At 33.3% G+C, this 57,671-nt stretch carries 48 protein-coding genes (1 of these 48 running past the window's edge); 17 read left to right on the forward strand and 31 right to left on the reverse strand.

All coding sequences use genetic code 11. The features are described from left to right. Window positions 1-198 precede the first annotated feature (198 nt). From AAGV28_RS13375 to AAGV28_RS13385, 3 genes are read left to right on the forward strand one after another with little or no spacing between them, the layout of a single operon-like run. Window positions 199-771, forward strand: coding sequence for a hypothetical protein (locus AAGV28_RS13375; RefSeq protein ID WP_373407258.1), 573 nt, complete (start codon window positions 199-201; stop codon window positions 769-771). Between the two features lie 3 nt (window positions 772-774). Further along, a complete protein-coding gene (locus AAGV28_RS13380) occupies window positions 775-1,266 on the forward strand; it encodes a helix-turn-helix domain-containing protein (RefSeq protein WP_373407259.1) in 492 nt (163 codons plus the stop codon). Further along, entirely contained in the window at window positions 1,266-1,700 is a 435-nt protein-coding gene (locus AAGV28_RS13385; protein WP_373407260.1) for a hypothetical protein, read from the forward strand. The genes AAGV28_RS13380 and AAGV28_RS13385 overlap by 1 nt, the downstream gene beginning before the upstream one ends. A gap of 438 nt (window positions 1,701-2,138) precedes the next feature. Here AAGV28_RS13385 and AAGV28_RS13390 read toward each other — a convergent pair whose 3' ends face one another. The 4 genes from AAGV28_RS13390 to AAGV28_RS13405 form a co-directional block, all read right to left on the reverse strand. Next, window positions 2,139-2,966 (reverse strand): SMP-30/gluconolactonase/LRE family protein, encoded by an 828-nt coding sequence (locus tag AAGV28_RS13390; protein WP_373407261.1) that lies wholly within the window; start codon window positions 2,964-2,966, stop codon window positions 2,139-2,141. Between the two features lie 158 nt (window positions 2,967-3,124). After that, on the reverse strand, window positions 3,125-5,077 hold the full coding sequence (locus AAGV28_RS13395) for a glycoside hydrolase family 97 protein (RefSeq protein WP_373407262.1): 1,953 nt from the start codon (window positions 5,075-5,077) through the stop codon (window positions 3,125-3,127). 302 nt (window positions 5,078-5,379) lie between these two features. Continuing rightward, window positions 5,380-6,567 (reverse strand): pectate lyase, encoded by a 1,188-nt coding sequence (gene pelA / locus AAGV28_RS13400; protein ID WP_373407263.1) that lies wholly within the window; start codon window positions 6,565-6,567, stop codon window positions 5,380-5,382. Between the two features lie 273 nt (window positions 6,568-6,840). After that, window positions 6,841-8,529: a glycoside hydrolase family 28 protein gene (locus AAGV28_RS13405; protein WP_373407264.1), complete on the reverse strand. Its 1,689-nt coding sequence runs from the start codon at window positions 8,527-8,529 to the stop codon at window positions 6,841-6,843. 204 nt (window positions 8,530-8,733) lie between these two features. On the opposite strand from AAGV28_RS13405, the gene AAGV28_RS13410 reads away from it, so the two are divergent. Beyond that, window positions 8,734-9,129: a hypothetical protein gene (locus AAGV28_RS13410; protein WP_373407265.1), complete on the forward strand. Its 396-nt coding sequence runs from the start codon at window positions 8,734-8,736 to the stop codon at window positions 9,127-9,129. An 81-nt stretch (window positions 9,130-9,210) separates the two neighbouring features. Here AAGV28_RS13410 and AAGV28_RS13415 read toward each other — a convergent pair whose 3' ends face one another. The 6 genes from AAGV28_RS13415 to AAGV28_RS13440 form a co-directional block, all read right to left on the reverse strand. Beyond that, a complete protein-coding gene (locus tag AAGV28_RS13415; RefSeq protein ID WP_373407266.1) occupies window positions 9,211-11,637 on the reverse strand; it encodes a DUF4982 domain-containing protein in 2,427 nt (808 codons plus the stop codon). A gap of 51 nt (window positions 11,638-11,688) precedes the next feature. Continuing rightward, window positions 11,689-12,849 (reverse strand): glycoside hydrolase family 53 protein, encoded by a 1,161-nt coding sequence (locus AAGV28_RS13420; protein ID WP_373407267.1) that lies wholly within the window; start codon window positions 12,847-12,849, stop codon window positions 11,689-11,691. A gap of 22 nt (window positions 12,850-12,871) precedes the next feature. Next, a complete protein-coding gene (locus AAGV28_RS13425) occupies window positions 12,872-14,017 on the reverse strand; it encodes a SusE domain-containing protein (protein ID WP_373407268.1) in 1,146 nt (381 codons plus the stop codon). Between the two features lie 31 nt (window positions 14,018-14,048). Further along, window positions 14,049-15,647, reverse strand: a complete 1,599-nt coding sequence (locus AAGV28_RS13430; protein ID WP_373407269.1) for a RagB/SusD family nutrient uptake outer membrane protein — start codon at window positions 15,645-15,647, stop codon at window positions 14,049-14,051. A gap of 11 nt (window positions 15,648-15,658) precedes the next feature. Next, window positions 15,659-18,643, reverse strand: a complete 2,985-nt coding sequence (locus AAGV28_RS13435) for a SusC/RagA family TonB-linked outer membrane protein (protein ID WP_373407270.1) — start codon at window positions 18,641-18,643, stop codon at window positions 15,659-15,661. A 226-nt stretch (window positions 18,644-18,869) separates the two neighbouring features. Beyond that, window positions 18,870-22,913: a hybrid sensor histidine kinase/response regulator transcription factor gene (locus AAGV28_RS13440; protein WP_373407271.1), complete on the reverse strand. Its 4,044-nt coding sequence runs from the start codon at window positions 22,911-22,913 to the stop codon at window positions 18,870-18,872. A 479-nt stretch (window positions 22,914-23,392) separates the two neighbouring features. On the opposite strand from AAGV28_RS13440, the gene AAGV28_RS13445 reads away from it, so the two are divergent. The 7 genes from AAGV28_RS13445 (at window position 23,393) to AAGV28_RS13475 (ending at window position 30,665) form a co-directional block, all read left to right on the forward strand. After that, entirely contained in the window at window positions 23,393-24,511 is a 1,119-nt protein-coding gene (locus AAGV28_RS13445; protein WP_373407272.1) for a PQQ-dependent sugar dehydrogenase, read from the forward strand. 20 nt (window positions 24,512-24,531) lie between these two features. After that, a complete protein-coding gene (locus AAGV28_RS13450) occupies window positions 24,532-24,984 on the forward strand; it encodes a c-type cytochrome (protein WP_373407273.1) in 453 nt (150 codons plus the stop codon). Between the two features lie 96 nt (window positions 24,985-25,080). Then, window positions 25,081-26,109: a hypothetical protein gene (locus AAGV28_RS13455; RefSeq protein WP_373407274.1), complete on the forward strand. Its 1,029-nt coding sequence runs from the start codon at window positions 25,081-25,083 to the stop codon at window positions 26,107-26,109. A 17-nt stretch (window positions 26,110-26,126) separates the two neighbouring features. Further along, on the forward strand, window positions 26,127-26,981 hold the full coding sequence (locus AAGV28_RS13460; protein WP_373407275.1) for a polysaccharide deacetylase family protein: 855 nt from the start codon (window positions 26,127-26,129) through the stop codon (window positions 26,979-26,981). 315 nt (window positions 26,982-27,296) lie between these two features. Further along, window positions 27,297-28,733, forward strand: a complete 1,437-nt coding sequence (locus tag AAGV28_RS13465) for a circularly permuted type 2 ATP-grasp protein (protein WP_373407276.1) — start codon at window positions 27,297-27,299, stop codon at window positions 28,731-28,733. A 41-nt stretch (window positions 28,734-28,774) separates the two neighbouring features. Next, a complete protein-coding gene (locus tag AAGV28_RS13470) occupies window positions 28,775-29,728 on the forward strand; it encodes an alpha-E domain-containing protein (RefSeq protein ID WP_373407277.1) in 954 nt (317 codons plus the stop codon). 4 nt (window positions 29,729-29,732) lie between these two features. Beyond that, on the forward strand, window positions 29,733-30,665 hold the full coding sequence (locus tag AAGV28_RS13475) for a transglutaminase family protein (RefSeq protein WP_373407278.1): 933 nt from the start codon (window positions 29,733-29,735) through the stop codon (window positions 30,663-30,665). A 71-nt stretch (window positions 30,666-30,736) separates the two neighbouring features. Here AAGV28_RS13475 and AAGV28_RS13480 read toward each other — a convergent pair whose 3' ends face one another. From AAGV28_RS13480 to porW, 17 genes are all read right to left on the reverse strand, one after another. Continuing rightward, entirely contained in the window at window positions 30,737-32,020 is a 1,284-nt protein-coding gene (locus AAGV28_RS13480) for a murein hydrolase activator EnvC family protein (RefSeq protein ID WP_373407279.1), read from the reverse strand. 23 nt (window positions 32,021-32,043) lie between these two features. Further along, window positions 32,044-32,820 carry a lipoprotein insertase outer membrane protein LolB1 gene (locus AAGV28_RS13485; protein WP_373407280.1) on the reverse strand — a complete coding sequence of 259 codons (777 nt, stop codon included), beginning with the start codon at window positions 32,818-32,820 and terminating at the stop codon, window positions 32,044-32,046. Then, complete coding sequence (locus AAGV28_RS13490) at window positions 32,813-34,171, reverse strand: tetratricopeptide repeat protein (protein ID WP_373407281.1); 1,359 nt, start codon at window positions 34,169-34,171, stop codon at window positions 32,813-32,815. Before AAGV28_RS13490 ends, AAGV28_RS13485 begins: the two co-directional genes overlap by 8 nt. 108 nt (window positions 34,172-34,279) lie before the next feature. Beyond that, on the reverse strand, window positions 34,280-35,290 hold the full coding sequence (locus AAGV28_RS13495; RefSeq protein ID WP_373407282.1) for a sugar phosphate nucleotidyltransferase: 1,011 nt from the start codon (window positions 35,288-35,290) through the stop codon (window positions 34,280-34,282). A gap of 140 nt (window positions 35,291-35,430) precedes the next feature. Then, complete coding sequence (gene dut / locus AAGV28_RS13500) at window positions 35,431-35,865, reverse strand: dUTP diphosphatase (RefSeq protein WP_373407283.1); 435 nt, start codon at window positions 35,863-35,865, stop codon at window positions 35,431-35,433. Window positions 35,866-35,904: 39 nt separating this feature from the next. Continuing rightward, entirely contained in the window at window positions 35,905-37,374 is a 1,470-nt protein-coding gene (locus tag AAGV28_RS13505; RefSeq protein ID WP_373407284.1) for a lipopolysaccharide biosynthesis protein, read from the reverse strand. 355 nt (window positions 37,375-37,729) lie between these two features. Further along, window positions 37,730-38,896, reverse strand: coding sequence for a hypothetical protein (locus AAGV28_RS13510; protein ID WP_373407285.1), 1,167 nt, complete (start codon window positions 38,894-38,896; stop codon window positions 37,730-37,732). A 234-nt stretch (window positions 38,897-39,130) separates the two neighbouring features. Then, window positions 39,131-39,718, reverse strand: coding sequence for a Uma2 family endonuclease (locus tag AAGV28_RS13515; RefSeq protein WP_373407286.1), 588 nt, complete (start codon window positions 39,716-39,718; stop codon window positions 39,131-39,133). A gap of 108 nt (window positions 39,719-39,826) precedes the next feature. Next, on the reverse strand, window positions 39,827-40,687 hold the full coding sequence (gene atpG, locus AAGV28_RS13520; RefSeq protein WP_373407287.1) for an ATP synthase F1 subunit gamma: 861 nt from the start codon (window positions 40,685-40,687) through the stop codon (window positions 39,827-39,829). An 86-nt stretch (window positions 40,688-40,773) separates the two neighbouring features. Continuing rightward, complete coding sequence (gene atpA / locus AAGV28_RS13525) at window positions 40,774-42,351, reverse strand: F0F1 ATP synthase subunit alpha (RefSeq protein ID WP_373407288.1); 1,578 nt, start codon at window positions 42,349-42,351, stop codon at window positions 40,774-40,776. A 37-nt stretch (window positions 42,352-42,388) separates the two neighbouring features. Continuing rightward, window positions 42,389-42,922, reverse strand: coding sequence for an ATP synthase F1 subunit delta (atpH, locus tag AAGV28_RS13530; RefSeq protein ID WP_373407289.1), 534 nt, complete (start codon window positions 42,920-42,922; stop codon window positions 42,389-42,391). Window positions 42,923-42,926: 4 nt separating this feature from the next. Next, on the reverse strand, window positions 42,927-43,427 hold the full coding sequence (locus AAGV28_RS13535) for a F0F1 ATP synthase subunit B (protein WP_373407290.1): 501 nt from the start codon (window positions 43,425-43,427) through the stop codon (window positions 42,927-42,929). A 121-nt stretch (window positions 43,428-43,548) separates the two neighbouring features. Beyond that, a complete protein-coding gene (gene atpE / locus AAGV28_RS13540; protein WP_026712861.1) occupies window positions 43,549-43,740 on the reverse strand; it encodes an ATP synthase F0 subunit C in 192 nt (63 codons plus the stop codon). Between the two features lie 109 nt (window positions 43,741-43,849). Continuing rightward, entirely contained in the window at window positions 43,850-45,007 is a 1,158-nt protein-coding gene (gene atpB, locus AAGV28_RS13545) for a F0F1 ATP synthase subunit A (protein WP_373407291.1), read from the reverse strand. A 546-nt stretch (window positions 45,008-45,553) separates the two neighbouring features. After that, window positions 45,554-45,784 (reverse strand): AtpZ/AtpI family protein, encoded by a 231-nt coding sequence (locus AAGV28_RS13550; RefSeq protein ID WP_373407292.1) that lies wholly within the window; start codon window positions 45,782-45,784, stop codon window positions 45,554-45,556. Beyond that, window positions 45,759-46,154, reverse strand: coding sequence for a bactofilin family protein (locus tag AAGV28_RS13555; RefSeq protein ID WP_373407293.1), 396 nt, complete (start codon window positions 46,152-46,154; stop codon window positions 45,759-45,761). The genes AAGV28_RS13550 and AAGV28_RS13555 overlap by 26 nt, the downstream gene beginning before the upstream one ends. Before the next feature lie 2 nt (window positions 46,155-46,156). Then, a complete protein-coding gene (gene porW, locus AAGV28_RS13560; protein ID WP_373407294.1) occupies window positions 46,157-48,778 on the reverse strand; it encodes a type IX secretion system periplasmic lipoprotein PorW/SprE in 2,622 nt (873 codons plus the stop codon). A 365-nt stretch (window positions 48,779-49,143) separates the two neighbouring features. On the opposite strand from porW, the gene AAGV28_RS13565 reads away from it, so the two are divergent. The 6 genes from AAGV28_RS13565 (at window position 49,144) to AAGV28_RS13590 (ending at window position 52,083) form a co-directional block, all read left to right on the forward strand. Then, window positions 49,144-50,193 (forward strand): 2Fe-2S iron-sulfur cluster-binding protein, encoded by a 1,050-nt coding sequence (locus AAGV28_RS13565; protein WP_373407295.1) that lies wholly within the window; start codon window positions 49,144-49,146, stop codon window positions 50,191-50,193. Between the two features lie 157 nt (window positions 50,194-50,350). Beyond that, window positions 50,351-50,707: a type II toxin-antitoxin system RelE/ParE family toxin gene (locus tag AAGV28_RS13570; protein WP_373407296.1), complete on the forward strand. Its 357-nt coding sequence runs from the start codon at window positions 50,351-50,353 to the stop codon at window positions 50,705-50,707. Further along, the gene (locus AAGV28_RS13575; protein WP_373407297.1) at window positions 50,691-50,990 is read left to right on the forward strand and encodes a helix-turn-helix domain-containing protein; all 300 of its coding nucleotides are present in this window, start codon (window positions 50,691-50,693) and stop codon (window positions 50,988-50,990) included. Before AAGV28_RS13570 ends, AAGV28_RS13575 begins: the two co-directional genes overlap by 17 nt. 214 nt (window positions 50,991-51,204) lie before the next feature. After that, complete coding sequence (locus AAGV28_RS13580; RefSeq protein ID WP_373407298.1) at window positions 51,205-51,426, forward strand: hypothetical protein; 222 nt, start codon at window positions 51,205-51,207, stop codon at window positions 51,424-51,426. Next, window positions 51,426-51,743, forward strand: a complete 318-nt coding sequence (locus tag AAGV28_RS13585) for a type II toxin-antitoxin system RelE/ParE family toxin (protein ID WP_373407299.1) — start codon at window positions 51,426-51,428, stop codon at window positions 51,741-51,743. Before AAGV28_RS13580 ends, AAGV28_RS13585 begins: the two co-directional genes overlap by 1 nt. Before the next feature lie 31 nt (window positions 51,744-51,774). After that, on the forward strand, window positions 51,775-52,083 hold the full coding sequence (locus AAGV28_RS13590) for a hypothetical protein (RefSeq protein ID WP_373407300.1): 309 nt from the start codon (window positions 51,775-51,777) through the stop codon (window positions 52,081-52,083). A gap of 71 nt (window positions 52,084-52,154) precedes the next feature. On the opposite strand, the gene AAGV28_RS13595 is transcribed toward AAGV28_RS13590, so the two are convergent. The 4 genes from AAGV28_RS13595 to AAGV28_RS13610 all read right to left on the reverse strand — a co-directional run. Then, entirely contained in the window at window positions 52,155-52,916 is a 762-nt protein-coding gene (locus AAGV28_RS13595; protein WP_373407301.1) for a GLPGLI family protein, read from the reverse strand. A gap of 44 nt (window positions 52,917-52,960) precedes the next feature. Next, the gene (locus AAGV28_RS13600) at window positions 52,961-55,744 is read right to left on the reverse strand and encodes an outer membrane beta-barrel protein (protein WP_373407302.1); all 2,784 of its coding nucleotides are present in this window, start codon (window positions 55,742-55,744) and stop codon (window positions 52,961-52,963) included. Between the two features lie 220 nt (window positions 55,745-55,964). Further along, window positions 55,965-56,993: a glycosyltransferase family 9 protein gene (locus tag AAGV28_RS13605; protein ID WP_373407303.1), complete on the reverse strand. Its 1,029-nt coding sequence runs from the start codon at window positions 56,991-56,993 to the stop codon at window positions 55,965-55,967. Window positions 56,994-57,178: 185 nt separating this feature from the next. Then, on the reverse strand, window positions 57,179-57,671 hold the final stretch of the coding sequence (locus tag AAGV28_RS13610; RefSeq protein ID WP_373407304.1) for an ATP-binding protein. 1,217 nt of this gene lie beyond the right edge of the window; the window shows 493 of its 1,710 coding nt (coding positions 1,218-1,710); the start codon falls outside the window, past its right edge — the gene reads right to left on this strand; its stop codon occupies window positions 57,179-57,181.

The raw sequence follows: 57,671 nt of genomic DNA on the forward strand, positions 1-57,671 counted from the left end.
AAGAAGAGGAGATAAATGTCCTTTTTAGGAAAACAAAGAGGATATTACAAATAGTCTACAACCTATTGTTTTTAAAGTCTTTGCGAATAATATAAGATGTAATTGAGGAAGAAACAAGACTTTATGTTAATAACTAAGTTTCCATAGTATTGTAAAATCATATAATTTTGGTAAAAAATAAACCTATAAGTTGATTTAATGAAAATAGTTCCTATATTTGTCCAAGAAAATAAGCGCGAGGGATTATTTTCTATTCACTTAAAAGGTGAACTTGAAGATGAAGTAACCAAGTGTATTGAACAATGGTTATTGAATCCTCAATATTTATACGATTTTTTCACTTTACATCAAGACGATTTAAATAGTGGTTATTATGGAAAAACAATCAACATACAACAAGCAATTAATTACACCCGGAAAGAAGCCGAATATTTATTTGACCAACTCGAAAGTTTGGCAATTTCAGGAACAAATATCGGCGGTGACAACCTGTCGATAGTATTCCAACCTTTACGCAACCTAGACTACACGCAAAAAGAGCTTCAACAAGTCAAAGCCAAAACACAAATTCAAAAAAAATGGTTGCGCATGTATGCAATTAAAATTGGACCAAACACATTTATTGTTACTGGCGGAGCAATAAAATTAGTTGGGACTATGGACGAAAGAACTCATTTACTCAAAGAAAAACAAAAATTAGACGACATTAAATATTATCTGAAAGAAGAAGGAATTCTAGATCAAGATGATTTTGAAGTGTATGAAATTTAATATATGGAACTAAACGAAAGATTAGACAAGTTTGAAAAATTAGTAAGCGACAAGCCTTCTAATTTTCTTTCAAAGTTGGCTTACTATAAAGCCAACAAAAAATGGATAGATCAATCTTCAAAAGTTGCGATTAATGTTCTAGAAGCATTAAGCCAGAAAGGATTGTCTCAAAAAGATCTAGCCCAAAAAATGAATGTTTCAGCACAACAGGTAAACAAAATTATCAAGGGAAAACAAAATTTAACCTTTGAGACTGTAGGTAAACTTGAAACAGCTTTAGAAATTTCATTAATGGAGATTATTGATCATAAACCAATAACAGAAATTAAAACTAATTCAACTCAAATAAAATCAGCACCAACAACATTAATAAATGAGTTTATTTTAAGAACCGATAAAAAAGAAATTCCTTTAACCATAAGACCTCAAATGAGAGTTGTACATAAAAGAATGACTTATTCAAGACCTCGAAATCAATTTGCGATTGCTAGATAATGGAAAACAATAAGAAAGAAATAGAGTTTAGCATTAAAGGTATTAAGACTGAGCAATTTGCTTTGTTTGAAGAAAATCATCTGGACAAAGGCAAAATTAATTTAGAGACCAATTTATCTTACGGTTTAAATACAGAGGAGAGAGATTTTGTAATTTCAATGAAATTTACTTTTGAAATGAAAAAGAAGCCTTTCATTACGATTCAAGTAAATTGTAATTTTGAGATTGGAATTGAATCTTTCAATGATTTAATAGTTAACGAGGAAATTGTTATTCCTAGTTCTTTTATCGCTCATATGGCAATGATAACTGTAGGTACGTCAAGAGGAATTCTACATGCTAAGACAGAAGGAACAATTTTTAATAAGTACATCCTACCAACTCTTAATGTAGCGCAGATGGTTCCAGAAGATGCAATTTTTGATTACAAATAAATTAAAAATAATATTAAAAAAGGCATACAATTCGGTAACATAAAAAAGTAAAACAACGTAAAGCATTGGTTTTACTGCTAGTCATACTCCTTGGTTCGAGCCCAAGAGAGGGAGCTTCCTAGAAAGCCATTCAAGAAATTGAGTGGCTTTTTTTTTGGTCTGAACTTAGCAAACAAAGACTTTACAAAAGTTACGGATAGAAATGGATCAATCCGAAAACCTGTGGAGTTAAAAAAAAATTACCGCAGAGAACGCTCAGTTTTATACCCTTAGCTTTTATAAAAATCGAAAGTTCGCAAAGCTTTGTATTGTCTTAGCTTTGCGAACTTTATACTTTTAGAAACACATTTTTAGATTAAAATCTTTACGCTCTCTGCGGTAAAAAATAATTAGAGTGTATTTTTATGTTTCTCCAAAACATTTAGCATTAATCCGTTTTTAGTTTACCAGCAATTGATAAGCAATTACATTATTGTGGTTAAACGTTGGGACATACAACATGTTTTCTTTGGGGTTATAACCCAAATCAGCGGTGTTCATTTGGCCCTGTACGTCCTGCAATTTCTTTACTTCGCCATTGGCTTTTACATAATAAATTAATCCTGCCCAGCAGCTCACTATAAAATCACCGTTTTTAAGTTGTTCCAGTCCATCACCTGGCTTTTCGAAACCTTTGGCCAGAACGCTTCTGTTTTTGTGTTTATCAACTTTTAAAAGTTCTGTATTGGCTAAAACATACAGGTTTTTATTGATCCATTTTAAACCATTAGCACCGGTCACGTTTTCTAAATAAAGTTCGCTTTGCCCATTTTTTATACGGTGTATTTTATTGGTACGGGTATCCGAAACATAAACCACTCCTTTATCATCTACTGTTACATCATTCAAAAAAACGGCTTTTTCAATTTCCAGTTTATTAATGATTTTTCCACTAGGAATATCAATACTTACTACAGCGGTGATATCAGCCACAAAAAGGGTATTTTTAAAACGTGCCAAGCCTTTAGGTGCATCTAAACCTTCAACCCAGTTCTCATTGCTTATAGAGCCATCCGTATTAAGAATAGCCACTCCGCCCTTTCCATCTTTTACATTCCCTGCACCATCAATCAGACTTACATATAATTTGTTGTCAGCAACACTGTAAAGCACTGATTCCGGTACTGGTAGATTTTTGCTCTCCCAGATGGGTTTTGAAAGTTGTTGGGCTTTTGAAGTCAAACTTAACAGCAAAACAACGAATAGTGTTCCTAATTTATATTTCATATTATTTTAAATATTGCGTTATACATCATGATTAATAACAAAAGTAAAATTTATTAACCAATTAAAAAACATCAAGTTACGTTTATCGGATACTAAAAGAGTCATAAGATGAATTAAATATCCTTCTTATGACTCTTACTTATTTTTCAAAAAAACTATTAATTCACCAAAACCACAGCTCCATTGCAAGGAATACTTACTTCTATTTCCTGATTTTTTTTCAGTTTTATGGTGGTTAGTTTTCCGTTCAATTGTGCGTCATCGGTGAATTGTTTCAATTCAGAACCCCCAGCAATCATAGGGAGTTTTACTTTAATTTTAATAGTTTCTTTTTGAGCATTTATTCCAGCTACATACCATTTATTCCCTTGACGGCGTGCTAAAATGGCGTACTTTCCTGGATAACCATCAATAAATTTAACTTCATCCCAGGTTGTTGGTACTGTTTTCATAAAGTCAATTGCCCATTTTGGCGCATCAGTTAAATTGTTTGGTGCCAATGCAAAATGCTGCACACCACTTTGAAACAACACTGCCGTCGCCAAAGCATAAACATCAGAAGTCAGTCGTTTAGAACCTTTATTAGGCGTGTTTTTATCATTGTAAAACTTGTTCAAAGCGCTTCCGCCAAAATCCATGCTTCCTACCGTATTTCGAATAAAAGTATGCAGCGTAGCACTAAAAGCCTCTAAATTATTGCTTTCCTGAGTAAAGAAAAGATTTTCACTTGCCAGTACCGCTTCACTAGAAGCATAATTAGGATACATTCTTTCCCATCCACGCGGCAGAGTCGTTCCGTGAAAAATGACCATAATTCCGTAATCATTGGCATCGAATAAAATATCTTCGTATAGCTTCATGGTTTCTTGTTTGTCACCACCAAAAAAGTCTACTTTGATACCTTTGATTCCAATGCTTTTCATCCACGCCATTTCTTTACGGCGTGCAATACTATTATCCATTTTTCCTCTAGGCGTTTGAGGCGCATCATTCCAATATCCGTTAGAATTATACCATAAATACAAACCAACACCTTTACTAGCTCCATATTTTGCTAAAGCCTCTACCTTGTCACGCCCTACCTGAGTATCCCAAAGCGCATCAACTAAAAGTGTTTGATAACCCAAATCTGCGCTAAAATCAATATATCGTATTTGTTCCTCATAATTCATGCTTTTCTCCATACCAATAATCCAGCTCCAAGTTCCCTTGGTGTATTGGTATTTCTGAGAAGCTTCGTAACGAGGTTTCACTAAATCAAAAGGAACTGTTGTAGTTACAATAGGCTCTAAACTTTCGCCAACAGTAATCGTTCGCCAAGGTGTTTCACCAGGAAGCCTAATTCCAGGAGTGGATGAACCAACGCCATTGTTTTCGCCTTGCATAGGAAAACCAATAGTATACAACCCTTTTTCGTGACCAATTAATCTACTGGCGCAATAGTAACTGTCCACACCTGTTTCTGAAATTAAAACCCAGCCATTATTTTTAAGTTTGAAAAGACAAGGAAAAGTATAACCTTCTCCTTTTCCGTTTTCACCTACTGGCGCATCAACAACATACGGAATTTCGTAACTAGGCATTGTTCGCTCCCATCCGACCATTGCTTTACTTTGTGCCGAAAGAAACGAAGTCGTTCCTGCTGGAAATAAAAACCCAGATGCCTCTTCCTGAACAACTGCTGCAACCGTTGATTTTTGCGGATATACTTTATACTTAAAAGCCACATCATTGTTACTCACTCTAAAAGTAATATCAATAACGGATTCTTTATTTTTTGTGAATGAAAATACGGTTTCATTGGCTACATAATGAACCTTACTTTGTTTGATATTAGGCAATTCGTACGTTTCATCAATTTTGTTTTGGATTTGTTTTTCCTTTAATTCTAAACCAGTGCTAAAATCTCCAATATTGGTTTTTAATCCAATAGGCGAAGGTTCTAGAAACAACTTTCCTTTGTATGAAACACTATAAGTTGGTGTTCCATTGTTTACAGCCAAATTAACAATAAGTTTTCCGTCGGGGCTTGTTACAACAGCGTGCTGTGCTTGCGCATTGGTTACAAAAAAACTAAGTAACAAAAAGCAATACAATGATTTAAGATTCATAAATAGATTTGATTTTAAAATTGAAAGGATCATTTTTTAATTTCTAAATGGTTTGGAAAACCAAAAATACCAAATATTTATTGGTTTCGAAATAATAAAGTGTAAAATACACACTATTTATATGAAACGAAGAAAAAACTTATTTACTAACACCAAAATATGAAATCAGCAATCGTTAATCTCAATCAAAAATTCCTTAACTTAATGACATTGGAGGAGAGGCAGCAAAAACTGAATATTTTATTTTTTTTGCACAAAAAAAGACAGCAATCACTGTCTTTTATCATTTCGAAAATTAAATTTTATTGTTTTAAAACATCATTAGATGGGGCGTATTTTTTTTGCCAATCAGGATATTTATCCAATACTTTTTTAGGCTGATAGGTGTACCAGGAATAGCCACTGCGTCGTTCTACGCTAACCTCTGCCAAGGAATACAACAACTCACTATTGCGGTCACAAAAAAGAGGTTTATTAGTTCCTAATTCATAAAAACGAGTCCAGATAGGAGCTGCTGTCGAATCGGCTACCACACGAATATCGTTTTTTACGGTTTTGAATTTTGATTCGAATGCTTCAATCTCAAAAGATTCGATTCGGGTGTTGTAAATTTTAGAGTCTTCAAACCATTTTACAGCACCTTGTATCGATTGAATAATTCTTTCGTTTGGATTTTTGATTTTCATCAAAAACAAAACTACATTCACACTCTCGGAATTACTAATACTTGGTGGTTCAAATTTTCGAGCCCAAACAGGTGCTAAACTTACTTCGTCATGTTGCTGACACCAAGCGGTAAGTCTGCCATTATCTTTAATTTGCATGTTCAAAATACAATCAATTCCTTTATGGTATGACTCAGTCACTTTCGACTTTAATGTTGCATCAACAAAAGTAAAATTGGGATTGTTATTAACTATCTTGTCTAACAAATCCATTATTCCCATATAAACTCCATCATTGAAAGTAATATAGCGACTGTAATTTTTTTCTAAAGGAAAATATTGTGGCCAGCCTCCATTAGCATACTGTGCATCAATAATAAATTGGATTCCTTTTTCGCAGGCTTCTTTGTATTTTTCAATTTTAGTCGCAGTATAAACCTGAGCTAAATAATAGACATGTGTATAAGTGGTCTCGTTGTCAAAAGTGGTATGCAAAGCAGTCTTTGAAGAGGCTACTTTATCCATTTGTTCCGGAGTTAGAATGGCCTTCATATCATAATTTTTTGGCCAGCCTCCATTGGCACGCTGAAAAAGAATCATATTATCGGCAATTTTTGCGTAATCAGATTCTGGATATCGCGCTTGATTAGGAACCGGATTTATTAAATTGGTTGCGTCTTTAATTCCGTACCAATGTCTTTCGCTATCACCAAAAGCTTTTGTACTTATTACAGCATCTTTATTATCTGATTGGGCATTTATAAAAGCATTTGATAGCGCAAATACAATCAGAAATACCAAATAATTCTTGTTTTTAAATGTCATTGTTTATAATTTATTAGGATTGTTTAGAACTTAGAGTGTTAAAAACTGATTTGGTTTAAGCAAATTAGATAAAAAATCACCAGAATTAACTAACTCTGGTGATCTTGATTTGTTTAGAGCCTGTTTAAATTTATTTATTTTTAATAAATTTTCTTTTTCTCCGTCCCGCCGCGGCGGGTGGAAAATTTCTTAAAAATTCATCAAAATTACATCCGCCACGGCGGAATAGGGAAATTAATTTTGATGAATTTTAAACAGGCTCTTATTTTATGTTTAGAATTTCACAGCGCCTTTAGGAACTGTTTTTCCAATGAACGTTTTCTTAGATAAATCAGTATTTGATGAAGAATTCAGTTTGATTTTCTCAGAAGCTTCTCCATTGACAGAAACTGCTTTTGGTGAAGTCGAATTAAAATCAACATTTTCAATCGTCATATTTTTAACATTATACACATCAAAAATTGCAGGGTCTTTAATATCTAAAGTGGCATTTGTAATTTTAATTCCGTTGGCATCAACAATTGTAAAACCTTTATCTGCCTTCGCTTTCAAATTAGTAATTTCGATATTTTCCAAATTCATTTCAGGTAAACCTTGTAAAAATACCGCTTGATTAGCTCCTGCAATTGTGATGTTTTTCATCGAAATATTCTTGAACTGTGGTGTTTTTTCATCAACAGGAACTGCTTTATTTACCACAGGAGTTCCACCTTCTTCCAGAGTTTCAGCAATTGATTTTCCTCCATAATACAAATTGAAAGAAATAGCCTGAGATGGAATGTCAGTCATGAAGATATCAGAAATAAATATGTTTTCAACAACTCCTCCACGACCTCGATTGCTTTTAAAACGCAATCCAACGTCAGTCCCCATAAAAGTACAGTTAGAAACGTGCATATTTTTTACACCGCTAGACATTTCGCTACCTACGGTAACTCCACCATGACCGTGATACACAATATTGTTTCTGATAATAATATTTTCGCAAGGCACCGCACGATCACGACCGTCCTGATCTTTTCCTGATTTAATACAAATGGCATCGTCACCTACATCAAAACTAGAGTTTTCTACTAAAACATTTTTGCAAGATTCTACATCAAGACCGTCTCCGTTTTGAGAAAACCAAGGATTACGAACCGATACATTTCGAACAATTAAATCCTCAATCATCAATGGATGAAGATTCCAGGCTGGAGAATTTTGAAAAACTGGCCCGTCAAATAGTACTCTTTTACTGTTTTGAATACTTACTAATACGGGACGAAGAAAATCATGAATTTTTTCGAAATCTTCTTTAGTTTTTAAATCCAAACGTACATTTTGATCCGCACCTTTAGAAGCATTCATAAAAACTTCTGATGGATACCAGCTCGTTTTTGACTCATTAACAACGCCACCCGAAGCAACAAATTTTTTCCATTGGCTTTCTGTAAGTTTGCTTCTTTTAACTTGTCTCCAAACCTCGCCTGAACCGTCCCAAACTCCTTTTCCTGTAAAAGCAACGTTTTCTAGATTCTTACCATAAAGTGGCGAAATACAACGCCAAGTATTTAATCCTTCAAAACTAGTTTCTACTAATGGATACAAACTTTTGTCCGGTGAAAATTTAATTAACGCTCCCGTTTGTGCATGCAATTCAAGATTACTCTTTAAAATAATAGGTCCTGTTAACCAAATTCCAGGAGGAATAATCACTTTTCCACCGCCTTTTTTAGAAATGGCATCAATAGCGTTAGCAAAGGCCTGGGTGTTTAAAACATCTCCGCCACTAACTGCGCCAAAATCTTTAATGTTTACTGAATTATTTGGAATAATTGGCTCCCTAACAATAGCCATTTTAAATTCAATTCCTTCATAGTTTCCATTGGAATTTGAAGTTTGAGCAACACTATTTTGCGACCAGCTGGATAGCATGACAACAAAAGCAGCAAACAGTAAATTTCTTGATTTATTTTTCATACTCGTTTTTTTATGGATTATTTTTTGAATTTAATAATAAATGTAATCGATTGCCTTGCAAATATATTTAAAAATAATTGATTTCCGTGACATAAGATTGCTCCTCTTTTTAATCCTTTTCAAATAAGATTAAATAATAGCAAAAATTATGAGACTTTTAATATAATTAAACTTATCTTTAGATGAATTTAAAAGCCTTACAGTATGAAAACAATAAAAAATATAACATTAGGCGCATTAGTCCTTTTGCTCAGTTCATGTACTTCAACAGTAAAATTTCCTATTTCAAGTATTACTCCCGCAGCTGTAATTTCGGCAAAAATGAAACATGATAAAAACAAAAACAATCTCATCGAAATTAATGCTAGCAATCTAGCAAGTCCAGATCGACTTAATCCACCAAAAGACAATTATGTAGTTTGGGTTGTCACTAAAGAAAATGGCACAAAAAATGTTGGGTTATTAACTAATAAAAATGCAAAAAAATCAAGCCTCAATACAACAACACCTTTCGAGGTAGAAGAAATTTTTATTACTGCCGAAGAAAAAGGCAATCTCTCTTATCCTTCAGGAATAGAAATCTCGAGAATTAATTTTTAAAATTATTTGAAATTTACAAAAATAAAAAAGCCCTCTTTTCATTTCTGAAAAGAGGGCTTTTTTATTTCTATTAGTGATTTATTAATTGGTAGAATTAATGCTTAGGGTTGCGGGTTTTAAACCTTTTCCAGTAACGATTAACTCTATGTTTCCAGCTTCTTTGAGGGATTGTACTGTAACCACTAACTTTCCACTAAATAGTTTCATTGTGGGTAGATGAAATTGTTCTAATGAAGTCGCATCGCCATTACAAGCTGCTCTGTATTTTCCTTTCCCTTTTACTTTAAATTGCAATTGATTGGTAAGTGTAGGACATGGAACTCCGTTTTTATCCACCACTGAAACAGTAACATAAGACAAATCTTTACCATCTGCTTTTATGGTTTTTCTATCGGCATCCAATACAATTTGGTACGCTTTTCCAGCAGTATGAATTTCCTCTTCGGCAACAGCTTTTCCGTTTTTATCAAAAGCAACTACTTTAACCGTTCCAGGTTCGTACTTCACATCCATCCACATCAAACGGTATCTGTTTTGCGGTGTTGCATTACTCTTTTTTTGAATTCCCATACTTTTCCCATTTACAAAAAGCTCTGCACTATCATAATTGGTGTACACAAAAACAGGTGTTATTTCTCCTTCACGTCCTTCCCAATTCCAATGTGGCAAAATATGCAAGGTTTCTTTTTCGGTGTTCCAACGGCTTCTGTACAAATAGAATCGATCTTTAGGCAACCCTGCTAAATCACTAATCCCAAAATAAGAACTTCGAGAGGGCCAACTTTCATCGTAAGGCGTAGGTTCGCCCAAATAATCAAAACCAGTCCAAACAAATTCGCCTATAACCCATGGTTTATCATCTTGTAAAACAAAATCTTCATCGGGCACATTCGACCAACTGCAGGCTTCTAAATCATAAGAAGAACTTTGGAAATCAGGATATTGTTTGTTTTTTTCTTGCACCACAGGGAACTTATAAATTCCTCTTGAACTCACGGTAGAAGCCGTTTCTGAACCTAAAATAAACCCTTGTGGGAATTTTTTAAAAGCTTCCTCATACAAATGCACCCGATAATTCAATCCCGAAATGTCTAACAAAGCTCCAAAACCAGATTCCATAGTTGCTTTTACCTGATCCATACCCACAGTAACCGGTCGCGTAGGGTCTTCTCTATGGAAAATTTCCTGTAGCCATTTGGCACGCTTAACTCCCGCTTCTCCCCATTGATCAGGAACTTCATTCCCAGAACTCCACATTACAATAGAAGGATGATTTCTGGTAGCATGAATTAAATTAACGATGTCTTTCTCAGCATAAGCTTCAAAAAATCGATTGTATCCATTTTTTACTTTTGGCTTTGCCCATTCGTCAAAACTTTCGGCTAAAAACATAAAGCCCATTTCGTCACACAATTCTAATTGTTCCAATGACGGCATGTTATGTGAACTACGAATTGCATTACAACCCATGTCTTTTAAAATAGTCAATTGACGACGCAAAGCAGCCATATTTATTGCTGTTCCTAAAGGTCCTAAATCATGATGCAGGCAAACGCCTTTAAATTTTCGAACCTCGCCATTTAAACTAAATCCTTTATTGGCTTCGTATTTTATATCACGAATTCCAAAACGAGTGGTAACCTCATCTTTTAATTCGTCTCCTACAAACCATTGCGAAACGGCTTTGTACAAATAAGGACTTTCCGGACTCCACAATTTTGGATTGTCAACTTTAATGTTTTGATCGAATTCGGTTCCAAATTTTGTAGTGGTTTTTTCCGAACTTAATTTTTGTCCATCGGCATCAAAAACAGTCGTAACCAAATAACCATTTTCGCCAGTAGCCTTTGTTTTTACATTTACTTTAGCTGCTTCTTTACTAATAAATGGTGTTGTAATGGAAGTTCCCCATTGATCGATACTTTCCTTGTTTTTTATAATCAAACTTACTTTTCGATACAAACCAGCACCTGGATACCAGCGTGAAGCAAATTCTTTATTGGTTAGCTTTACAGCCAAAGTATTCTCTCCTGCGTTGATGAGATCAGTTACATCAAAATAAAAATAGCTGTAGCCATACGCCCATTCGCCTACCTTTTTCCCGTTTAGATAAATTTGTGGTTCACTCATAGCCCCTTCAAAAAGCAGAATCACTTTCTTTCCCTTTTCTGCTGCCGAAATCGAAAATTTATTTCTGTACCAAGCCGAACCTACATGAGGCAAAGCACCTGTTCTTCCTGTTTTTTCGGAAGCTACTTTTTCGCCATTTTGAACAATGGCTACTTTTTGTTTGTCAATTTCTTTATCAAAAGGACCGTAAATAGCCCAATCGTGTGGAACAGTTACTTTTTCCCATTTCGAATCATTAAAATTGGATTGAAAAGCATTTTCAAAATCTCCTTTTTGAAACTTCCAGTTGCTATCCAATTCCCTTACTGTACGTACTTGAGAAACCGAAATTTGTGTTATAATAAAAAAGGTAACCAGGAAAATTCTAAACTGTGTCATCGTAAATGTTGTATATTTTAGTTGTTATAATTGCTGCTTATGAATGCAAAATTATTTAGAGCCGTTATAAAATTTCATTCCCAAAGTTGCTTTATTATTTGAGTCAAATAATGTAGCATTATCCCAGTGAGAACCTTTTCCCCAAAGCGTACTACAGTCAGTGGAAACCCAAGCAGGTTCCCAATAAATTAATCCTTCGCCACCAGAAGTAACAACAATTTCTTTCAGCTTTTGTAAATAAGCTAACTGTCCCTCTTGAGTTGCAGCATAGCCATTAATCAAGGCACCAGAATCAAGTATATTGTTAGCACTATCATTATTATTTAAAGTAAACGGATAGGCTGTTTCAACAATCATCAGTCTTTTTTTATAGGTATCTACCAATGTTTTAATAGGCACCGAAACATCATTTAATTTGTATTTAGACCATAAAGGGTAATAGGATAATCCGATCCAATCAAAATCAGTAACGCCATTTTCAGTTGCTTCTTTAAACCACCACAAGCCATTTTCTGGTTGAGCAATATGAAGCATAACCCCTATTTCTTTGTTTTTATCTTTTGAAATATCTCTTACCGCTTTAATTCCTTTATTGATTAGATAGGAATTACGTCCCCAATCTATTGGCCAAACTAATTGATCTCCCTGTAAAATCATTGGATTGATCTCGTTACCTACTTGTACAATTTCTGGCAGTAAATTCTCCTTCGCTAAATTATTTAAAGTCTCATAGGTGTAATCATATAACAATTTTCCTAACGCTTCTTTATTGTTCATTTGACTTTCCCAAGCTGCTGGAATTTTTTGTTTTTCGGGATCTGTCCATGTATCCGAATAATGAAAATCTAATAAGACGTTCATTCCTTGAGCTTTTGCTCTAGAAATAGTTTTCTTTACATCATTGTAATTAGAATACTTTGTCCAAGTTGGATTGTGCCATAAACGAACACGCACTAAATTAGCCCCCGCTTCTTTAAAAATTTTATAAGGATCCTGAGTAATGCCTTTATCATTTTTATAAGTAGCTCCACAATCTTCCATTTCATTTACATAAGATAAATCTGCCCCATAATAAAAAGAGATTTTTTCTTTACTTGGCTCTGGGACTACTATATCTTTTTCTGTACTTCCAGAATCATTCTGGCAAGAACCAAAATTAAAGCAGGCTAACACTACAAACGTATGGATATATAATTTTGTTGTTTTTTTCATCAGACACTCTTTGTTTATAATTTTATTCTAAAGTAATGGTTTTATTGATTCCATTAATGGTTAATTTATATGTTCCTGGCGTACCTGTAAATTTAAAATTGGCATCTCCAGTTCCATCATTTACTAATTTTGAATCGATTTCAAAACCAGCATCTTCATAGAAGGCAAAATTGTTTTTGGTATCCCAAGTATTAAAAACGTGGAAGAATCTAAATACATCATTTGATAATGTAATGGATGCTGACCAAATATTTGGAGTCGCTTCAACAAACTGAATAGTACTCACTGCGTTAAAATCCCAGCCTCCAGGTACCGCTCCTCCTACTGCCCATAGATTAGTTGAAGGTGTTAATACAATTGTTTTTTTAGTGTTATCAATAGTGATGGTATAAATCCCAGGAGTGCCAACAAATTTAAAGTTTTCTCCATCTAGAGCGTCTACTAAGTTTGCGTCAATTGTATATCCTTCGTTTTTAAAATGTGCAAATTTTAAATCAGATGACCAGTTTCCTGATTCTTGGTAAAATCTAAAGTTTCCAGCAGTAAATCGCGCTTTTACTTGTAAAACATTGTCATTACAAATCATTTCGCCTGCAGGTTTAAAAACCCAACCGATATCAGTTAAAGCATCTCCAAGAGCAAAAAGGGAAGGACAACTATTTCCTGCAACTACAGTTTCAATCCATTTTATAGTTATTACTTGTGCCTCTGAAAAAGTTGCGTTAGTTCCCGTTGTACCTGTAGTAGCTTTTACCCTAAAATAAACTTGTCCTGTATTATTAGCTGAACCATCTGTATTAGTAGTTGCAGGGTTATCATCAAGTCCTAAATCTTTGGCAAATTCTAATAAATTAGCAACAGTAACAGCAATATTATTTTCGCTAGTAGTACCTACAACTTTAAAGTTTGTAAAATCGGCAGTAATAGCACCCTGAAGTTCATAAGTACTATTTGTTGGTACTCCAAAATCTGCTGATTCCCAAATAAATCGATCGGCCACGTTTTCTTTTGTAGCTTGAGATATTAAATAATTTGCTGCAAAAGAATTGGTAAATGCGATACCATCAACATCTGGTTTTGCAGTAAAAATAGGCGAATTATCGTCTGAACAAGCATTTAAACTTACTAATGTTATAAATGCTATAAAGATTAAGATTAGTTTTTTCATTGTATCTATTTTTTAATTTTTTTATCTGTTTTTAATAACCTGTATTTTGTTTAAGATTTGGATTTGCAGCAACACTCGCTCTTGGAATTGGAAAAACTTTGTATATATCGCTAATGGCAATACCACTCACTACACTTCCTTTCCAAGACCAATTGTAGATTCCTCCAGTAAATTTCCCGAAACGAATTAGATCCTGTCTTCTATGGGCTTCGCCATACAATTCTACCATTCTTTCGTTCAAAATTAAATCTAAGTTAAGATCGCCAACAGTAATTAATTTGGTGTTGTTTGCTCTATTGCGTAAAAGATTGATATAGTCTTTTGCAGTAGTCAATGAACCACCAGAAGCACCTCTTAGAACCGCTTCGGCATACATTAAATACACATCTGCTAATCTAAACATAGGGAAATCAGTATCCACAATTTCAGTTGCTGAACCATTTACTCCTGCAGACGTTTTATTAGACCATTTAGCAGTAATATATCCCGTTCCATAGTTGTCCATATTAGTCAATTCAATCGTTCTATCTTCACTAATAATGGTATTTCTATCATCGTTATCATAGTTTCCATTTAGCATAGTTTCCGAAAATTGTTTCGTTACTCTCAATCCTCCTGCCCATCCTGCTACACCAAAATCAGCTCCATTTTGTTCTAAAGATCCTACTTGAGCATTTACCATTACCGTAGTTGGCCCATAATTTTGGGTTACCACACCATCAGAAACAATAGGAAATATTATTTCATTTCTTGCTGAATTATTGTGATTATCTGCATTAAAATTATTGGCATATACCGGTGATAATACAAATCCGGCATCAATAATATTTTTGCAATACGTAAGACATTGATCGTATTTATCTTCACCAATAAAAACTTCTGCGTTTAAATAAATTTTAGCTAATACCATCCAGGCTGCAGCTTTATCAGCTCTGGCATATTCATTTTGAAGCGGATTTTTTAAATCTGGAAGAATGGCTTCTAATTCTGATTCTACAAAGGCAAATAATTGAGAACGGTCGTATTGCGGAGATTGATAGGCTCCTACAGGATCATTTTCAGTAACAAATCCTGCTTTACCAAATAAATCCATCAAGTGATAATACGCTAATGCTCTTAAAAATCGAGCTTCGGCTCTGTACGTTTTAATTTCATTACGCAATTCGGCACTCACTCCCCTGCCATCTAATTTAGCATCTGTTGTCTGTCTTAAGTATTCATTAACAAAGGCCACTTGAGTCATACATCTTCCAAAAAAACCTCTAATAACCACATTATCCGAAGTCCAAGTATTTGTATTTAATCCTCTTAATCCCGGGTCATTTTCCCAAGACCATTTTACCTCATCAGTAGTGAGTTCCTGCAAGTTCCAAAAACTTCTTCCGTACTGACTTGTTCCAGCATCTAAACCGGAGATATTAGAACTTCCAGGTCCTGATGCACCAGTTAATGTTAAGTTACCATACACCCCTGCCAATCCTTGTTTATACGATTCTGGTTTTGAATAAAAGGCATCTGCCAGCAGTGCATTTGGATCTTTAACTTCAACATCAAGATCATTTGTACAGCCTACAATTAGCAAAACAAGACCTAAAATGTAAATTACTTTTTGTTTTATTATATTCTTCATACTGTTTCTTTTTAAAATTTCATATTAGCTCCAACCAAAAAAGTTCTAGGTCGAGGAGTTATTGAATTATCTATTCCGTTTGCAAAAACTTCAGGATCTAAACCTGAATAATTAGTAATAGTAAATACATTTTGCACGCTGGCAGATAAACGTATAGAGGAGCGGGCATTAAATATATCCTCAAATGTGTATCCAATGGTTACATTATCCATTTTTAAAAACGAAGCATTTTCGATATAATAATCAGATAATATTACGTCTTCGGAAGATTGAAAATTGGTATCTAAAACTGACGTTGGCAAATTGGACACCACCGAACTGTTTCTTAATAAATTGTATTGGGCTCTGGTAGCATTAGAACCATTATAGACATAATTACCTAAACTGGCTCTCATATTAAAAGATAAGTCTATGTTTTTATAACTCATATTGGATGCAAACCCCATAGTTACTATTGGCATACCATTATGATGAATATACAAATCGGCATCATTGATGATATTATCTTCATTCAAATCGGCATAAGCCCCTTCAATAGGTTTACCACTGGTATCATAAATTTGTTTGTACACATAAAATGAATAAGGAGTATATCCCACTCTATGAATTTGGGCAGTAGATCCGCCTCCAGCACCAGCACCTGTTGTACCCACTAACTGGTCTTGACCTAATGCCAAACTTTTAATTTGGGTTTTGATAAATGTGGCATTGAAATTAGAATTCCAATTAAAACCTTTTTCGCTTTTAATAATATCAGCTCCTACCGAGAATTCAATCCCTTTTGATGTAAAATCACCAATGTTTTGAAATCCAGAATTACTAAAATTAGAACCGTCTGAAATAGCTGCATTAGCAAGCAAATCTTTAGATTCCTTATAAAAACCTTCAACTGTAGCTGTCAATCTATCATTAAAAAATCCAAAATCTAAACCAGCATTATACGTTGTGGTTTCTTCCCATTTTAGATCTTCATTTCTAAATTGTGGTATCCCAATACTTGTTACTGTATTTCCAAAAATATATTGAGAAGTTGGTAAACCTTTATTATATCTGGACATGTACAAGTCTAAATTAGCTTGTCCAATATCTTGCTGCCCCGTAACTCCCCAACCTAATCTTAATTTTAAATTAGATATAGCTTTAGACTCTGGAAATATATCTTCTTTGATTTTCCAGGCAAAAGCAGCAGCAGGAAAATTACCCCAACGGTTTGCATTACTAAAACGAGAGGTTCCATCTCTACGATACGAAAAAGTAAAAAGATATTTATCATAAAAAGAAAGATTCGTTCTTCCAAAGAATCCAATTAAAACTAAATTTGGATCTATATTTAAAACTGGAGCACTATCCACGCCATCATCTAGTAATTCATTACTATTATATCTTTCATTGGTAAATTTTTGATACGAATAACCAGCAGTAGCATCCAGATTTAAGATTCCAAATTCTTTTTTATATGCTAAATATCCGTCTAATAAATAATTACTCTGCTCATTAGAATATTCTGAAGACGAACCTATAATACGTCCATCAGCCTGAGAAAGTGGATTTTTATCTGAAACTCTTGTAAAACCATCGGCTGTACTTTTATCCATACCCATGTTTAACACTGCTGAAAGTTCCGGTAAAAAGTGGAAATTATAATCTAATTTCACATTACCATAGATTCTTTTTACTTCACTTCGGCTATTTCTTTGCAATAACTCTGCTACTGGATTTAGCGGAGCACGTTCCGTTAAATCACTTTTATTAATAACCCCGTCATTATTATCTCGATAATATTGAAAGTATCCTCCAAATGGAGAATTAGGATCATAAACAGGCTGAGTAGGATCAAAAGTGATTGCATTTCCCTGTTGGCCAGAAGCAAATCTGTTTTTTTCCAAAGAAGCGTTAGCATTCACACTTATTTTTAAATGATCATCAAATAAACTAGGGTTTAAAGACAGCGACCCCGTGCTACGCTCAAATCCTGAAGTTAACATCAAACCATTTTGTAATGTTCTACCAAAAGAAGCTCTTGATGGGATTTTGTCAAATAACATTCCGTTTACCGAAACGTTCACATTAGATGAAATACTGTTTCTGTAAATTTCTTTTTGCCAATCGGTATTTGCTGTTCCTAATAGAGGCAATAAGCTTGGATTTTGCACACTTACCAAGTCCCTAAGTTCATTTCCACTAAAGACATCAATTTTATTTGCAAGTGTACTCACACTCATGTTCATATCTAAAGTAGCCGAAAAAGTTTTAGTCCCTTTCTTTAAAGTAATAATAATCACTCCGTTTGAAGCTCTGGAACCATATATTGCAGTAGCTGAGGCATCTTTTAAAACAGAAAAAGATTCAATGTCGCTCGGGTTAATCGAACTCAATATAGAACGTGAACCTCCTATGGTATTGTTATCTACTGGCAAACCATTAATTACAATTAAAGGATCATTTGATGCTCCCAGTGATGCTCCACCACGAATTCTAATGGTAGATCCAGCTCCTGGTTCTCCTCCGGTTGTAATAGACAAACCTGCCACACGACCTGTTAAAAGATTTTCAGGAGTAACAATATTTCCTTTATTAAAATCTTTGGCCGTTACCGAAGTTACTGATCCTGTAGCATCCTTAATTTTTGTACTACCATATCCAATAACCACTATTTCGTCCAGTTGTTGTGTATCCTCTATTAAACTAACATTAATAGTTGTTGATTTTACTGGCATTTCGACTTTTTGATATCCCATATAAGAAAATACCAAAACATCATTTTGATTCACTTCAATTTGATACTTACCATCTAAATCGGTTGTAGTACCTAGATTTGAACTCTTAATAATTACACTCACTCCAGGAATAGTAGCACTAGTTATTGCGTCCTGAATAATTCCTGAAACTTTTAATTTTTGACCAAAAGAAGCTACAGAAAAACATAGAAACAAAGCCATAAAAAAATGTTGTTTCAAGTTAAAAAAGCCCCCTCTTTTTCGATAGCGGTTCATCATAAATAATATTTTAAGTTAGTTAGTTTAGTCATTAGTATGCATTTCTTTTTTTAAAACAATACATACTAAATAGATAGGTGCAAGTACTTAGATTCTATCCCTTTCCATGTGGGTCACTTTCGTTGATAAGGGGTGAAGGATTCGTTTTTTTAGATAAATAAGACTGAATTTTAATTAAATACAAAAAAAATACACAAATAAATTACATATAACTTAAAAAGCACTTTTAAGATTTTAAAAATTCGGAAGGGTTCTTTTTAAACTTTTCCTTGAACATTTTACTGAAATACTTTCGGTCAGAATAGCCTACTTTATAACAAGCATCAGAAACAGAGTATCCTAAATCCTGTATCAACTGTTTTGCGATTGACAATCTATAATCACGAATAAATTCGACATAAGACAATCCCGTTAATGCTTTTATCTTTTTGTACATAACCGAATGGCTCATTCCAATTTCTCTTGCAATACTTTCTGCTTTTAGATTGTTAGATTCTAAATTAGGTTCTAAGCTTTGATACAATCGTTCTAAAAATAATTGGTCTGGAGAACTAATAGCGAGCTCTCTGGGATTTAAAAGATTATCGTTTATAAATTTTTCTCTAATTAATCTTCTATTGTTCAACAAATTAGTAATTCTTGTTTTTAGCATTTCCTCATTGTATGGCTTAGCGATGTAATCATCTGCTCCGGTTTCAAAACCTTCCATGGTGTTTTTCAAAGTGGTTCTTGCCGTTAAGATAATTATGGGAATATGACTTGTAAAAGTGTTGGATTTCAATTTTTTTACAAATTCGATTCCGTCCATAACTGGCATCATAACATCACTTATTATTAAGTCGGGAAAATTTTCGGAAGCCATTTTCAACCCTTCTTCTCCATTAAAAGCCTGCAAAATCAAAAAGTCATTATTCAGAATTTCTTTTAATGATTCCTGAATTTCTATATTATCCTCAACGATTAAAATAGTTTCTTTTTTAAGCTCATTTTTCTCTATTTTTTGTTTCAAATGCTTGATCGTATCGAGTCCCTGGTTGCTAACTACTTCTACTTTTTCAATTTCGTTTTCATAAAAGTGTGCTTTCAATTTGAGCAATCGTACTTCAAAAATACTTCCTTTATTCTTTTCACTTTTTACTTCAATTGATCCTTTATGAAGTTCTATAATTTCTTTTGCAATAGACAAACCCAATCCAAATCCCGATTTTTCATCAGTTTCAACACTTTTAATTTGATAAAAACGATTGAATATTTTACTCATATAAGCTTCAGACATTCCAATTCCGGTATCTTTCACTATTAAATAAACTGCCTCTTCATCTGTTTCTATTTCGACACTAATAGCGCCTCCATTTTTAGTAAACTTAAAAGCATTGGTTAGCAAATTGTAGAGTACTTTTTCCAATTGGTTTTTATCAAACCACAGCGGTATTTTTGGTTCTTCTGAATTAAAAGTGTACTCTATATCACGGTCAGAAGCAATTTCCGAAAAGGATAGAAAAATTTCTTTGCAATAGGAAACAAAGTCGCTTTCTGTAATTTTTAAATGAATATCATTCGTCTCTAGCTTTCTGATATCCAATAGTTCATTGACCAATTGAAGTAATAAATTACTGTTTTTTCGAATAGTGTGTGCTGATTTTATTTGTTTACTTTCCAGCATTTCGCCTTTTTCAAACAATCTGTTTATAGAACTTAAAATTAAAGTTACCGGAGTTCGAATTTCATGAGAAATATTAGTGAAAAACTGCTGTTTTAGTGTGTATAATTCGTTGTCTTTTTCATGAGTCAATTTCTCAAACTCAAGGTTTGCTTTCAATCGTTCCCAAGCAATAGTGTATTTTCGAAACAAATAAAACAGAAAAACCAGTACGGCTCCATAAATTAAAAAAGCCCACCACTGAAACCAATACGGTCTCAAAATATGGATTTTTACAGAAACATATTCTTGTCCCCATTGACCTCCGGCTTCTTTACTTTTTACCTTAAATATATAGTTACCAGGAGACAAATTAGTATAAGTTGCTGTTCTGTCTTTTCCAATATAACGCCATTCTTCATCAAAATTTTCCATTTTAATGGCATATTCACAGCTATTCGAAAAAGGAAATTGCAATGCCGAAAATTCAAAAGTTAATACATCCTGAGTATGATCCAGAGTGATTTCGTCTGTAAATGCAATGTCTTTTTCTAAAACACCATTATCTTCAATCGGTACTTCTTTATTGAACAATTTAAAATTAGTCAACTTCACTTTTGGTTGCTTAGAACTTACTTCAATAGTTTTGGGATTGAGCTTCACCACTCCGTTGATTCCTCCAAAATAAATCCATCCTTTTTCATCCTTAAAAATAGCATTGATATGAAATTCTGATGAAAGATTAGAAACGCTATTAAAAGTATTGGTGTGATAATTGTAGTTTAAAATTCCTTGTTTTGTACTAAACCAAATGGTATTATTATCATCTTCAATAATTCCTGTTACCGTTTGGTATTTAATATTATCATTTTTTTCAAAACGTTCTACTTTACGGGTTTTTAAATTCATTCTATTAATACCACCTCCCGCAGTACCAATCCATAAATTCCCTTTTGAATCTTTACACAACGAAAATACATTGTTATTGCTAATAGTATTTACACCAGAATCCTTGTATTTATAATAACTGAAGATTCCTTTTTTAGTATCAAATACATTTAATCCTCCACCAAAAGTGGCAATCCAAATGTTGTCTCCATCTTGAACCATATCAATCAAGTTGTCATTGTTGATGGTTTTGTTATTATTTGAACTTTCTCTATAGCTAATGAATTTTTCCGTTTTCGTATCAAAATAATTCAACCCTCCACCCCAGGTGGCTATCCATAAATTATGGTCTTTATCCTCAATAATATCTCTTACATCATCATAACTAATGGAGCTTTTATTTTCAAATTGATGCTTGTATTGTACAAATTGATCGGTTTGCCTGTTGAACTTAACCAAGCCATTTTTAAAAGTACCTAACCATAATATCCCATCTTTAGTCTCCGCAATTTTCTGAATGTAATTGCCTTTTATACCCGTATTATGATGCTTTTCGTTATAATATTTAACCCTGTTTGATGCCGTATTAAACACCGTCAATCCTTCGCCATCTAGACCTAAATAAAGTTCTTGTCCTTTTTTATAAATCGAAAGTACAGGCGATGGATTTAAACCTACAATATCACTAAACAACAACTCACTTCGGTTCTTTTTATCCAAAACACTAATCCCATTCCATGCCGTACCAATCCAAATATTGGAATCATTATCGTCCATGATATCATAAATAGCATTTCCAGAAAGAGATGTTTCTAATTGCGAATTATACAGATAATTATGGATTACAGGATGATTTGCATTGGGATACTCCACTTCAAAAAGTCCATTACCATCGGTTCCAATCCATAAATTATTTTTACTATCTATTTTTATAGAACGAACAATATTTATTTCTTGTTTTAATGCTAAATTTTCTTTTAAAAAATCAGAAAATTTTCTTGTAGCCAAATCAAATAACAACAAACCACTACCGCTTGTTCCTATAAGAATTCTGTCAGGATCTAATGGAGAAATCACGTTGATAAAATCAGAAACCTGTATTTGTTCCGATTTAATTTGGTTGAATTTTTTTTCAATTCTATCAAATAGAAATAAGCCATTCCCAAAAGTACCTATCCATAGATTCCTGTTTTTATCTTCATAAATACTGGTAATACTATTGCTTTTTTTGGTTTGACTATTATTAAATTGATTGGTAAAAGAAATAAATTGTTTACTCACGGGATTAAAACAACACAATCCTTTTTCTGTTCCTAGCCAAATAAGTCCTTTTGAATCCTCAATCAACGTACTAACATTATTAGATAATAATGATTTAGGATTGTTGGGATTATTTTTAAAAATTTGAAACGTATCATTGAGCGGATTATAATAATTCAATCCGCCTCCCAGAGTGGTAATCCAAATTCTGTTTTTACTGTCAATTAAAATATCTGAAATGTCATTGGAGCCAATAGTACTGTTTCTCTTGTTATACACTTTAAAACCCAAACCATCGTATCGATTCAGTCCATTATTAGTTCCTATCCATACAAATCCATTCTTTTCTTTTGCCATGCTGGTAATCCTACCATTAGACAATCCAGACGATTGATTGATTTTTTTAAAAACCGCTTGCGACTGGGAAAAACAAATGAATGTCGCCGAAAAAAACACGATACAGAAGTTTAAAAATAATTTCACAATTAGCAGTATTAGAATTTATAAAAGTAGCTACTTTCTAATTGTAAATCAAAATAAGCAATTAAGTTATTCTCCGTTGTAGTTCATAATACTAAAAAGAACTATTTCATTATTAGCAAAAAAATAACTTAGTGGGGGTATAAAGATCTGAAAAGTGAAGATTTTAGAATATACTCCACAAATAAGTTATAATTATCGAACAAAAAAATAGATTGGAAGAAATCTTAGGACAAACGTAGAAGTTTTATTTTAGCCACGAATTACACTGATTTGCACAAATTTTAGTGATTCAAAATAAATTACATAAATTTTTATCTACCTATAGCAGATTCGTGGAATATGTATGACAACCTAATTTGTGTTAATTCGTGGCTAATTTTATTTATGAAACTGTTGCATTTGCAGTGGAAAAATCTAAAATTTAAAAAATCCGTTTAAACTTTTTTATTACCTTTAAAACAAAGTTTAACACACCAATCATGAAAACATTTTCGCTACTGTTCTTTTCTTTTTTTATTTTGAGCTGTCAGGCACAATTAAAGACGAATAATGAAATTCCGTTACAGGATGAGACAAAAAATTACCGTTTGGAAACTGTTGTAGACGGCATTAATAATCCGTGGGCAATTGCATTTTTACCCGATGGTTCGATGTTAGTAACCGAGAAAAGTGGTGTTTTATTTCATATAATAAAAGGCATAAAAACTGAAGTTAAAAACGTTCCCGTTGTGTACAATCGCGGTCAAGGGGGTTTGCTCGATATTGTTTTGCATCCTGATTATGCTAAAAACGGCTGGATTTATATCACTTACGCTTCTTCAGAAGGCGAAGGAGTTGGCGGCAACACAAAACTCATTCGTGCCAAACTAGAACACGAAAGCCTGACCCAAATAGAATCTTTATACAAATGCGAACCCAATACGACCAAAGGGCAGCATTTTGGTTCGCGAATTGTATTTGACAATCATGGATATTTGTATTTTTCGGCAGGAGATCGTGGCAATCATTTTGTAAACCCACAAGATATTACTCGAGATAATGGAAAAATCTATCGTCTAAATGATGATGGTAGCATCCCAAAAGACAATCCGTTTGTGGGAAAAGAAAATGCCAAATCTGCCATTTATTCATACGGACATCGCAATCCGCAAGGATTAGCTATACATCCTACAACGGGTGCTATTTGGGAACACGAACACGGTCCACAAGGTGGTGACGAAATTAATATTATCAAAAAAGCAGCTAATTACGGTTGGCCAGTGGTCACTTATGGAATTGATTATGATAATTCTATCATTAGTACGGAGCAACAAAAATCAGGAATTGAAAACCCTATTTATTATTGGGCACCTTCCATCGCTCCTTGTGGAATGACTTTTGTTACCAGTGATAAATACCCTGACTGGAAAGGACATTTATTAGTAGGTTCTCTAAAATTTCAATATTTAGAATTGGTGAAATTAGACAATGAAAAAATCATTGGAAGACAAAAAATAGCTACTGATATTGGACGTTTGCGTAGTGTAAAACAAGGTCCAGACGGCTATATTTACATTGGCGTAGAAGGAAAAGGAATTTTAAAAATTATCCCAAATTAACCTTATATAAAATCAAATTGATGATTACTAAATTAACTTTCGGATTTACTTTGCTAGCATCCGCTTTTTTCTATTTTTCGAATAACAATTCGGATTTTAGTTCGAAAACAAATTACATTACTACAACTCAGCAACAAACGCCACTGGAAAAAAGTATGGCTCGAGGCAAAGAAGTCTATACTGATTTCTGTATTCAATGCCACTTAGCCACTGGAAAAGGAAATGGAACTACTTTTCCGCCCTTGGATGGTTCCAACTGGTTGAAAACTAAAATAACCCAAAGTATTCATGCCGTAAAATACGGTCAAAAAGGGGAAATTCTTGTCAATCAGAAAAAATTTAACTCGATTATGCCTGCTTTGGGTTTAAGCGATGAAGAAATTGCCGACGTAATGAACTATGTGCTAAATTCTTGGAGTAATAAGAGCAAAAAAATGATTACGGTAAAAGAAGTCGCTTTGGTAAAGCCTTAAAAAACAAACAATTTTTAATAATACATTAGTTTTCAAATCCAGAAAGCACGGTAGAAAATACGCTACATTTGTATGCAACCCCAATGACTTTTCTTTATGAAAAAATATGCTTTAGCCCTCTTGATTAGCCCTTATTTATTTTTGCTTTTTACCAATTGTAACAAAGACAAATCCAACCCTGAAGAAACAACTAGCAACGACAGTCTGGCGGTGAAAATTGATTCGGTGGAAAAGAAACCAATGACTACCATTGACACCGCTGATTTCAACCAAAGAATGATCGCGCTAAGCAACAAAGACACTACTGGAAGATGGCCTGTAAAAGCACCTTATCCTTTGCCAGGTGCTTTATTGCCTTATAACCGAATCATTGCTTTTTACGGAAATTTATACTCAAAAAGAATGGGCGTTTTAGGGGAATATCCCAGAGCCGAAATGATTAAAAAACTACAGGCGGAAGTAGCCAAATGGCAGGCTGCCGATTCTAGTGTAACTGCTATTCCAGCCTTGCACTACATTGCCGTTTCGGCTCAAGCCGCTCCAGGAAAAGGAAACCGACACAACATGCGAATGCCGTTTAAACAAATCGATACGGTTTTAAGTTGGGCAAAACCCATAAATGCTTTGGTTTTCTTGGACATTCAGGTAGGACATAGCACAGTGAAAGAAGAAGTAAGTCAACTGGAAGAAAAGCTGGCTTTGCCCAATGTTCATTTAGGTATCGACCCAGAATTCTCGATGAAAAATGGCGAAATACCAGGTAAAAAAATTGGAACTATGACCGCCGATGACATCAATGATGCAATCGATATTTTGGCTCGAATTGTCCGCGAAAACAAATTGCCTCCAAAAATATTAGTTGTTCACCGTTTTACACAAGGTATGGTGACTAATTATAAAGCCATCAAAACAGTTCCTGAAGTTCAAATTGTGATGCACATGGACGGTTTTGGAAGTCAAGTTTTAAAACGATCTACTTATTTGAGATACATTTATAGAGAACCGGTTCAGTTTACGGGCTTTAAATTGTTTTATAAAAATGACAACTGGAACGACTGGAAAATATATACTCCAGAACAATTAGTACAATTTTCGCCAAAACCAAGTTACATTCAGTTTCAATAATTTAAGTGTATCCCAAAATGAAAAAATTGATATTCTTAAGCACGACTGGTCTTTTTTTGATGTTCAGTTGCCAACAAAAAACAACCGCTACCGTTGAAACAAACGCTGCTGTTCCTGATACTATTGCAACTCCAAAAAAGGAAGAAAAATTAGTAATGAACGATGCTGAGGCTATATTGGCTCGAAAAGAAGTACCCATTTTATGTTATCATAATATCAAAGATTTCCCGGCTTCTGCTGGCGAAATGACCAAAACCTATACGGTAAAACCTGCTGCTTTTTCGGAACAAATGAAAGCCTTAGCTGATGCTGGCTACCAAAGTATTTTGCCAGATCAATTGTATGATTATTTAGTGTACAACAAGCCTTTACCTGCAAAACCTGTGATGATTACGTTTGATGATACAAGAGGAGAACAATACAGTATTGGCGCAGCCGAAATGAAAAAACACAATTTCAAAGGCGTTTTCTTTGTAATGACGGTTTCCATCGACCGCCCAAATTATTTAAGCACAACAGCAATAAAAAACTTATCTGATGCTGGAAATTGTATTGCGGCTCACACTTGGGATCATCACATGGTAACTAAATATGCAGGCGAAGACTGGAATACCCAATTGGTAAAACCAAAAGCCAAACTCGAAGAAATCATTGGAAAACCAATAACTAATTTTGCCTACCCTTTTGGATTATGGAACAAAGAAGCCATTCCTGAAATTAAAAAAAGTGGCTATAAAATGGCTTATACTCTTTCGACTAAAAGAGATTCGATTGATCCCTTATTCACAATCCGACGCATGATTGTTTCTGGAAATTGGTCCACTGACCGCATGATGGAATCCATGAAAACTACTTTTGTAAATGCTAAATAATAGCTTTAATTCAAATCTAACTTCCCCTTCTGTTAATTCATCTTCACATTTGTTCCCTATTCTTTTTTTCAAAAACTCTTATTCTCAATAAGATTAAATGACTGTACTTATATTCAGTAGTTGAGAAATCTAAAAAAAATTTAGCTTTAAAACACTATTTCTCAAAAAATACATTGGCAAAAAAAGAATGCTGCATTAATTACATTATTCACAACAAAATTTAAAATACTTATCTACAAAATTGTTAAATTAGCCTAAAGACTGATGTTTTTTTAACCAAAATTAGTTTTTATTAATTTTTCAATAATTTATAGAATGGTAAATTTGACACCTAAATTAAGTCCAAAAGGATGGGATGAGATGTTTTCTAAAGATGGCGTAAGAGATTCTTACAAACAGGTCTTGCAAACATTAGAGAGTTTAAATATTGATAAGCTGAATCTAAAACAAAAACAGGCTTCGGATATTTTTATGAACCAGGGGATTACATTTACGGTTTACAGTGATGACAACCAAGGAATCGAAAGGATATTTCCATTTGATATTATTCCCAGAATAATTACCAAGAACGAATGGATGGAAGTCGAAACTGGAATTACACAAAGATTAAAAGCTTTAAACCTATTTCTAGAGGATATTTATAACGAACAGTTGATTATAAAAGAAGGCATCATGCCGGCTTCGTTAATTGCTTCCTGTCCGCATTATATTCCAGAAGTACATGGTATTAAAGTTCCGCATGACATTCATGTTCACATTGCGGGAATTGATTTAATCAGAGGCGAAAAAGGAGAGTTTTATGTTCTGGAAGACAATCTGAGGTGTCCTAGTGGAGTGAGTTATATGTTAGAAAACAGGGAAATTACCAAAAGAATTTTCCCGGAAATGTTTCGTGCTAACAATGTAAGCATGGTGGCTAATTATCCGATGATTTTTCATAACATCTTGATTTCGCTTTCGCCAAGAACCATCTCTAATCCTAATGTCGTTTTATTGACTCCCGGCGTTTTCAATTCAGCTTATTACGAGCATACTTTCTTAGCCAGGCAAATGGGAATTCCGCTGGTAGAAGGTCGTGATCTTGTGGTTAACAATCATAAAGTATATATGAAAACGACATCGGGCTTGCAACAAGTAGATGTTATTTACAGACGTTTAGACGACGAATATTTAGACCCATTAGTCTTCAAACCCGATAGTACACTTGGCGTTCCAGGATTAATTAGTGCATATAAAATGGGTAATGTAGCCTTAGTAAATGCTGTTGGAAATGGCGTTGCCGATGACAAAGCCATTTATGCTTACGTGCCACAAATGATTCGCTACTACCTTAACGAAGAACCAATTCTGAAAAATGTTCCTACGTACCAAATGGAAATCAAAGAAGAGCGCGAGTTGGTTTTTGCCGATATGGAAAACATGGAGATTAAAGAAACCAATCAAAGTGGCGGCTACGGAATGGTAATGGGAAATAAAGCTACTGAGGAAGAACTGGAAGCGGCCAAAGTGGCCATTTTAAATAATCCACGCAATTTTATTGCCCAACCCATCATTCAGTTAAGCACCGTTCCCTGTTATATTGATGGCGAATTGAAACTACGCCACGTAGATTTACGTCCTTATGCTTTATGCGGTCCTAATGGAGTAACAATTGTTCCCGGTGGACTTACCCGAGTGGCACTAACCGAAGGCTCATTGGTAGTTAATTCCTCCCAAGGTGGTGGAAGCAAGGATACCTGGATCATGAAATAAATGAAGTCGAAATTAGTTTTTAAACTATTAAAAAAACAACTATGGAAGTAAATATGCTCAGTCGTGTAGCCGATGGAATGTTTTGGCTCAACCGATACATGGAAAGAACCGATGGGATGTTGCTTACCCTCAACACCCTCTATATCATGTCTTTTGACCAAGAGATTAATGATCATCAAGGATACAAACCCTTATTAAAATACTATACTAATTTGTCTCCGGAATACATTACTGAATATCAGCACGACACAAATTTTGTAATGAAATATGTGCTTTGTGACAGTAAAAACAACAATTCGGTACGGAATCTAATTACCAAAGCCAGAGAAAATGCACGAGGTTCGCAGGATAAAATTACCAAAGAACTTTGGGAACACATCAATTCGATGTACCATTATATCAATTTACCGGACTTACCTAAAAGACTGGAAACACCTGAAGCCATTAGTATTTTGGCAAAACTGAATAAAGATTTCTTGCTTTACAATGGGATTTCTCATGTAACCATGCCCAGAGGATTAGGTTGGTGTTTTTCGAGTATTGGTAAACATATCGAAAGATGCCTACAAACCATTTCGATGACACAATCGTATTATGCACCAATTGAATACAACTTAGAAGGAAAAGAAGATTTATTGTATTGGAGAAAATTATTATTGTCTTTATCAGGTTACGAATTGTATCTAAAAAGCTATAGCAATATTCCACACAATCGAAAAGTAATTCAACATGTGATTTTCAATCCTGATTTTGCGCATTCGGTAATATTTACTTTAGGCTTAATCGAAACTTATTTAGAATGTGTTTTTAAAAATAATAATCTAATGGAAGCACGCACGATGCGCAATCAATTTGGACGATTAAAAAGCTACGTGGAATACACCGATTACCATCATCTGACCAATTTTCAATTAGAGCAGGTGTTAAAAAACACCAAAGATCAGCTGAATGATTTTTCAATGGATTTCTCAAAATTATTCTTTTCATATACCTAAATCAATGGCAATTTTCAACATCATCCATATTACAAGATACAAATACAACTTACCCATCAAAGAAAGTATCAATGAGATTCGTTTGTTTCCCCATAACTTTGAAAATCAAGATGTTTTGCAATACCAGCTTTTGATTTCTCAAAATCCTGATGTAGCTATTACAAATGACTATCACGGCAACCGAGTAGGCAATTTTAACACCCTAGAAGCTCACACCGAAATGACGATTGAATCTAGAATGTTGGTTCGAGTAAATCATTCGCTTAAAATTCCTGAAATAGACCATACTAAGGTGGAAGATTTGAACCTGCACAATGATATTTATTTACTGCGTCTTTGTTATCCAGAAAGCATTAGTAAACAAGATGAAATTAATGCTATTCTAAAAGAAATCGACTACCAGAACAAATCCATTATTGATATTGCCTTTGATTGCAGTCAATACATTTACACCCATTTTACGTATACCAAAGGAATTACCAATATTGAAACTACGGTGGATGAAATATTAGGTCATCGCAAAGGAGTTTGCCAAGATTTTGCTCATGTTCTTTTACAGCTTTTAAGAACTGCTGGCATTCCGTCAAGATATGTAAGTGGTTATATTTGCCCTAACGAAAGCGGACTTAGAGGCGAAGGTGCAACGCACGCCTGGGTTGAAATTTACACCCCAAAACAAGGTTGGCTAGGCATTGACCCAACTAATAATATTTGGACTATGGACAACCACGTTAAGCTATCGGCTGGAATTAACTTTACGGATTGTACTCCTGTAAAAGGAACTTTTAAAGGCGTTTCTAAACAAACACTTTCTGTTTTTGTTTCCATTGGATACGAAGACGGTAGGCATTTTGAAGAAATAAATGATGTAGAATTACAAAAAAACTCCATTGAATTTCAACAACAATTAGTTTACGCAGAACAACAGCAGCAATAGTTTTTGGAAAAATCCAAACCTAAAAAAGCGAATCGGATGAGATTCGCTTTTTATAAGTTTTTATATAACTATTATCTATTAGACAACCATCCTTGCGGGTTATTGTAACTTGTGTTTTGTAACAACAAGAACTTAATGACCGTTTTACCTGTATCGCCATTAGTACGGATTCTACCGATATTTTGTTTAATATTTACCTTATCTCCTTTACTAACTGAAACAGAACTTAAATTTTGATAGATAGTAAAATAATCTCCGTGTTGAATCATTACTGCCTTATTTACTGGAGATAAAACCATTACACTAGCTACTTCTCCACCAAATACAGCTCTTGCATTAGCTCCTTCATTAGTTGTGATTTCTACACCGCTATTATGTACAACCAGCGTATTATATACTGGATGCGGTTGATCTCCATAACCTAGTGAGATAAATCCTTTTTCTACCGGCCAGGGAAGATTTCCTCTATTAGATCTAAAATTATCAGCTATTAACTTATTCTCTGGCGTCATTTCTATTCTTGATGAAGATATTGACGCTCTGGAAGCAGTTTCTTTTACTTCTTTGCTACCCGATTTTGATTTATCTCCTGCTGCTGCTTTGGCACGTTCTAGAGCCGCTTTTCTATTGGCTTCGGCAATAGCTTCACGAATTAAACGGTTAATTTGGGCATCAATAGTTTTAGATTCTCTTTGTTTTTTTCGAATATCAGAAACAATTCTGTTTTTATCTTTTTTTATCGAATTGACCAATTTCTCTTGCTCTTGTTTTTCTTTTACAAGTGACAATCGTTCCTTTTTATTTTCTTCGAGTAATTTTTGTTTCGCAATTTTTTGAACTTTTAGTTTTTCATTGTAACTAATTAATTCTGTCGACTTGACATTAATTTCTTCCCCTTGCGATTTTCTAAAACTCGTATATTGTTTTAAGTATTGGGCTCTTTTATAAGCTTGCAAAAAATTCTCTGAAGAAAGTATAAACATCGCTCTACTTTGTTCTGAACGACTTTTATAGGAATTCACGATTTTTTGAGCATAATCTCCTTTTAATATTTTCAATTCTCTATTCAACTTATTTATTTTAAGTTGATTGCGATACATATCATCGGCTAAAAGTCGGGTTTGCTTTTCGGTAGTGTTGATTAAGTTTTCTTTCAGCCTTATTTTATTTTTTTGAATTAAAAAAACATTCATAGCTGATTTTTCCTTTGACTTGACGTTTTGCAACATCTTTTCATTCTCTCTAATTTCTCTCTGAATTTGAGCTTTTCGTTGTTCTAACTTTTCTTGCTGCGATTGACTCCACATTGTAGAAGTCAAACACAGAAATAACAAACTAAGGAGATATTTTGGCATCTTGAAAAATATTTTTTGCAAATTTACTTAATTATTATCCTTTTATAACCATCAGGAACACTATATGGAAAAGAAAGTTCCTCATTAAAGGAAACGGAAGTGTAATTTAAATTAATTTCCGATTTTCCTTTAGGCTGACTGGTTTTAATTTCAACACTTGATGGCAAATTGGCTTCTTTATGAGCTACTCTTTCCAGATAAGTAATTTGGATAGTCCTACTTTCAGCCGTTTGCGTTACTTCTTGCTTGTTTACCGTAAAATCATTTGGATTAAAATAATAGCTTTTTTTTGTGTTTCCATTATTCGTGTCATCTAAACGGTAGAGATTATCCAGCAAAACCTGCGTGTATTTGCCTTTGTTCAAATCGTCCAAAGCTTCACCTAATAACATATTTTGAATTTTGTTGTAATCCAAATCAGTTCCTAACCATTGGCTCAAAGCGCTAAAATCGCCTTCAAAATAAGTTCCTTTTATTTTTTCGTAATAACTTACAGAAGTAGGAGTTATCGAAGCTTTTGCCATCGTGATTCCTATAAAACGGATACTTACTAAAATTTGTTCATCTTTCTTTATTTTAATCTCGGCAGTTACATTTTGCGTTTGTTTATCATCTGCATAACGCGTATTAGCTTTGATGTATACTGTAGAAAACTCACTTTTATTGCTGTAATGATTGTCAATTACTTTAGTTGTTTTCATGTTATCAACGGGTTCAGTAACTGTTGCCGATGTAGCCACTGCTTTGGACTTACAAGAAACCATAAAGGCAACTACTAATACTACTAAAAATTTATTCATCTTGTTTTTGTTTTTTTAATAATTCATTGGCTTTAGAAAAATAAAGCTCTTTTTTATTTGCATCTCCTAAACCATTATAGGCTTCTCCTAACTGAATGTTATAATTAATTTCTAATGGAATATCTTCTACTACATAATCCATGCCCATTTCTAACATTTCCTTCGCTTTTTTAAATTGTTTAAGTTGATTATGAGCTAATCCGGCATAATAATAAAACTGCGGTTGTGCAGGATAAGACGCAACCATATCAGTAGCCACTTTTACTGTTTTTTCAAATTCAGCCTGCTGGATGTAAATATCTAACAAAAGTAAACTGGTTTCTACCTCTGCAAGATTGTTTTTCTTGAGCGACAACTGATAATATTTTACCGCCTTATCAAATTGCTTTTTGTTATGGTAATATTTTCCAATTTCTTTGGCTACATTCACATTGGTATCATTATCAAAATAACCAATGGCTTTATCTAAAACGGGAGTAAGCTGCGGATTAGTATTAACGTAGATTAAAAATTCATTAAAAATGCGGTGTTTTATTTTACTGTCTACTTTGGCACTTGCCAAAACAGTATTCATAGCATTTACAGCTTTTTCACTGTCATTATTAACCAAATAACTTTTAAACAAACTCACTTGCGCCCACTCCGAATTCGGAATTTGTTTTTCTAATAAACGAGCCGTTTCCAGTACTTTTTCTAAATTATCTTTTTTAGAATACAAATAAATCAACGAAATATAATTAGATTCTTCTTTAGGATATTTATTGATTTGGTCTACTAAATTAGTGATTTCGGCATCCTGGTATTGACCTTGGGACAAAATCTGAATTTTGTAGCCTTCTCTCCTATCTGACTTTCCTGTGGTTTCATTCAGCTCATTGATAAGCAACAAAGCTTTATCAAATTCGCCAGTATTCATGTAAAGCGATGTCAAATCCTCTTTGAACTTGGGATCAAATAGAATGAGTTTATTAATTATTTTAACCGCATCAACATAATCCTTCGTCTCATAATCTACATCATAGATTCCAATCAAAAACCATTTGTTTGTAGGATCCAACGTATGTGCCTTTTCAAATGAAGAATAGGCATTTTTATAGTCTTTTAAAGCAAAATAATTTTTACCTATTTCATAATGAATGGTGGCATTAGTAGGTTCAATTTTCAAGCAACGTTCTAAAGCCACAATAGCTTTATCGTAATTTTCAATTCCCTTTTGTTTTAAAGCTTCAAAAAAATAATCTTTAAATTTATTGTCTTCGAGTTTAATTTCTTCGGGTTCCGTTTGTGCCCAAGACAAAGCCGAATTGCATAGCAAAACCAACATTATCAGTAAAGAAATTACCTTTTTCATTTTTACCAATTAAATTTCAAAAGTACTTTATTTTTTTACCATTAAGGAATTTAAGCCATTAAGCTCAATCAACTTAATTTCTTAATGGTAAATTTATTGTTATCGTCATTATTCTAATACTGAATAATCACCAATACTAATACTTGTAAAACTGCCATCAAAACTAGCATGATTTCCTATCATGGCATTATCTAAATTAGCATTTTTAATGTGTGCATGGGTTTGAACCAAACTATTTTTGATACTACTATCAACAACGTGGCATCCATTTCCTAAAGAAACATTTGGACCAACAGTCGCATTAATTAAAACTACATTTTCTCCTATAAAACAAGGTTCAATAATAGTCGAATTTTCAATTTTTACGGTTTTAGAAACCAAATCTACTTTGTCAGCAGCTAAAAAACCTAGCATTCTGGAATTGGTTTCTACCGTAACATTTTTGTTTCCGCAATCCATCCACTCGCTTACTTCGCCTGTTTTGAATATTTTTCCATTCGCCATCATGTTTTTGATCCCATCGTTAATTTGGTATTCACCGCCATTTTGGATGTTATTGTCTAAAACATTTTGTAATTCTTGTTTTAAAACTCCAATCTCTTTGAAATAGTAAATTCCGATAACAGCTAAATCACTGACAAATTCCTTAGGTTTTTCAACCAATTCGATAATTTCATTTTTATCATTTAGTTTAACTACCCCAAAGGCTTCCGGATTCTCAATTTGTTTTACCCAAATTACCGCATCTGCAGTTGGATCCAACTCAAAATCGGCTCTAATCAAAGTATCAGCATAAGCAATTACTGCTGGACCAGAAAGTGAATCTTTGGCACACATAATAGCGTGTCCTGTTCCAAGCGCTTCATTTTGATAATAAATAGTCCCTTTTGCTCCTAATTTTTCGGCAATAGCAATTAAGTCTTGCTCTACTTTTTCGCCAAAACTTTCGTGGATAATAAAAGCAACTTCTTCAATTTCCTGATTCAAAACACCTGCAATATCTTCTACTAATCGGTGAACGATAGGTTTTCCAGCAACTGGGATTAATGGTTTAGGAATGGTTAATGTATGTGGACGTAGACGGGATCCTCTACCGGCCATTGGAACTATTATTTTCATGTTTTGATTGAAAGATTAAAAAATTGAATGATTGAATGATTAAAAAATCCTTCCATCATTGAATCTTTAAATTATTATTATTTTTGGTTATTTATTTTTCAATAACAGTTTTCTGCCAACTGCTGGCTGAATACTGTAAACTATTTTACTCCAGTACTTCCAAAACCGCCAGCTCCTCTTGAAGTTTCTGATAGTTCTTCCACTTCAGTCCATTCGGCGCGTTCGTGTTTAGCAATGATGAGTTGAGCAATGCGCTCTCCGTTTTGAATTACAAAAGCCTGATTGGATAAATTAACCAAAATCACTCCTATTTCTCCACGATAATCGGCGTCAATCGTTCCAGGACTGTTGAGTACGGTGATTCCGTTTTTAAAAGCAAGTCCGCTTCTTGGTCGCACCTGAGCTTCGTAGCCTATCGGCAATTCGATAAAAAGACCTGTTTTAACAATAGTTCTTTCTAATGGTTGCAACGTTATCGATTCTGTTAAATTGGCTCTTAAATCCATTCCTGCCGACGCTATGGTTTCGTAGTTTGGCAAAGCATGTTGCGATTTATTGATAATATTTATTTTCATTCTTTTTATTTTTTATTTAGGAACAAGTAATACTTATTCTTACTGATTGTTTTTAGGCTTTAGAATATTCATCAAAGTGGTTTTCTCATTGTGATAGATGAAATAGAGAAACAAAAGTAACAACGCGATTCCAACAAAATAATTTTCTCTAAAGTAGTAAAATGAAACCACGGAGAAAAAAATGGACAAACCAAGATAGCCGCCTATTTTTTTAAAATCATAAGGAATTGGATAATATTTGTTTCCAAGATAATACGAAATCAACATCATACTTCCATAAGCAGCCAATGTTGCAATGGCTGAACCTAAATAACTATGAGATGGAATCAATAAAAAGTTAAGCACCAAAGTAATAATAGCTCCCACAATTGAAATGTATGCACCAATATAAGTCTTGTCAATCAATTTGTACCAAACCGAAAGGTTCGTATAAATTCCTAAACAGAAATTGGCCAAAATAATCAATGGTACCACTTTCATGGCCACCCAATAGGATTCATCACGAATCATTAGCATTTTGAACAAATCGGCAAAAACAATAACACTTAACATAATAAACGAACCAAAGATGACAAAATATTTGGTTACCATGGCATAAGTCTGTGGTGCGTTTTTATCAGAAGCATGACTAAAGAAAAAAGGTTCTATTCCAAGCGTATAAGCCGTGCGGTACAAAACCATAAACAAACCTAATTTATAACAAGCGGCATATTCTCCTACTGCATCTTCGGCAATGTTTTTTGGTAATAATTTATCTAAAAGAATTTTATCAAATTGTTCGTTTATGGCAAAAGCGATTCCGGCAACCAAAATGGGTAATCCGTAAACCATCATTTTTCTCCATAAACTAAAATCGAATTTCCATTTCAGGAAAACATAGTCCGGAGATAACACCACAAAAGTCAATAAACTGGCAATAATATTTGCCAAGAAGATATAACCTATTTGGAAATTTTCTATGTAAAAGGAACTAATTAAGCCTGTGGGATTTAATGCCGATAATTTTGGTAAATATATCAAAAACAGAATACTCAGTAATAAGTTGACCAATACATTACCAATTTTAATAATGGCATACGTCATAGGTTTTTGAAAAGCTCTTAACTTAGAAAACGGAATAATGACCAAGGCGTCTAGTGCTAAAATCCAAATGGCATAGCTGATATATTGAGAGTCGATTCCAGACCAATCTGCTAATGAAGTTCGGAATAAAAGTGCTACGACTAAGAATACTAATGTGGTCCAAAAAATAGAAACCATTGAAGTTTCGACTACTGTTTTTTTATTTTCTTCCTTGTTGTAAAATCTAAAAAAAGCAGTTTCCATTCCGTAAGCCAAGATCACATTAAAAAAAATCATCCAGGCAAATATGATAGTCACTTTTCCATACTCTGCTTTAGGAAGCAAATCGGTATAAAGTGGTACTAACAAAAAACTAAACATCCTAGGCAAAACCGTAGCAAGTCCGTAAATGGCTGTTTGTTTGAAAAGATTTTTATATAAACCCAAAGTGATATGTCTTAATACTATTTTAAAAAAACAAAAATAACTAAATCTTTGGTTAAATTGATGTTGGTTATACACCTAAGTAAGGCGAAAGTTTAAAAGGCGAAAAGTTCAAAGAAAGTTTCATAACATAAACAATTGTAAATCAATTTTATATACTTAAAAACACCGTTTCTGAATACGACAACATTATATCGTTCTTAATACCCATCCTAATTTCTTTTAAACAAAAAAAAGTCCCGCAATTGCGCGAGACTGTTGAAAAGTGTTTTTTGAAAAATAAATAAACTAGAGCGCTCTAATTATCTCTCGAAGAATAACTTTTTTAACCTAAATACTCATAGAAATAGTGAGTTATTTATTTCTTAACCGAATATTCTTTAATGTATTTTATGACTTTTAAGTCTATTTCTTCATAAGACATATTAAACATTTTTTCTAAAAGTTTTTTTAAAGAAATCATATCGGGGCTATTGTATAATTCAAAAATACCCGATGCACCATATTTCTCATAAACCATACTACAAATTACGCCTCCAGTAAGGTAAAAAGGGTCATTATCAAACGGATTTCTGTATTCAAAACTAATAATCTTATCCAGATCGATAGTGTTATTATCTTTAATATCCAAAGAAAACTTCTTTAATCCTTCTTCATAAGTACTGTTAAATCCAGAACCTCCCAACCATGTTGCCAATCCCTCTCCTATAAATCCTGTTCCTGCATATTTATTAGTTGAATTGTAAAATAACATGTGTACAAATTCGTGTGGATAAGATTCATGACTAAATGAGGTGAAAATGGTTCTAGTCTGTAAATCTGTAAATCCAGTAGTATAAGAAAGTAAATAATCAAGGTTGGAAAGTTTTATCATTTCATCTGGATTACTAGTCATATAATATGTAAAAGGAAGTTGTTTTAAAGCAAACTGTTTTGCTATTTTATTACAAAAAGCCACCCCTTCTTTGGCTCTACGTTTATTAAACTTCATGAAAGGCTGTACAACGTAGTTTATGTTTTTGTATTTGTATTTTTTCCAATTACGAGTATCATAATCAATAACATTTTCTAACTTGAATGCTCCATTTTCATCTTTTACCGCATAAAGTTTGGTTATGCAATCTGGATTAAACGCTTTGTCGTCATCCTTTTCGCAACGATTCATAAAAATAGTTTTGATTTGGTAACGATTCTCTTCTATTTTATCAATTTGTAAAACTTTAGGAGCATTAAACCATCGATGTTTTTTTCCAATAGAATCAGTCCAAAACAACCAAGTAATGGCTCTGTCTACTGAACTTGCTTTTAATTTAACGGCTAATTCAGCTTGTTTTTTATTCCAATGTGGATTTTGATAAACACTGTCCATTCTGGAGTTTAAATATTCTTTATACAAATGATAAACGGCTTTGACTTCAACTTTTGAAGTATCTACCCTTGCAGAAATATCCGGGATAATCAGTTTTTGACTATGTGATAAAGGAATCAAAAATAAGTATGCTAAAATAAGGAGAATGTGTTTCATAATATATTGAATTTCAAAAATGTAAAAAAAACACTTTTGCATCATCATACTTATTAAAAAAAAGTTAAAAAAATTGGTATAAAAAATTTAACAAAACTTCTTATATCCCCTAAATAAAAAAGTCCCGCAATTGCGCGAGACTGTTGAATAATTTTGAATTAAAAAATATTTCATTTTTTGTATCGTTTTGGAATAAAATATTGAACATGATGTATTGAACAAAACTATTAAAGGTCACACCTTATAGAAAACATCTTCAATAGCAATCTCTAATTCTGGAAACAACGGACTTTTGATATTTTCTCCCTCAACTTGTGGTTTCAAACCAATAAATATTTCATCTACCAAGGTATAAACTAGTATGATTTTATCATTAGGTTCAATTAACCAATACTCTTTTACACCTGCTTCCTGATATAAATTAAATTTCGTGTGAACATCGTGTTTACTATTATTTGGCGAAATAATTTCGACCATTAAATCAGGGGAACCATTACAACCTCTGGCATCCAACTTGTTTTCATCACAAATAACACACAAATCGGGTTGTACTACTGTGGTGTCTTTTTGAGCTGAAGGTATTGGCAATCGAACATCAAAAGGAGCTTGGAAAACATTACAAGGTTTTCGCTTTAAATTTTCATAAAAGCAACCTGTTAGATTACTTGATATTCTTTGATGCACCATACTTGGAGCTGGACTCATTTTAAGAATAAAACCTTTTATTAACTCCACACGTTCTTGAAATTGCCACTTTAAATAGTCAGCATAGGAATATTTTTTGGACAAATCTAAATCGGAAAAATTAGTAACTATTGCCATTTTTTAAAGATTTAAAAACAAATTTAATCAAATTGTGAGTTACTTTAAATGAAAAACAAAAAAAGTCCCGCAATTGCGAGACTCTTAAATCTATTTAGAATAAAAATATTATCCATTCAAAGCTTCTGCTCCACCTACGATTTCTAAGATTTCATTAGTAATAGCAGCTTGACGGGCTTTGTTGTATGTTAATTTCAATTGATTTCTCAATTCAGTTGCGTTATCGGTTGCTTTGTGCATAGCAGTCATACGTGCACCATGCTCTGAAGCAAATGAATCACGGATTCCTTTGTACAATTGTGTTTTTAATGATTTAGGAATCAAAGTCAACACGATTTCTTCTTTCGATGGTTCGAAAATATAATCTCCAGCAGTAACATTCAAATCAGATTTTACAGGAGCTAATGGCAAAAATTGTTCTGTTTGAACGATTTGAGTAGCTGCGTTTTTAAATTGGTTATAAATCAATTCAATTCTGTCATACTCACCACTAACAAATTTCTGAGTTAATGTTTCAGCAATAACAGCAACATTATCAAAAGTCAAATCATCAAAAACAGTACTTTGATTGTCAATTACTGTGTTTGTTTTGCTTAAAACATCATTTCCTTTTTTACCAATAGCAAAAATATCTACTTGTTTTCCAGCAAAATAGGCAGCACGATTTTTAGCTTCTTTAATTACATTGGTATTAAAAGCACCACACAAACCTCTGTTAGAAGTAATAGCTACTAATAATACTTTTTTTACTTCACGTTGTGTAGTAAATTCTTCTCCAGTTCCTCCATCAAGAGTTGCAGAAAGACTTTGTAATAATTCCGTTAATTTTTCGGCATAAGGTCGCATGGCTGTAATTGCATCTTGTGCTTTCTTTAGCTTTGCTGCAGAAACCATTTTCATCGCAGATGTAATTTGCATCGTAGATGAAACGGAAGTAATTCTATTACGGATTTCCTTTAAATTTGCCATTTATATTATAGTTGTTGGTTGTTAGTTGTTGGTTGTTAGTTTTTAGAATTATCTAAAAACTATCAACCAACAACCATCAACAAAAATTAGTTATATTTTGCTGAAACTTCTTTCGCTACAGTTTCGATTACATCTGTAATGTCGTCTGTTAATTTACCGGCTTTTAAAGCATCAAGAGTTGCTCTGTGTTTTGCGTTCAAGAATGCTAAGAAATCTTTCTCGAATTCTTTTACTTTGTTCACAGGAACATTTCTCAACAAGTTTTTAGAACCTGCATAGATAATTGCTACTTGGTCTTCAACAGTATAAGGATCATTCAAACCTTGTTTCAAGATTTCAACGTTTCTTTTTCCTTTTTCAATTACGTTTAAAGTAACAGCATCCAAATCAGAACCAAATTTAGCAAACGCTTCCAATTCACGGAATTGAGCTTGATCTAATTTTAAAGTACCTGATACTTTTTTCATTGATTTAATTTGAGCATTACCTCCAACACGAGATACAGAAATACCTACGTTGATTGCTGGACGAACTCCTGAGTTAAACAAATCTCCATCAAGGAAAATTTGACCATCAGTAATCGAAATTACGTTTGTTGGGATATATGCAGAAACGTCACCCGCTTGAGTTTCGATAATTGGTAAAGCTGTTAAAGAACCACCACCTTTAACGATTCCTTTTAATGAATCTGGTAAATCATTCATGTTTTTAGCAATTCCGTCATCAGCGATAACTTTACAAGCTCTTTCTAATAAACGAGAGTGTAAGTAGAAAACGTCTCCAGGATAAGCCTCACGTCCCGGTGGTCTTCTTAATAAAAGAGAAACCTCACGGTAAGCAACAGCTTGTTTAGATAAATCATCATAAACAATAAGAGCTGGACGACCAGAATCTCTAAAATATTCTCCAATTGCAGCACCTGCGAAAGGAGCATAAACTTGCATTGGAGCTGGATCAGAAGCATTAGCAGCAACGATAACTGTATAAGCCATTGCTCCTTTTTCTTCTAACATATTAGCAATCCCTGCTACAGTTGACGCTTTTTGTCCAATTGCAACATAGATACAAAATACTGGTTTACCAGCATCATAAAATTCTTTTTGATTTAAGATAGTGTCAATACAAACAGTTGATTTACCTGTTTGACGGTCACCAATAACCAACTCACGTTGTCCACGTCCAACAGGGATCATTGCATCTACTGCTTTAATACCTGTTTGTAATGGTTCAGTAACTGGTTGACGGAAGATAACTCCAGGAGCTTTTCTTTCCAAAGGCATTTCGTATAAGTCTCCACCAATTGGTCCTTTTCCATCAATTGGAAAACCAAGAGTGTTAACAACACGTCCTACCATTTGTTCTCCTACTTTAAGAGAAGCAATACGTTGTGTTCTTTTTGCAACCGAACCTTCTTTGATTCCTGTAGATGGTCCTAAAAGTACCACACCTACATTGTCTTCTTCAAGATTCAATACAATAGCCTCAAGACCATTTTCAAATTCAACTAACTCACCGTATTGAACATTTGAAAGCCCGTAAATACGAGCAATACCGTCTCCAACTTGAAGTACCGTTCCTACTTCCTCTAGCGTAGCGCCAGATTCAAAACCTTCTACTTGCTTTCTTAATATTGCTGAAATTTCAGCAGGTTTGATTTCCGCCATCTTAATTTATAATTTAGACACTTAATGTGCAATAAAACTAGTTACTTAATTCTTTTCTTAATACTTGTAATCGGTTAGCAATAGAAGCATTGTACTGCTTATCGCCTATGGTTAAAATAAATCCTCCAATGATAGCAGGATCTACACTATTTTTAATAGTCACTTTTTTATCTGACAAAGAGGTGATTTTAGCTAAAACTTTAGCTTCTAAATCAGCATCCATTGGGAAAGCAGTAGTTACTTTGGCTACTTCAATACCATTAACTTCATCAAATAAATTAGAATATGCTACTGCGATAGCCTCAAGAATTTCAAATCTTTTATTTTCGAATAATAAATGAAAGAAACCTTTAGTTACGCCATTAATTGTAGCAAAAACTTCCAATAATGCACTTTCTTTAACCTCAACACTTATTGTTGGACTTTGAATAAATGTATTTAATTCAGAATTGCCTTTGATTGTTGAAGCAATTAAAATCATATCGTTATTCACCTCGTTAGCTACTCCTATTGAGTCTGCCATACTAAGGATTGCTTTTGCGTAACGAATTGCTGCTCTTGTACCTGCCATAATATTAGTTTAGCTTTACGTCACCTAACATTTTCTCAACTAATTTAGTTTGAGCTTCAGTATTAGATAATTCGTCTTTCAATAATTTCTCTGCGATACTCAATGATAAAGTAGAAACTTGTAATTTCAATTCCGCCATTGCTGAGTTTTTCTCACTTTCAATTGCGGCTTTAGCCTGCTCAATCATTTTCAATCCTTGTGCTTGGGCTTCCGTTTTTGCATCAGCAACCATTTTCTCTTTCATTTCACGAGCTTCTTTCAACATAGCATCACGCTCTGCTCTTGCCTCGTTCAAGATTCTTTGGTTATCAGCTTGAAGATCTTGCATTTCTTTTCTAGCATTTTCAGCTGATTCTAATGCGTTTTTGATTCCTTCTTCTCTTTCATTAACTGCATCAAGAATAGGTTTCCAAGCGAATTTTTTCAATAATAATATTAATCCAACAAATATTAATATTTGCCAAAAAAACAAACCAAACTCAAACTGATTAATTAACTTTTCCATTATATATAATTCTAAGTTTTATATTCTAAATTTAATCCAGTTGCATTGCTGCAATGTAATGTTTTAATTTTAAAAACAATAGTTACAACCAACCGTTGCAACTATTGCCTTTTTGTTTTAATTAAGCTGCGAATAAAGCTGCGAAACCAATACCTTCAATAAGTGCAGCAGCGATAAGCATAGCTGTTTGGATTTTTCCTGAAGCTTCTGGTTGACGAGCAATAGCGTCCATTGCTGAACTACCAATTTTCCCAATACCTAAACCTGCTCCGATAACGATTAATCCAGCTCCAATAATTTGTGGAATTTCCATGATATATATATTAAAAATTAAACATTCTTTTTTTGAAAGTTAAATGTTATTTGTTAATAGTTAAACGTCCAGTGACTAATAACTTAAAAACTCCTAACTCATAACTTTTTTAGTGGTGACCTTCTTCATGATGATGCTCTTCTACAGCTGAACCAAAGTAAAGTGCAGATAACATCGTGAAAATATACGCTTGTAAAAACGCTACTAATATTTCTAGAATAGAAAGTGCAAATGATAATCCAAATGACAAACTACTTCCAATCCAGCTTTTAAAGATAAACATTAAACCAATAATACTCATCAATACAATGTGTCCTGCAAAAATATTTGCGTACAAACGAATCATTAACGAAAATGGTTTAATGAAAACTCCTAACAACTCAATTGGTGCTAAAATAATACGCATTGGTTTTGGCACACCTGGCATCCAGAAAATGTGTCCCCAATAGTTTTTGTTAGCAGTTAGGTTTGTAATCAGGAAAGTTAAAAATGCTAACGAAAAAGTAATCGTTAAGTTACCTGTAGCATTAATTCCTAGTGGAGTTAATCCGAAGATGTTTAAGAACAATACAAAAAAGAATATTGTCAATAAATAACTCATGTAGTTTTTATATTTTTTCTCACCAATGTTTGGAATCGCAATTTCGTCACGAATGTAAAGTACTATTGGTTCAAAAATACGACCTACTCCAGAAGCGATTCCTCCGTTTTTAGCGTATGATTTAGCCAAGCTAGTAAAAATCCAAAACATTAATAAAGCAGCAGCTATAATAGAAACTACTGTTTTAGTAATTGAAAAGTCAATAGGACGAACATTAGTAGGGAAACCCGTTTCTTCATTCTCAGTAATTGTTCCTGAAGCATCTGTTCTATAAATTTTACCATCGTGGTGATTGATAGCATAATAGTTACCATTAGATTCAGCTACTTCTTTTCCGTGGTGGAATTTTGCAGATGAAAAAACGTGTAAAGCATCATCCCATAAGATTACAGGTAATGGAAAACCCCAAGCTTCTCCAGTGGCATCATCTTGAGTCAACGAGAAATCGTGAGAATCCAAAACGTGGTGACCAATAAACGCTTTAATTTTAGACTTTACATCTGTTGGTTCAGCATGCGCTCCTTCATGATGCCCTTCGGCTACTACTTCGTGAGCTGCTTCTTGTACATGTGCAGAATCAACTTCTTGATTTGCAAAACTCATCAATGGAAGACACGCTAAAAATGTTGCTATTATAAATCTAAGTGGTCTGTTTAAAATCACCATAATTACTAAATATGTTATATTTACGTTTCTAAAATTTGGCGCAAAGGTACATTTTTTATTAATATCCAAAAGGATATAAAAATATATTTTTTTTAATGCCTTGTTAAAAGTCCTATTTTATTGCTTTTCGTTTAATATTCTTATAGTTACGACGGTTTCAATTGTCAAAAAAAGAATAAACAGTACAAAAAAATTCATTTTCTCTGTTCTGATGTCATAATGCTTAATATCTAAAATTGGCTTCAAAAGCAAGTAGTATAGAACTATTTTACTAGTAGTTAGTAGCAAAAAAGACATCCCTAACTGATCAAAATTACGCTCTTTTATTTTTAATAAAATCAAAATTATCATCAAAGAAAGCATGAAAAAGATACCATACAATTGCTCTAAACTGTAATAAAAAACAGCTGAATTGATATTGAAAAAATAAAAAATTAATTTGTGTACTACATAGCCTACTATTACTGAAATCAATAAAAATAGAAATGTCTTGTGATTTTTTAAAAACATAATTGTTGTTTTGCCCGAAAAGCGTGTTTACTTAAGTTATTCTTTTTCTTTATTAATTTCATTTACCTGTCTTATCACGTTGTATAAGGCCAAAAAAACGCCTACCATAACCAGCACCTTATTGTAGTAAAACTTTGGATTAGGATGGTTCTCATCAAGCCAATCGCCTAAATAGGAAAACAGAAAGATAATCACTCCCATTTGGATGGGAATATTTATCAATGCCAGCCACTTACTGGATTTATTTTTGTTGGGTTTCTTTTCCATCGGTTAAGAGCTTTACATTTTCTTTCATCCTGCATGAAGCACTAAAATCAGCTCCAGGTTCTACTGCTAATTTTCCCACGGTGGCATCACCATGAATACTCGCCTTCGATTTTACATTTAATAATTCAGCTACTTGAATTGTTCCTTTAAAATTTCCTTCAATATCCGCATTATTGCAACTAATATCCCCCGTAACACTCCCAGTAGGACCTATAACCAGTTTTCCTGTAGATTGAAAATTCCCAATCAATTCGCCATCTAATCTAAAATCAGCCTTCGAAATAATATCTCCTTTTATTAGCGTTCCTTCAACAATTCTATTGGTTTTTCCTAGAAGATCAGTATAGGGTTTTTCTTTTTTATTAAACATGATTATTCTTTTTTTGCTTCTAAATAGGAATTTAAATTCTTCTTAATTTGAATTATTTTATAATTTTCATTCGAAATAATTATAGCTGGAGTCACTATTTTATAAGCTAAATCTTCTTTTAAAACATTCGCCACGCTTGCTGCATAATCTTGTGTTGTAATTCCCTGAATAATTATAAATCCTTCATTTTCTGCATACGAATTATAAGCTAGATTTATTTTTTGAGCATTCTCCGCTTTGATAAACTTGCTTATTTTTTCCTCAATTGCTTTTCTATCATTAACAGCATTTAATGCAACAGGATACAGTACTTTCCAATGACTTGAAGTTGTAAAATTAAAATCCATTTGTTCCAATAACGGAATTTGTTCTGCCAAAATAGTATTGGCTTTCTTCCCTTCTTCAGTATTTGGATATGTATCGGCAACATTTTCTAATGCGGCTTTGTAAGCAACTAATCCTTTTTGTTTTGCAATAACGTTTGCTTTTAAAAGTTCTAGTTTTGGCACTACTTCTTCACCCGAAAATTGATTTATCAACCCGTCAATTTTTGCCGCTACAGCATCAAATTCTTCGTTGCTATATTGTTCGTATAATTTTTTATAAACCACATCAGGACTTCCCTCCTCAACCACTACATTAGCATTATTTAGAATTTGGGTATAACGCGAATTTGGATATACTGTTAGAATTTTATTCTTGATGGTTTCGGCTCTGCTGGCATCCGTAATTTGATAAATTTTATACAAATTATACAACGTAGGAAGGACTAATTTTTCTTCTGGATCATTGCCTAATAACTGTTCTAACTTAGTTGCAGCCAAATCATTTTCTTTAAACTTTTCCTTATAAATTATACCCAATTGATAATACGCATCATCGCGTTCTTTAGTAATACTATCAATAGCCGTGCTTGAGGTTGGTAATTGATTGATGTAAAAATCAGCTGCATATTTTGGATTGGTTTCTGTCTGTTTCGAAATAGAATCTGTAGTTATTTCTTGCTGTACCATTAAAGTAGAATCTACAGCCATAGCTGCATTTGAATTAGCAGAAGAAGAAACTCTCCAATAACCGCCTGCAACACGTTTTCCCCAATTTTTCTTAAACGCTACTTTCCCAAAAGACACCGTGGCCTGATTGTAAAAATAAAATACATTATCGGCCTGAAGACTAGTCATTGATGGCGGAGCAAATGATGGTTTGGCTAGTGCTTTTCCATTAGCAGAAACTAGCGCATCGGCTGTTGTTGCTTGGCTGTTTCTTTCAATATTTTTTTGTTTCTCGGCTTCTTTTTCTTCTAAAATTCTTTTGGCTTCATCTTGTTTTTTTAACTTTTCGATATAACCATCAAAATAAGCGATTTTTCCAGATTCAGGTAAAGCAACCAATTTAAGAATACTGTCATTTCTAATTGCTATGGCTTCATAGAAAATAACTTCGTCCAGATTTTTACGCACTTTTTCAATATGAATAAATTCTCTGGTTTTAGGATTCAGTTTCACTAGAGTACTATCGTAATATTTGGCAGCCATAGGGTAACTCGCCTTTTTAAAATACATGTTTCCAATATTTCTATAATTGGAAGCAATTAAATAATTATCTGTTTTAGCATAATCTAGAGAAGCGTTGTAATATTCTAAAGCTCTTTCGTCTTTGCTTTGTTTGTCATAAAAAATACCCACTTGGTGATTTAAAATATCCAGAAACGGACGATTCTCACGATTTTCTAAGAGTTTATGGAATTTTTCGTCAAAAACAAATTTATCACCATTTTGATAATCAAACATTTGCGCCAATCTCACCTGAGATTGCATCATGTATTTCCTGTCTGATTTTCGATTCATCTTAATCACAGCTTCATAATAATCTCTTGCCTGATCATTTTGACCCATTTCCTGATACAATTGTCCCAGGATAAAACGGTATCTGGCTTTTTCGTTATTGTGTGTGGTAAAATTGACTGCCTTTTTCAATTTGACAATGGCACTGTCTTTTTCTTCTAAATTTAAAAACGACGATGCCAGAAGCGCATTGGCATCAGCCAAAACCTGCTTTTTAGATTTGTGCTCTTTGAGCATCTTAGTGATATTTTTTACAACCAAAGCATCGTTGCCCAAACGCATATTGGTTTTTTCTCGCCATATTTTAGCTTCATCAATTCGGCTACTGTTGGGGTATTTGTATAAAATATAATTGAAAGCGTCCAGAGCGGGAATAAATCTTTTGTCGTAATAACGGGATTTTCCTAAAAGTAAATAGGCTTCGTCTATTTGAGAATTGCGTTCTTTTCCTTTAATATTCATCGAATGTTTTTGGATCGCTTTAGTTGCTTTAGTCTCCGCCAATGCAAAATCGGCATTTTTAGAAGTATCGGCTACCACAACATCTTCATCGATTTTCATGGCTTCGATAGGCAAAATTTCCCAAAAATCATCTTGATTACTGGCTTCAATGGACTTAATTCCTTTGTCTAATCCTATTTGCCCATTGTATAAAATGTTGTATTTTGTACTTAAAGCATGTGAATTTCGAGCCAAAAAAGTATCATTTCTAGTAGAACAAGCTACCAAAATACACAAACACCCTAAAGGAATTGAATATTTAAATTTGTTGGTTTTCAATGATTCGCAGTTTTTATCATTAAACTTTGTAAAAGTTTTTTTAGTATAATGACTGGTAAAAATACGTTTCTTTTTGAAATATAGAAATTTAAAGCAGGAAAAAGCTTTTCTTTCATTTTGAGCCATTTTAAAATAACTCAAAAGTAGTTAATTTAGCTTAACAGATCATCTATTAAAACACTAATAATCAAAATTTTAAATTAAAAAACAAAGAGCCTGAAATAGTAAAAAAGCTACTTTTTAAACATTAAAAATTTTAAATAAATACTTTTAAGCCGCTAAAATTGATTATTCCTTAAAATATTCATTGAAGAGAGTATCCTAAATTATATAGTGTTTCTTATTTTTGTCAAAAATTATATCACATGCCAAATTTTCTTAAACTCCTTATAAAAGAGGTTAGAAGAGAAACCGCCGCTGCCGTTTCAATACTTTTTAATGTTCCTGAAGAATTAAAAGACAATTATAAATTCATTGCAGGACAATACGTAAACATCCGATTAACATTAGACGGAAAAGAAATTCGTCGTGCCTATTCTATTTGTTCTTCACCTGAAAGTGGCGAATTGCGCATTGCAGTAAAAGCAGTAAAAGACGGCGCTTTTTCTCAATTTGCCAATACAAAACTAAAAGCGGGTGATGTTCTTGAAGTAGGAACTCCAGAGGGAAAATTTACTTTTGAGCCCGATGCGCACAAACAAAAAAATTATGTTGCTTTTGTTTCTGGTAGCGGAATCACACCTGTTTTATCTATTTTAAAATCAGTTTTAAAAAGCGAACCAGAAAGTTCTTTTGTTTTGGTTTACGGAAATAAATCACCAGAAGAAACTATTTTTCACCAGCAATTACATGACTTGCATTTGCAATATGTCAATCGATTATTTGTGCATTATGTGTACAGTCAGGCTAAAGCCGATGAAGCATTGTTTGGTCGAATTGACAAATCGGTAGTGAATTATGTTTTGAACAACAAACATGCAAGCTTAGAATTTGAAAAATTCTATTTGTGTGGACCTGAACAAATGATTGATACCGTTTCTACCATTTTGAAAGAGAAAAACGTAAAAGATTCGGCTATAAAGTTTGAGCTTTTTACGGCTTCAGTTCATGAAAATGAGATCAAAGAGTTGAGCGGACATTCGAAAATTACCGTTATGGTGGATGATGAAGAAACATCGTTTGAAATGTCTCAGAAACAAACCATTCTGGAAGCAGCCTTAAAACAAGGCATCGATGCACCTTATTCTTGCCAGGGCGGAATTTGCAGCAGCTGTCTTTGTCGCGTAACTCAGGGAAGCGCCGAAATGAAGAAAAACTCCATCCTAACCGATAAAGAAATTGCCGACGGATTAATCCTGAGCTGTCAAGCTCATCCAACATCAGACACGATTTATGTGGATTACGATGATGTTTAATAATAAATTCCAATATTTAAATTTCCAAATTCCAATAACTGAAAACTTCTCTGAAAAGGGAAGTTTTTTTGTTTTAGGGATGTTGGGTTTTTTCTTATCTTAGCAAGTAAAATGAAATAAAAAAATATTTCGTGTTACATTATTCGTTAACTTTGCTATGAAAAAAATTCGACAAATCATTTTTTATCAAGATCATTTTATGGAGTTTTATAATCTTCAAAATGAAAAAGTCCAAAAGAAAATTGATGAAGTCTTTTTTATAATCACAGTTTTAGAAAGAATTCCTAAAAAATTCTTTGATCATTTAAGCGGAACAAATGGTTTGTATGAAATTAGAATTGAATTTGGCGGAAATATTTTTAGAGTATTTTGCTGTTTTGACGAAGGGAAATTGATTGTCCTTTTTAATGGTTTCCAAAAGAAATCTCCAAAAACTCCAAAAAATGAAATTGAGAAAGCGGAAAAACTTAAAGAAGAATATTTTAAGATAAAAGACCATGAAAAAGGAAAATAACATTACAAATTTTGATGAACTTTTAGAAACCAAATACGGGAAATCCGGAACTACAGAAAGAATTAATTTCGAGATTAAAGCCAAAGCATTTGCTATTGGTGAATTGATTAAAGAGGAACGCAGACTAGCCTGTTTAACTCAACAAGAATTAGCAGACAAAACGGGAACTAAAAAAAGTTTTATCTCCAGAATTGAAAATGGTCATACCGATATTCAGCTTTCCACTTTATACCGATTGTTAGAAATTGGATTAGGGAAAAAAATTTCCATTTCGATAGCCTAAATACTCTAACTGATACAAACACATCACCAGTAAACATTTAACTAATTCTTTTAAGTTTTCATACCATGAAATTCATTCGAGAACTATTCAAGAAAGATCCTTCTCTTCTGACCGAAGGAGAAAGCTATCCTAATCTTAGTAAGCATATAACACAATCTTAAAATTTACACTCAACACACAATAATTTTGTATTTTTGATATAAAAATTTAGGTTATGGATTTACAAACTAGAAAAATTGAATTTGTGCAAGAGTTTCTAAAACTTCAAAGTGAAGAGTTAATTGTTCAGTTTGAAAATTTATTGAAAAAGGAAACTCAAAAAAAACTAAAACCCATGTCGGTAATTGAGTTAAACGCAAGAATTGACCAATCAGAAAATGATTTTAAAAAGGGGAAATTCAAAACCAGTGCTGAACTTTTATCCAAATACAAATAATGGCTTTTAAAATAATTTGGTCTGATTTTGCAGAAATGCAATTGGATCAAATTTTTGAATATTATATTGAAAAAGCAGGTATTCGAGTTGCTAGGAATATAATTGAAAAAATTATTTTAGAACCAAATAAAATACTTTCTCAGCCTGAAAGTACTCCAATAGAAGAATTACTATTGGATAGAGAAAAAGAATATCGATATTTGATTTGCGGCAATTACAAAATTATTTATTCGGTTGACCTAAAACAAAAGTTCATAATGATTGCGGACGTTTTTGATACAAGACAAAATCCTTCAAAAATCAAAAGAACTAAATAAAAAATCATAAACGGGTACGAACTTATTGATTATGAAATCCATTCGAGAACTATTCAAGAACAATCCATCGCTTCTTGACGAACCAGAAGTAATCGCACTTATAGATTATTGCGAAGAATTGCAAGACGAAATTGTAGAGTTCAAATTCCAAAAAACAAACAATAAGGAACTCGCGATGCTGGATATGCTCAAAGAAGTTATCAAGGGCTGCAACGCCATAGAGAAACAGCAAATGGAACACGAGCGTTTTGGGTTTGAAGCTCCAGCTTATCAAGAAACCATTTCGAATCTAAAAAGATATATTTATGGTAGATGTAAGGACGAGAAAATTTATTTGTAGGTCATTGCGAGGAACGGGCGCCATCACACGTCAACAGCATCAAATGAGATGGCGCCCGTTCCTCACAATGACTATAAAAAAGCATTCCACAAGAACATATTTTTTTGCCTTTGAATTTCTTCTTTATCATCACCATAGCTGTACCAATCCTTTAATTTATCTTCAAAAAGGGTTTTTAACTCCTTTAAATCATAGGTTTTTTTTGCCGTTACAGGTTTTATATCAGCAGCATTGGTAAAGGCCACATCGACTTTTGTGGCAATATAAGAGGTGTACAACCTAGGAATGGTAAGTCCTAAAATCATACCTGGCAAACCATTTATGGAACATGGACCACCAGAAATGGTAATGTCATCCGTATAAAAAGCAAAAACATATACATCATCCATTATTTTGCCTACGGCTTTTCGGCAATTGTAGCCCGCAATTTCTCTATTTTCATTGGTAATTTTCCATTCTATTTTGGGAATACTATCGGCTACAACAAAATTAGTTCCACCTATTTGTTTTTGCATGTTCATCATTCCTGTATTAAAATCAAAATACCAACTGCTTTCTTCATCCGCATCTTTCAGGTATTTTGGAATTCTTGTTTTTGGACTCCATCTGTCAAATTTGAAAATGCTTTTATTCTCAGAAAAAGTATAATTAAAATATGAAATTTTAAGATCGGAAAGATTGTCTTTCATCATTTCATCCCAACTATCATTGCTCATCGTTTTTTTGAGATTGGTATTTACTTCATATTCAATGACAGCTTTATCTACAAATTGCTGTGCATTTGAACTGGTTGTAAAAATAAGTGTTACAATTATAAAATATATTACTTTCATCCTTTGTAAGTTATTAGTTCTGAGTTGTGAAATTGTCATTGAAATTATTTTTTTGCTTTTTCTCCCCCATTTTTGAAATTCCAGGTAAAACCTATCATAGCATATCTTCTAAGTCTGTCGTTTTGTTCCTGACTGATGGTATTTTCATATACATTTCTTTGTATACCTATATTTTGATTCAAAATATCTCGTACCATAAAATAGGCGGTAAACTCATCGTTTTTAAAGGTGCGTTGCAATCTTGCATTCCACAATTGATTGGTCAGATTGTCTTGAAAATCGACTGTTTTTTGTCTGGTATTTAAATTGTAATCAGTAGCTATTTTCCACTTTTCAGCAAAGAAAACTCCTATATCTAAATTCAAATTATTAGTGTTAAAGGATTTGATTTCATCATTTTGAGAAGTACTATTTCTATTAAATGAAAACCTATTACTTAAACTAATATCGTAGTGCTTTTGTTTGGATTTATTTAAATACACTGAAAGTCCAGTGTTTAAATTCTTAGCACTACCCATTTTATCATTAATGCTAAGTACTGATTTATTATAGCCAAAAGAAGGACTAAAATCAGCTCTCATATCTAATTTCTTGATTTTTAATCCATATCCCAAATAAAAATTACCTGAAAAATTTCCATTGGTATTTATGGGTCTGGAAACTGTTTTGGCCGTTTCAGGATCAATTACTCTGCTATAGATAATTGCATTACTTGTTGTGCTGAAATTTAGTCCCTGATAAATTTGAGTTTCCGTCAGCATATCATAACTGCCCTGATTGATGTTAATATTATTAGTAAAAGATTGCTTTAAATCCGGATTTCCCACCGTTTGATTAAAAAAGTCCTGATTGTTTCTCAATGGTTGTAATTGATCTAGTGTAGGCTGTCTTGTTGATCCCTGATAATTAACCCTTAAACTACTGTTGCTTTTATACTTGTAAGAGAAATTTGCCGAAGGAAAAAAGTTAGTATAACTACGTTTGTATTGTTTATCCATAGTTTTATCTAACAAATCAAAAGAAGTAAACCCAAAACCACTTCCAATACTATAATTGATTTTTTTAGCATTATAACTCAATTTTAAATTGGGTCTGTGAGTGATTATGGTTTGTTCAAACTCATTTGACAATGAAGATACTAATTGATCATATCTTCCGGTATCTTCAGAATAATCATAAGTAAAATAGTTGTTTTTGCCTTTATCATAAGCAATTTGGTAAGCAAATTGAAGTGCTATTTGTTTAGCAATAGGTTCAGAATAACTAAAACTGGCTGAAAAATTCTGACTTGTTCTATCACCTATTTTATTTTGATTGATAGTATCTTTTGCAGCAAGAACTCCATCTACATAACTTTCATTAGAAGATTTTAAAAAATTATCTGAGTTGGTATTGAGCATACTCCAACTACTATTTAATGAAAATGTACGACGCGCTTTAGCAAACTTATGCTTGAATAAAAAACCGGCTGATAAAGCAGACTTATCCGAATTAGTGGTGAATAAACGCTGCTGTTTGTTTTTTAATATTCCGTCATTTCCTGTTGTGGCTCCGTCTGTAAATTCATCACTATCTGTATCATAAAAATTAGTCCTAGCAGAGAATTTTATAGAATTTACCGAATCTAATTTCACATCATAAACCGCATTGAGTTTAAAATTACTCCTGTCAACATTGGTTACTGTAGACCGGTTTTCATTTAATTGGGTTTCTCCCACCTGCGTTTGAGAAATTCTGCTACTGTTATTGGTATAAATCTGATTATTGAATTTGGGTGAAACATTCAGGTTTTGTTTGTCATTCCATTTGTTAGTGTACTGCAATCCTGCATTTGTATTTTTGATAAATCCGTTTTGCGTATTAATACGGGGTTCTCCGTCATTATTATCACCCACCCACTCATAGCTTACATTTCCATCATCATCCATGTTCATGCTAATATTGTTGTCACGAGCTCCAAATTTCTCACTGTCTTCCCAGCCCAGTCCATCCTGACCCGTGTTTCCATTTAATAGAAAGGCAGATAATTTCCTTTTGCCTTTAAAACTGCTAAACATCAAATTAGTATTATATCTGCTATCGGCATCCGTAAAGGGCTGATTGGCTCCGTCCATTTTACCAAAATACCCTTTCTTTTTATCTTCTTTTAATTTCAGGTTAATAGTTTTTTGGGTTTTTCCATCGTCAATTCCTGTAAATTCGGCCAGTTCACTTTTTTTATCAAATACCTGAACTTCTTTTACTGCATCGGCTCTTAAGTTTTTTACCGCCATACCGGGATCGTCACCAAAAAATTCTTCACCATCTACTAATACTTTTTGTACTGTTTCTCCCATCGCTTTTATGGCTCCGTTTCTATCGACTTGAATTCCTGGAAGCTTCTTAAGTAATTCTTCCACATTGGCATTAGCATCTACTATAAAATCGCTTGCCCTGTAACTTGTAGTGTCTCCTTTTATTCGAATAGAACCCGTTTTTATAACAACTTCTCTCAAAAGCTCAATTTTACTTTTCAAATCAATAGTTCCTATATTTTTTTCGTTTTCATCCATTGTAATGGCATCGACATAATCTGCATATTGACTATGAGAAGTCATCAATATATAGTTTCCTGCTTTTACATTTTTGAGATTAAAGTTCCCCTTTTTGTCCGATCGGGTAAACTTATATAAAATAGAATCGACTGGGGTTAATAAAGCAACAACCGAATTGTAAACGGGTGCTTTTTCGTTACCATCGGTTAAAACACCCGAAAGATTTGCTTTTTGAGAAAATGCTGAAAAAGAGAAAAAGAACAAAATTGCAATTGATACTATATTTTTTGGCATAAATAGGTTCTGTTTTTAATTGAATATCATTAAAAAAAACCAACTTGATAAAAAAAATCCCTTTTTTTCTGGGTTAGCTTTAATGTGTAAGACCTAACTCACAGAGAGCCAAAATAGTATTTTTTACACTTATAATTTAAAAGCTATTTGTTAAATAATTGGTAAAATTATTCTTTCAATAAAAAACTCAGGAAACATAAGGCTTAACTAAGAATATAACTTAATTTACTTGTTTAGAATCATTTAAAACTTTCACAATAGAATCAACTGTAATTGTTCGCATGGCGTCTTCGTAGCCTTCCACAATTTTGTTACCGTAAACCGAAGTGGGTAATTTAGGGAACAAATTTCTATCGGAAACCAAGGCATTTTGGAGTGGTTGATTGAATGGTGCAAAACCAGCAAAAGGATGTGTAGCGCCCCAAAGTGTAACTACTTTTACTCCTAACATAGCTGCAATATGGGCATTCCCAGAATCCATAGAAAGCATCACATCAAGATTACTAATAAGTTGTAATTCTTGTTGAAATTTGATTTTTCCCGCCATATTTATGACGTTTTTGTATGGAGACGAAATGGAATCTAAGATTTCGATTTCTTTCTTTCCTCCACCAAAAAGTAGAATTTTATTTTCTGTCCCGAAACTTCGGGATTCAGCCAATTTTCTAATTACTTCCTTCATTAAGTCCAAAGGATAAACCTTAGCATCATACTGCGCAAATGGAGCAATTCCGATTAGTTTTTGATGATTTTTGCCAATTATCGAAACAATTTCAGGACTCAAAACCGCCTTTTCAGGAAACTCTGGATTCGATAAATCTACAGTAAAACCTAATTTTTGAAATACCTGAATATGGTTTTCGAACATTGTTGGCAATGGCTCAAACAGCTTATTTTCGGCAGCGGTTAACGCTTTTTTACCTTCCCGTCCTTTATCAACGGCTGCTACTTTTTTCCCGCTTAAAGCAAAAAGTGTTCGCACCACTTTGGAACGAAGCACATTATGCAAATCAGCAAAAGCATCGATTTTAAGTTTTCGTAAATCTCTAAATAAACGAAGTAAACCTATAAATCCTTTATGACGCTCTTTTTCATCAAAAGCTAAAAAAGAAAGATTGGGAATTCCGTCAAAAAAAGGCTTGAAAAAGGGTCGAGAAACCACTGTAATTTGAACCGTTGGATATTGTTTTACAAAAGCTCTTAAAACAGGAGCCGTCATGGCAACATCTCCCATTGCGGAGAGTCTCATGACGGCGATATGCTTTGTTTTTTTAGGCATTTTTAAATACTTTGATTTGTATACTTTTTAATATAAAGTTACAGATATTGTCGTTTTTTGGCCATTCTTTGGCCATTTCATTTTATATAAATCTCTTGAAAATCAAGCTTTAACAATAGACTTGTTAACAAAAATATTGTGTTTTCAACATTTTTCTAGGTTTTTTTTGGCCTTTTCTTGGCCATTTCATTTTTACTTTCTAAATCATTAATTGTTTTTGTTATTGCTTCTGCAATCACTTCCATTTGATTTAAATATTCATTTGCAATTTCATAGGTTGAAGTAGAACCTTCTCCTTGTTGTTCAAGTACTTTATTAGAAACTAATTTATCAACTCTAAATCGGACTTGCTTTCTTGATAATTTATCTTCAAAAAGTCCAACAAAATCTTTCATCTTTGCTTTACTCTCTTTAGATAAAAACTGCAAAATGGTATTTAAAACTTGATTATCATCAATCTCTTGAAGCTTATAATATTTTGCTTTCTCATCTGTAAAATCATAATAATCTTTAGATAAAATATAAAAAATGGCATTTGTTTTTCCTCTTTTTTCTATCAATTTCTTTTGCAAAAGCTGATTTACTTGTTCTAAATCAAGTGTGTTCTTTGGACTACAATTCTTAATTTTATTTAAAGTAACTATTTCT

The sequence above is a fragment of the Flavobacterium zubiriense genome, assembly GCF_041729725.1.
In the GTDB taxonomy this organism is placed as follows: domain Bacteria; phylum Bacteroidota; class Bacteroidia; order Flavobacteriales; family Flavobacteriaceae; genus Flavobacterium; species Flavobacterium zubiriense.

Bases quoted from the DNA above. Each gene is read 5' to 3' on its own strand.
- AAGV28_RS13455 (WP_373407274.1), top strand. From the start codon at position 25,081: ATGAAAAAATATGCTTTAGCCCTCTTGATTAGCCCTTATTTATTTTTG.
- atpA (WP_373407288.1), bottom strand. From the start codon at position 42,351: ATGGCGGAAATCAAACCTGCTGAAATTTCAGCAATATTAAGAAAGCAA.
- AAGV28_RS13405 (WP_373407264.1), bottom strand. From the start codon at position 8,529: ATGAAAAATAAATCAAGAAATTTACTGTTTGCTGCTTTTGTTGTCATG.
- AAGV28_RS13495 (WP_373407282.1), bottom strand. From the start codon at position 35,290: ATGAAAATAATAGTTCCAATGGCCGGTAGAGGATCCCGTCTACGTCCA.
- AAGV28_RS13480 (WP_373407279.1), bottom strand. From the start codon at position 32,020: ATGCCAAAATATCTCCTTAGTTTGTTATTTCTGTGTTTGACTTCTACA.
- AAGV28_RS13425 (WP_373407268.1), bottom strand. From the start codon at position 14,017: ATGAAAAAACTAATCTTAATCTTTATAGCATTTATAACATTAGTAAGT.
- AAGV28_RS13460 (WP_373407275.1), top strand. From the start codon at position 26,127: ATGAAAAAATTGATATTCTTAAGCACGACTGGTCTTTTTTTGATGTTC.
- AAGV28_RS13565 (WP_373407295.1), top strand. From the start codon at position 49,144: ATGCCAAATTTTCTTAAACTCCTTATAAAAGAGGTTAGAAGAGAAACC.
- AAGV28_RS13515 (WP_373407286.1), bottom strand. From the start codon at position 39,718: ATGGCAATAGTTACTAATTTTTCCGATTTAGATTTGTCCAAAAAATAT.
- atpE (WP_026712861.1), bottom strand. From the start codon at position 43,740: ATGGAAATTCCACAAATTATTGGAGCTGGATTAATCGTTATCGGAGCA.
- AAGV28_RS13430 (WP_373407269.1), bottom strand. From the start codon at position 15,647: ATGAAGAATATAATAAAACAAAAAGTAATTTACATTTTAGGTCTTGTT.
- AAGV28_RS13555 (WP_373407293.1), bottom strand. From the start codon at position 46,154: ATGTTTAATAAAAAAGAAAAACCCTATACTGATCTTCTAGGAAAAACC.
- AAGV28_RS13390 (WP_373407261.1), bottom strand. From the start codon at position 2,966: ATGAAATATAAATTAGGAACACTATTCGTTGTTTTGCTGTTAAGTTTG.
- atpB (WP_373407291.1), bottom strand. From the start codon at position 45,007: ATGGTGATTTTAAACAGACCACTTAGATTTATAATAGCAACATTTTTA.
- AAGV28_RS13410 (WP_373407265.1), top strand. From the start codon at position 8,734: ATGAAAACAATAAAAAATATAACATTAGGCGCATTAGTCCTTTTGCTC.
- AAGV28_RS13595 (WP_373407301.1), bottom strand. From the start codon at position 52,916: ATGAAAGTAATATATTTTATAATTGTAACACTTATTTTTACAACCAGT.
- AAGV28_RS13380 (WP_373407259.1), top strand. From the start codon at position 775: ATGGAACTAAACGAAAGATTAGACAAGTTTGAAAAATTAGTAAGCGAC.
- AAGV28_RS13570 (WP_373407296.1), top strand. From the start codon at position 50,351: ATGAAAAAAATTCGACAAATCATTTTTTATCAAGATCATTTTATGGAG.
- AAGV28_RS13510 (WP_373407285.1), bottom strand. From the start codon at position 38,896: ATGAAACACATTCTCCTTATTTTAGCATACTTATTTTTGATTCCTTTA.
- atpG (WP_373407287.1), bottom strand. From the start codon at position 40,687: ATGGCAAATTTAAAGGAAATCCGTAATAGAATTACTTCCGTTTCATCT.
- AAGV28_RS13415 (WP_373407266.1), bottom strand. From the start codon at position 11,637: ATGACACAGTTTAGAATTTTCCTGGTTACCTTTTTTATTATAACACAA.
- AAGV28_RS13420 (WP_373407267.1), bottom strand. From the start codon at position 12,849: ATGAAAAAAACAACAAAATTATATATCCATACGTTTGTAGTGTTAGCC.
- AAGV28_RS13485 (WP_373407280.1), bottom strand. From the start codon at position 32,820: ATGAATAAATTTTTAGTAGTATTAGTAGTTGCCTTTATGGTTTCTTGT.
- AAGV28_RS13575 (WP_373407297.1), top strand. From the start codon at position 50,691: ATGAAAAAGGAAAATAACATTACAAATTTTGATGAACTTTTAGAAACC.
- AAGV28_RS13435 (WP_373407270.1), bottom strand. From the start codon at position 18,643: ATGATGAACCGCTATCGAAAAAGAGGGGGCTTTTTTAACTTGAAACAA.
- AAGV28_RS13450 (WP_373407273.1), top strand. From the start codon at position 24,532: ATGATTACTAAATTAACTTTCGGATTTACTTTGCTAGCATCCGCTTTT.
- AAGV28_RS13490 (WP_373407281.1), bottom strand. From the start codon at position 34,171: ATGAAAAAGGTAATTTCTTTACTGATAATGTTGGTTTTGCTATGCAAT.
- AAGV28_RS13535 (WP_373407290.1), bottom strand. From the start codon at position 43,427: ATGGAAAAGTTAATTAATCAGTTTGAGTTTGGTTTGTTTTTTTGGCAA.
- AAGV28_RS13375 (WP_373407258.1), top strand. From the start codon at position 199: ATGAAAATAGTTCCTATATTTGTCCAAGAAAATAAGCGCGAGGGATTA.
- AAGV28_RS13470 (WP_373407277.1), top strand. From the start codon at position 28,775: ATGGAAGTAAATATGCTCAGTCGTGTAGCCGATGGAATGTTTTGGCTC.
- AAGV28_RS13580 (WP_373407298.1), top strand. From the start codon at position 51,205: ATGGATTTACAAACTAGAAAAATTGAATTTGTGCAAGAGTTTCTAAAA.
- AAGV28_RS13385 (WP_373407260.1), top strand. From the start codon at position 1,266: ATGGAAAACAATAAGAAAGAAATAGAGTTTAGCATTAAAGGTATTAAG.
- pelA (WP_373407263.1), bottom strand. From the start codon at position 6,567: ATGACATTTAAAAACAAGAATTATTTGGTATTTCTGATTGTATTTGCG.
- AAGV28_RS13550 (WP_373407292.1), bottom strand. From the start codon at position 45,784: ATGGAAAAGAAACCCAACAAAAATAAATCCAGTAAGTGGCTGGCATTG.
- AAGV28_RS13600 (WP_373407302.1), bottom strand. From the start codon at position 55,744: ATGCCAAAAAATATAGTATCAATTGCAATTTTGTTCTTTTTCTCTTTT.
- AAGV28_RS13605 (WP_373407303.1), bottom strand. From the start codon at position 56,993: ATGAGACTCTCCGCAATGGGAGATGTTGCCATGACGGCTCCTGTTTTA.
- AAGV28_RS13445 (WP_373407272.1), top strand. From the start codon at position 23,393: ATGAAAACATTTTCGCTACTGTTCTTTTCTTTTTTTATTTTGAGCTGT.
- AAGV28_RS13590 (WP_373407300.1), top strand. From the start codon at position 51,775: ATGAAATCCATTCGAGAACTATTCAAGAACAATCCATCGCTTCTTGAC.
- AAGV28_RS13465 (WP_373407276.1), top strand. From the start codon at position 27,297: ATGGTAAATTTGACACCTAAATTAAGTCCAAAAGGATGGGATGAGATG.
- atpH (WP_373407289.1), bottom strand. From the start codon at position 42,922: ATGGCAGGTACAAGAGCAGCAATTCGTTACGCAAAAGCAATCCTTAGT.
- AAGV28_RS13475 (WP_373407278.1), top strand. From the start codon at position 29,733: ATGGCAATTTTCAACATCATCCATATTACAAGATACAAATACAACTTA.
- AAGV28_RS13395 (WP_373407262.1), bottom strand. From the start codon at position 5,077: ATGAATCTTAAATCATTGTATTGCTTTTTGTTACTTAGTTTTTTTGTA.
- dut (WP_373407283.1), bottom strand. From the start codon at position 35,865: ATGAAAATAAATATTATCAATAAATCGCAACATGCTTTGCCAAACTAC.
- AAGV28_RS13585 (WP_373407299.1), top strand. From the start codon at position 51,426: ATGGCTTTTAAAATAATTTGGTCTGATTTTGCAGAAATGCAATTGGAT.